Annotated in this window: 46 protein-coding genes, 2 tRNA genes, 1 other RNA gene and 4 pseudogenes; 31 read left to right on the top strand and 22 right to left on the bottom strand. The window is 57.3% G+C overall.

The features are described 5' to 3' along the window. Positions 1 to 387 precede the first annotated feature (387 nt). Together HY028_02055 and HY028_02050 are read left to right on the top strand one after the other, a co-directional pair. Positions 388 to 699 (top strand): annotated as a pseudogene (locus HY028_02055) (transposase). A 58-nt stretch (positions 700 to 757) separates the two neighbouring features. Next, entirely contained in the window at positions 758 to 910 is a 153-nt protein-coding gene (locus HY028_02050; GenBank protein ID MBI3343648.1) for a hypothetical protein, read from the top strand. Positions 911 to 1,055: 145 nt separating this feature from the next. On the opposite strand, the gene recR is transcribed toward HY028_02050, so the two are convergent. The 6 genes from recR to HY028_02020 form a co-directional block, all read right to left on the bottom strand. After that, entirely contained in the window at positions 1,056 to 1,658 is a 603-nt protein-coding gene (recR, locus tag HY028_02045; GenBank protein MBI3343647.1) for a recombination protein RecR, read from the bottom strand. A gap of 2 nt (positions 1,659 to 1,660) precedes the next feature. Continuing rightward, positions 1,661 to 1,984: a YbaB/EbfC family nucleoid-associated protein gene (locus HY028_02040; protein ID MBI3343646.1), complete on the bottom strand. Its 324-nt coding sequence runs from the start codon at positions 1,982 to 1,984 to the stop codon at positions 1,661 to 1,663. Between the two features lie 161 nt (positions 1,985 to 2,145). Beyond that, the gene (gene dnaX, locus HY028_02035; protein MBI3343645.1) at positions 2,146 to 3,798 is read right to left on the bottom strand and encodes a DNA polymerase III subunit gamma/tau; all 1,653 of its coding nucleotides are present in this window, start codon (positions 3,796 to 3,798) and stop codon (positions 2,146 to 2,148) included. A 418-nt stretch (positions 3,799 to 4,216) separates the two neighbouring features. Next, positions 4,217 to 4,462, bottom strand: coding sequence for a hypothetical protein (locus HY028_02030; protein MBI3343644.1), 246 nt, complete (start codon positions 4,460 to 4,462; stop codon positions 4,217 to 4,219). 194 nt (positions 4,463 to 4,656) lie between these two features. Next, an RNA gene (ffs, locus tag HY028_02025) (signal recognition particle sRNA small type) lies at positions 4,657 to 4,754 on the bottom strand. Between the two features lie 86 nt (positions 4,755 to 4,840). Beyond that, positions 4,841 to 4,931: transfer RNA gene (locus HY028_02020), tRNA-Ser, on the bottom strand. Between the two features lie 488 nt (positions 4,932 to 5,419). Here HY028_02020 and HY028_02015 point away from each other — a divergent pair. Continuing rightward, on the top strand, positions 5,420 to 6,430 hold the full coding sequence (locus tag HY028_02015) for a class 1 fructose-bisphosphatase (GenBank protein ID MBI3343643.1): 1,011 nt from the start codon (positions 5,420 to 5,422) through the stop codon (positions 6,428 to 6,430). Between the two features lie 61 nt (positions 6,431 to 6,491). Here the strand turns inward: HY028_02015 and HY028_02010 are convergent, their stop codons facing one another. From HY028_02010 to HY028_01980, 7 genes are all read right to left on the bottom strand, one after another. Further along, complete coding sequence (locus tag HY028_02010) at positions 6,492 to 6,866, bottom strand: NAD(P)-binding domain-containing protein (GenBank protein ID MBI3343642.1); 375 nt, start codon at positions 6,864 to 6,866, stop codon at positions 6,492 to 6,494. A 57-nt stretch (positions 6,867 to 6,923) separates the two neighbouring features. Then, entirely contained in the window at positions 6,924 to 8,804 is a 1,881-nt protein-coding gene (locus HY028_02005; protein ID MBI3343641.1) for an ATP-binding cassette domain-containing protein, read from the bottom strand. A 28-nt stretch (positions 8,805 to 8,832) separates the two neighbouring features. Then, positions 8,833 to 9,531, bottom strand: coding sequence for a monofunctional biosynthetic peptidoglycan transglycosylase (mtgA, locus tag HY028_02000; protein MBI3343640.1), 699 nt, complete (start codon positions 9,529 to 9,531; stop codon positions 8,833 to 8,835). A 22-nt stretch (positions 9,532 to 9,553) separates the two neighbouring features. Next, positions 9,554 to 10,444 carry an EamA family transporter gene (locus HY028_01995; protein ID MBI3343639.1) on the bottom strand — a complete coding sequence of 297 codons (891 nt, stop codon included), beginning with the start codon at positions 10,442 to 10,444 and terminating at the stop codon, positions 9,554 to 9,556. Between the two features lie 17 nt (positions 10,445 to 10,461). Beyond that, the gene (locus tag HY028_01990) at positions 10,462 to 10,983 is read right to left on the bottom strand and encodes a cupin domain-containing protein (protein ID MBI3343638.1); all 522 of its coding nucleotides are present in this window, start codon (positions 10,981 to 10,983) and stop codon (positions 10,462 to 10,464) included. Between the two features lie 54 nt (positions 10,984 to 11,037). Continuing rightward, on the bottom strand, positions 11,038 to 12,267 hold the full coding sequence (locus tag HY028_01985; protein ID MBI3343637.1) for a DNA polymerase IV: 1,230 nt from the start codon (positions 12,265 to 12,267) through the stop codon (positions 11,038 to 11,040). 24 nt (positions 12,268 to 12,291) lie between these two features. Further along, positions 12,292 to 12,385: transfer RNA gene (locus HY028_01980), tRNA-Ser, on the bottom strand. 237 nt (positions 12,386 to 12,622) lie between these two features. On the opposite strand from HY028_01980, the gene HY028_01975 reads away from it, so the two are divergent. The 12 genes from HY028_01975 to HY028_01920 all read left to right on the top strand — a co-directional run bounded on the left by HY028_01975 (position 12,623) and on the right by HY028_01920 (position 24,813). Next, positions 12,623 to 13,576, top strand: a complete 954-nt coding sequence (locus tag HY028_01975; protein MBI3343636.1) for a D-2-hydroxyacid dehydrogenase — start codon at positions 12,623 to 12,625, stop codon at positions 13,574 to 13,576. Between the two features lie 51 nt (positions 13,577 to 13,627). Beyond that, positions 13,628 to 14,773: a 4Fe-4S dicluster domain-containing protein gene (locus HY028_01970; protein ID MBI3343635.1), complete on the top strand. Its 1,146-nt coding sequence runs from the start codon at positions 13,628 to 13,630 to the stop codon at positions 14,771 to 14,773. A gap of 9 nt (positions 14,774 to 14,782) precedes the next feature. Next, the gene (locus HY028_01965; GenBank protein ID MBI3343634.1) at positions 14,783 to 15,634 is read left to right on the top strand and encodes an FAD/NAD(P)-binding protein; all 852 of its coding nucleotides are present in this window, start codon (positions 14,783 to 14,785) and stop codon (positions 15,632 to 15,634) included. Position 15,635: 1 nt separating this feature from the next. Then, positions 15,636 to 16,409, top strand: a complete 774-nt coding sequence (locus tag HY028_01960; GenBank protein ID MBI3343633.1) for a sulfhydrogenase subunit delta — start codon at positions 15,636 to 15,638, stop codon at positions 16,407 to 16,409. Between the two features lie 144 nt (positions 16,410 to 16,553). Continuing rightward, complete coding sequence (locus HY028_01955) at positions 16,554 to 18,977, top strand: AAA family ATPase (GenBank protein ID MBI3343632.1); 2,424 nt, start codon at positions 16,554 to 16,556, stop codon at positions 18,975 to 18,977. A gap of 24 nt (positions 18,978 to 19,001) precedes the next feature. Further along, the gene (locus HY028_01950) at positions 19,002 to 20,288 is read left to right on the top strand and encodes a Ni/Fe hydrogenase subunit alpha (protein MBI3343631.1); all 1,287 of its coding nucleotides are present in this window, start codon (positions 19,002 to 19,004) and stop codon (positions 20,286 to 20,288) included. Beyond that, positions 20,285 to 20,740, top strand: a complete 456-nt coding sequence (locus HY028_01945; protein ID MBI3343630.1) for a hydrogenase maturation protease — start codon at positions 20,285 to 20,287, stop codon at positions 20,738 to 20,740. The genes HY028_01950 and HY028_01945 overlap by 4 nt, the downstream gene beginning before the upstream one ends. Positions 20,741 to 21,011: 271 nt before the next feature. Beyond that, positions 21,012 to 21,527: an Hsp20/alpha crystallin family protein gene (locus tag HY028_01940; GenBank protein ID MBI3343629.1), complete on the top strand. Its 516-nt coding sequence runs from the start codon at positions 21,012 to 21,014 to the stop codon at positions 21,525 to 21,527. Positions 21,528 to 21,814: 287 nt separating this feature from the next. Then, on the top strand, positions 21,815 to 22,804 hold the full coding sequence (gene pdhA, locus HY028_01935) for a pyruvate dehydrogenase (acetyl-transferring) E1 component subunit alpha (protein ID MBI3343628.1): 990 nt from the start codon (positions 21,815 to 21,817) through the stop codon (positions 22,802 to 22,804). 59 nt (positions 22,805 to 22,863) lie between these two features. Next, positions 22,864 to 23,841 carry an alpha-ketoacid dehydrogenase subunit beta gene (locus HY028_01930; protein ID MBI3343627.1) on the top strand — a complete coding sequence of 326 codons (978 nt, stop codon included), beginning with the start codon at positions 22,864 to 22,866 and terminating at the stop codon, positions 23,839 to 23,841. Positions 23,842 to 23,853: 12 nt separating this feature from the next. Beyond that, positions 23,854 to 24,213 carry a DUF488 domain-containing protein gene (locus HY028_01925; protein ID MBI3343626.1) on the top strand — a complete coding sequence of 120 codons (360 nt, stop codon included), beginning with the start codon at positions 23,854 to 23,856 and terminating at the stop codon, positions 24,211 to 24,213. 195 nt (positions 24,214 to 24,408) lie between these two features. Further along, positions 24,409 to 24,813, top strand: coding sequence for a hypothetical protein (locus HY028_01920; protein ID MBI3343625.1), 405 nt, complete (start codon positions 24,409 to 24,411; stop codon positions 24,811 to 24,813). Positions 24,814 to 24,826: 13 nt separating this feature from the next. Here HY028_01920 and HY028_01915 read toward each other — a convergent pair whose 3' ends face one another. Continuing rightward, positions 24,827 to 25,840, bottom strand: coding sequence for a ribonuclease Z (locus tag HY028_01915; GenBank protein MBI3343624.1), 1,014 nt, complete (start codon positions 25,838 to 25,840; stop codon positions 24,827 to 24,829). A 217-nt stretch (positions 25,841 to 26,057) separates the two neighbouring features. Here HY028_01915 and HY028_01910 point away from each other — a divergent pair, with 217 nt between their 5' ends. Then, positions 26,058 to 27,299, top strand: a complete 1,242-nt coding sequence (locus HY028_01910) for an MFS transporter (GenBank protein MBI3343623.1) — start codon at positions 26,058 to 26,060, stop codon at positions 27,297 to 27,299. A gap of 669 nt (positions 27,300 to 27,968) precedes the next feature. On the opposite strand, the pseudogene HY028_01905 reads toward HY028_01910, so the two are convergent. From HY028_01905 to HY028_01875, 7 genes and pseudogenes are all read right to left on the bottom strand, one after another. Then, positions 27,969 to 28,445: pseudogene (locus HY028_01905) on the bottom strand (IS5 family transposase). 482 nt (positions 28,446 to 28,927) lie between these two features. Continuing rightward, entirely contained in the window at positions 28,928 to 29,128 is a 201-nt protein-coding gene (locus HY028_01900) for a hypothetical protein (protein MBI3343622.1), read from the bottom strand. Positions 29,129 to 29,194: 66 nt separating this feature from the next. Further along, positions 29,195 to 30,484, bottom strand: coding sequence for a DNA recombination protein RmuC (rmuC, locus tag HY028_01895; GenBank protein ID MBI3343621.1), 1,290 nt, complete (start codon positions 30,482 to 30,484; stop codon positions 29,195 to 29,197). Further along, positions 30,477 to 31,175, bottom strand: a complete 699-nt coding sequence (locus HY028_01890) for an HAD-IA family hydrolase (protein MBI3343620.1) — start codon at positions 31,173 to 31,175, stop codon at positions 30,477 to 30,479. The genes rmuC and HY028_01890 overlap by 8 nt, the downstream gene beginning before the upstream one ends. Continuing rightward, positions 31,168 to 31,881, bottom strand: coding sequence for a bifunctional 2-polyprenyl-6-hydroxyphenol methylase/3-demethylubiquinol 3-O-methyltransferase UbiG (gene ubiG, locus HY028_01885; protein MBI3343619.1), 714 nt, complete (start codon positions 31,879 to 31,881; stop codon positions 31,168 to 31,170). The genes HY028_01890 and ubiG overlap by 8 nt, the downstream gene beginning before the upstream one ends. A gap of 84 nt (positions 31,882 to 31,965) precedes the next feature. Next, positions 31,966 to 33,279, bottom strand: coding sequence for a TRZ/ATZ family hydrolase (locus HY028_01880; GenBank protein ID MBI3343618.1), 1,314 nt, complete (start codon positions 33,277 to 33,279; stop codon positions 31,966 to 31,968). Positions 33,280 to 33,479: 200 nt separating this feature from the next. Next, positions 33,480 to 34,100, bottom strand: coding sequence for an OmpA family protein (locus HY028_01875; protein MBI3343617.1), 621 nt, complete (start codon positions 34,098 to 34,100; stop codon positions 33,480 to 33,482). A gap of 268 nt (positions 34,101 to 34,368) precedes the next feature. On the opposite strand from HY028_01875, the gene mtnA reads away from it, so the two are divergent. The 15 genes and pseudogenes from mtnA to HY028_01800 all read left to right on the top strand — a co-directional run bounded on the left by mtnA (position 34,369) and on the right by HY028_01800 (position 51,853). Further along, positions 34,369 to 35,394 carry an S-methyl-5-thioribose-1-phosphate isomerase gene (gene mtnA, locus HY028_01870; protein ID MBI3343616.1) on the top strand — a complete coding sequence of 342 codons (1,026 nt, stop codon included), beginning with the start codon at positions 34,369 to 34,371 and terminating at the stop codon, positions 35,392 to 35,394. 130 nt (positions 35,395 to 35,524) lie between these two features. Then, a complete protein-coding gene (gene gyrA / locus HY028_01865) occupies positions 35,525 to 38,125 on the top strand; it encodes a DNA gyrase subunit A (GenBank protein MBI3343615.1) in 2,601 nt (866 codons plus the stop codon). A 68-nt stretch (positions 38,126 to 38,193) separates the two neighbouring features. Then, positions 38,194 to 39,279, top strand: a complete 1,086-nt coding sequence (gene serC / locus HY028_01860; protein ID MBI3343614.1) for a 3-phosphoserine/phosphohydroxythreonine transaminase — start codon at positions 38,194 to 38,196, stop codon at positions 39,277 to 39,279. Between the two features lie 266 nt (positions 39,280 to 39,545). Further along, entirely contained in the window at positions 39,546 to 40,709 is a 1,164-nt protein-coding gene (locus HY028_01855; GenBank protein MBI3343613.1) for a phosphoglycerate dehydrogenase, read from the top strand. A 104-nt stretch (positions 40,710 to 40,813) separates the two neighbouring features. After that, positions 40,814 to 41,893: a prephenate dehydratase gene (pheA, locus tag HY028_01850; GenBank protein MBI3343612.1), complete on the top strand. Its 1,080-nt coding sequence runs from the start codon at positions 40,814 to 40,816 to the stop codon at positions 41,891 to 41,893. A 164-nt stretch (positions 41,894 to 42,057) separates the two neighbouring features. Then, on the top strand, positions 42,058 to 43,167 hold the full coding sequence (locus HY028_01845; protein MBI3343611.1) for a histidinol-phosphate transaminase: 1,110 nt from the start codon (positions 42,058 to 42,060) through the stop codon (positions 43,165 to 43,167). Further along, positions 43,158 to 45,338 (top strand): annotated as a pseudogene (locus HY028_01840) (bifunctional prephenate dehydrogenase/3-phosphoshikimate 1-carboxyvinyltransferase). Before HY028_01845 ends, HY028_01840 begins: the two are co-directional and overlap by 10 nt. 39 nt (positions 45,339 to 45,377) lie before the next feature. Beyond that, positions 45,378 to 46,064: a (d)CMP kinase gene (gene cmk, locus HY028_01835; protein ID MBI3343610.1), complete on the top strand. Its 687-nt coding sequence runs from the start codon at positions 45,378 to 45,380 to the stop codon at positions 46,062 to 46,064. Positions 46,065 to 46,315: 251 nt separating this feature from the next. After that, positions 46,316 to 47,992, top strand: a complete 1,677-nt coding sequence (rpsA, locus tag HY028_01830; GenBank protein ID MBI3343609.1) for a 30S ribosomal protein S1 — start codon at positions 46,316 to 46,318, stop codon at positions 47,990 to 47,992. 241 nt (positions 47,993 to 48,233) lie between these two features. Then, positions 48,234 to 48,521 carry an integration host factor subunit beta gene (locus HY028_01825; GenBank protein ID MBI3343608.1) on the top strand — a complete coding sequence of 96 codons (288 nt, stop codon included), beginning with the start codon at positions 48,234 to 48,236 and terminating at the stop codon, positions 48,519 to 48,521. Between the two features lie 152 nt (positions 48,522 to 48,673). Continuing rightward, positions 48,674 to 49,084: a LapA family protein gene (locus HY028_01820; protein MBI3343607.1), complete on the top strand. Its 411-nt coding sequence runs from the start codon at positions 48,674 to 48,676 to the stop codon at positions 49,082 to 49,084. Continuing rightward, positions 49,084 to 50,250: a lipopolysaccharide assembly protein LapB gene (gene lapB, locus HY028_01815; GenBank protein MBI3343606.1), complete on the top strand. Its 1,167-nt coding sequence runs from the start codon at positions 49,084 to 49,086 to the stop codon at positions 50,248 to 50,250. Before HY028_01820 ends, lapB begins: the two co-directional genes overlap by 1 nt. Next, positions 50,231 to 50,947, top strand: a complete 717-nt coding sequence (gene pyrF / locus HY028_01810) for an orotidine-5'-phosphate decarboxylase (protein ID MBI3343605.1) — start codon at positions 50,231 to 50,233, stop codon at positions 50,945 to 50,947. The genes lapB and pyrF overlap by 20 nt, the downstream gene beginning before the upstream one ends. A gap of 13 nt (positions 50,948 to 50,960) precedes the next feature. Further along, positions 50,961 to 51,218: a UBP-type zinc finger domain-containing protein gene (locus HY028_01805; protein MBI3343604.1), complete on the top strand. Its 258-nt coding sequence runs from the start codon at positions 50,961 to 50,963 to the stop codon at positions 51,216 to 51,218. Between the two features lie 122 nt (positions 51,219 to 51,340). Further along, positions 51,341 to 51,853: pseudogene (locus HY028_01800) on the top strand (efflux RND transporter permease subunit). A gap of 359 nt (positions 51,854 to 52,212) precedes the next feature. Here the strand turns inward: HY028_01800 and HY028_01795 are convergent. After that, entirely contained in the window at positions 52,213 to 53,148 is a 936-nt protein-coding gene (locus tag HY028_01795) for a CHAD domain-containing protein (GenBank protein MBI3343603.1), read from the bottom strand. Positions 53,149 to 53,296: the final 148 nt, after the last annotated feature.

Below are 53,296 nucleotides of genomic sequence, written 5' to 3'. Positions count from 1 at the left end.
TGAAGTGTTTTACAATCGAGAACGGCTACATCAAACACTCGGTTACGTGAGTCCGATGCAGTATGAAGAAAACGCTGTTGTCCCCTAACCCTGTGTCCGTGAAATCGGGTATGCCTCAATCTGTCCCCCTTTTCCTCATGACCCCCTTTTCCCACATCAGCCATGCGTTGATGCAGGTGCGGCATCTATTGGAGGAAGATATAAGATTGGCGAAGCAGTTGGAGCAGGTGAGGCGAGAGGTATGGTAGTCATACAATGAACCTGACCCCCTTTTCCCCCCTTTTCCCTGACCCCCTTTTCCACTTTTCCATACAATGAACCTGACCCCCTTTTCCAGACCCCCTTTTCCATGAACCTGACCCCCTTTTCCTTTTCGCCTTCGTTACGCTGGCGATGGTCGTGTTGCCCGAACACCTGCACGCGATTTGGCGCCTGCCACCTGATGATGCCAATTATCCGTTGCGCTGGTCGCGGATCAAGGCCGGGTTTTCGCGGCGGATGGCAAAAGTCGAGCATATCCGCGCCAGCCGTCAGGCCAAACGCGAGCGTGGTATCTGGCAGCGGCGCTATTGGGAGCATCAAATCCGGGATGAGGCCGATCTGGCGCGGCACGTGGATTACATTCATTTCAACCCGGTGAAGCACGGTTGGATTGCGCGTCCTGTGGATTGGCCCCATTCAACGTTGCACGGCTACATCGAGCGAGGAATGGCGCCCCCGGATTGGGGCGGGCAAATGTGTGATGGGGTGAGTGGTTATGGAGAGCGGTGAGATGTTGGGCTTCACCAACGTACAGCTTGCCAAGCGGCTTGGTGTCGATGAGAAGGAGGTTAGACGCCTGTTCGACCCTCACTACGCATCGAAGTTGCCGCGCATAGCACAAGCAGTCGCCTTGTTAGGCAAGCGGTAATCGGACTGGAAGCAGCATAACGAAAGGAATCTCTCATCGCGGCAGATCGTCGCGAAAATAGTAAAGAAAAACTGTGTTCGATCCGGTATTAGATTTGGCGGATTCGAGTCTGCCTTATGATGTTTTAACTACACAGGCAGGATGCCTATATCTCTCGCCTCCCCGAAAAGGCATGCGACAGGGTGCCGCTGTCTACGTATTCCAGTTCGCCGCCCAGCGGCACGCCGTGGGCGATGCGGGTGACTTTGATGCCGCGCGGGCGCACCAGTTCGCTGATGTAGTGGGCGGTGGCTTCGCCCTCCACGGTGGGATTGGTGGCGAGGATGACTTCGCGCACCGCTGCCGGGTCCAGGCGCTCGGCGAGCTTAGCGAGGCCGATCTGTTCAGGGCCGATGCCGTCCAGGGGGGAGAGGTGGCCCATTAGCACGAAGTACAATCCCTTGTAGCCGGTGGCGCGTTCTACGGCTAACACGTCGGCGGGGGTTTCCACTACGCACAGCAGGGCGCGGTCCCGGCCGCTATTGGCGCATAGCCGGCAGATTTCGGTTTCGCTTAGGGTACGGCACAGGACGCAGTGATGGATGTTGTTGACGGCCTGGGTCAGGGCCTCGGCGAGTTGGCGCGCGCCTTCGCGGTTGCGTTCCAGCAGATGGAAGGCCATGCGCTGGGCCGACTTGGGGCCCACGCCGGGCAGGCAGCGGAAGGCCTCGACTAACTGCTCAATGAGTGTGCTGGGGACGTGCTGCAAGGCTAGAAGGGCATCTTGAAGCCTGCGGGGAGGCCCAGGCCGCCCGTCATGCCGGCGTATTTTTCCTTGGAGGTCTTCTCCACCGCGCGCACGGCGTCGTTGACGGCCGCCGCGATCAGGTCTTCCAGCATTTCCTTGTCTTCCTGCATCAGGCTGGGATCTATGGTGACGCGCTTGACGTCGTGCGATCCGGTCATGACCACGGTGACCATGCCCGCGCCGGATTGTCCGGTGACTTCCAGGCCGGCGAGTTCCTCCGCAGCCTTTTGCAGGTTGGCCTGCATCTGCTGGGCCTGTTTCATGATGTTGCCTAGACCGCCTTTCATATCTTACCTCGTAAGTCTTTCTGCGTGATGTGTTTGCGCTACTACCTACCCCCCCCCCACTCTAACTCTTCTATCAAGGGGGAGATAAAGTGAGCTGAGAAGTCAGTCTAATTCTACCTACCTTTAATTATAGCAAGCCTGAGCTGAGAAGAGAGATCAGATTAATCCAGGGGCTGGATAGAGTCGGGGTGGATGCGGGCGTTGAAGGTTTCGATCAGGGCCTGGACGTTGGCGTCACTCTGGATGACCTGGGCGGCGGCCTGCTGGCGTTCGTTCTGTTCTCTCGCCCGGGCCTGCGCCGGCGTGGATCCGCCGGGCTCACCCACGGTGAGGACGAGCTTGACCGGAGTTTGGTAATAGGTTTGCAGGGCTTGCTGCAGACGCTCCTCCAGCCGCGCGGTGCGCAGGTTGGCCTGGCTGCTGTCCAGAAGCAGAGACAGGGTGTCGCCGGTCCGTCCTATAAGGGCGCAATTGACCGCGAGCTGCTTTAGCATGCCGGTGAGATTGAGTGCGCTTAGCACTTTATCCCAGTCGTCTGAAACCGGTTCCCGCGCGGAAGGGGGTGCAGATAGGTGAGGGGTGAGGGGTGAGGGGTGAGGGGTAGTAGTGGCCGGAGCGGCCTTCAGAGTGGCGGCCGGATCGGCAGGGGAGGTGAGGGGTGGCAGGTGAGGCGTGAGGCGTGAGGCGTGAGAGGCCGTAGCGGAGGAGACGCTGAGCGGCTCTGCCGCGCTGCGCGGACGAAAGGTCAGCATGCGCAGCAGCGCCATTTCGAAACCGTTGCGGGCGTCCGGCGCCAGGGACAGGTCGCGCCGTCCGAGCAGGCCAATCTGATAGAACAACTGCACGTCCTCGGGGCTGAGGGTCTGCGCCAGGCGCAGGAGACTGGCGCGGTCACCCAGACTGTCGTCTATGGCCTCCGGGGCGATCTGGGCGAGGGCAATGCGGTGCAGGTGCGAAAGCAGATCGGCCAGCACGCCGGCAAAATCGGGGCTGTGTTCGGCCAGCAATTGTATTCGCTGTAACAAGGCTGGGGCGTCGTGACCGGCCAGGGCGTCCAGCAGGGCGACGATATGGGTCTGTTCTATAGTTCCCAGCATGGCGCGCACCTCAGTCTCGCGGAGTACGCCGCCGCCATAGGCGATGGCCTGGTCGAGCAGACTTAAGGCGTCACGCAAACTTCCGTCGGCGGCACGGGCCAGGGCGAGACGCGCCCCTGGCTCGCCCTCAATCCCTTCCTGGACGAGAATGTATTCCAACTGTTTGCTAATCAGATCAACGGGAACGCGCTTTAGATTGAATTGCAGGCAGCGCGAGAGGATGGTCACCGGCAGTTTTTGCGGGTCGGTGGTGGCGAGTAAAAATTTGACGTGCGGCGGCGGCTCTTCCAGGGTTTTCAGCAGGGCATTGAAGCTGTGGGTGGAGAGCATGTGCACCTCGTCTATGAGATAGACTTTATAACGCCCGCGAGTCGGGGCGTACTGCACGTTCTCCAACAGATCACGCGTGTCCTCGACCTTGGTGCGGGAGGCGGCGTCCACCTCGATCAGGTCTACAAAGCGCCCTTCATCTATCTCGCGGCAGGCGCTGCACACCCCGCAGGGCTTTGAACTGACGCCCTGCTCGCAATTGAGGGACTTGGCCAAGATGCGCGCGATGGTGGTTTTTCCCACGCCCCGAGTCCCGGTAAACAGAAAGGCGTGGTGCAGCCGGTCGTTATCGAGGGCGTTGACCAGTGCACGCCGCACATGGTCTTGCCCGACCATCTCGTCGAAATTGCGCGGCCGCCACTTGCGGGCGAGGACTTGGTAGCTCATGGGGATACTATCTTGCGGGTAGTCTAAAAGGCCAATGTATATGTTTGATTCCGGCCATCGTACAGGAAGAGGCAGTCTTTCAGGACATCCCTGCCAATCAGCTCGATGACGGGCATTGCGTGAAAAGTATAGGTTAAAGCTGGATGCAGGATAGTAACGCTTACGTCGTATTGATTACACAGATGAGGCAGCTCACCCGTTGAAGGGGTATGAATAGGAATTTGACCTGTCGGAGTAAGCTTCAATGAAGAAATGATTTGAGGATCTACGCACGTACAGCTTGCCCCAGTATCAATCAATCCACGTATTGTGACGGCCTCTGGAACGGGCTCGGATAGTTTCTTTAGTGCTTGTTGACGAGGAAGACTGACACCTATAAGTAAATCTAATAATGCGCCATTTGCAGATATTTGAACTGTTAAGCAGGGCATGCAGAAAGGACATCGCGGGTAAAGTACTGGACTTGCTCCGACGCCATGATTTGTTTTACCAGGAAGGGTTTGATCCCAAATTTCTCATACCCAATACTTATGGCGTCATCATACGTGTCGTAAATACCGGCAATTTGTCCTCCACCGATTAAAACATACTTCCCCTGATTAGGAAGCAACTGGGGAAGAACTTTTATGTAAGTCTCAAGTTCTACTTCTAAAGGATTATTCATCGCTAGGTCCTCCTTTAACTTAACGACTAACAGCCACATTCAAGGATAGCATATAGATATTGACTCACCAATATTCCTGGCTCACCAAGGCGGCTAGATAATGATTAAAGGCACACATGTAGAACTTGCGGATTATTAGAAGAACGCCAGCTTTTGGAATCAATCTATTGATTTATAATAACAAAGGCGGCGGCCTGTACCAGCCACACCCCGGCACACGAGTGAGGTTGCTGCCGCTGCTCCCTTCCGGGCCTGACGGGGTTCACAGCCGCTCGTTGCGAGGGGACCGATACAAGCCACCATAAAACAGGGGCTGGGGGTTAGAGGCAGGGACTAGGGATCTAAACCAGCAGGGGCCGGAGTCCTCCGGCTGTTAAGTGGCGGAGAGGGCGGGATTCGAACCCGCGATACGGGGTTACCGTATACACACTTTCCAGGCGTGCTCCTTCAACCGCTCGGACACCTCTCCTAATTTTCGCCGCATTTGCGGCCGTCCCTGGCGTAACTTCAGACTACTGTGCAACACCGGCCAAGCCATCCATGGCTTGGCGCTCGCGGCTCCTAAGCCCACCGCTCGCCCGCTCGGACACCTCTCCCTGCAATCTCATTGCAAGCAACTAAAAATCATAGACGAGAACAGGCTGCCGGGCAAGGTAAATATGGCGGATAAATGGAATTCTTGATAAAATATTAAACTTTTACGCCCCCGCAATCCCCGTATTGATTCGGACCGAGTATCACTCAGGAGTCACAAAGCAAGGAGCACTACTTATGATGTGACTCCTGAGTAAATACACTGTTTTACCTACCCCCACCCTTTCCCGCCCCCTACATAGGGGGGCGGGGACACAGAGGGAAGTGTAGGCTTAATTATTGACTTAAGAGTAACACTCCCCGCAGCCGAGACGCTGCGGAGGATGATTTATTTCGTAGCCCTCATTTAAGGTAATCATCGTCATGCATAACGGCACCACGCTTACGCAATTTATCATCGAAGAACAGCGCCAGATCGGCGCGAGCGGCGACTTCAGCTCGCTCCTCAATGACATCGTCACGGCCTGCAAGGTCATCTCCAACGCGGTACACAAGGGCGCGCTGATCGGCATCCAGGGCAGCGCGGGCAGCGAAAACGTGCAGGGTGAAACACAGAAGAAACTGGACGTCATCACCAACGAAATCTTTATCAAGTCCAACGAATGGGCGGGCCACCTCGCCGCGATGGGCTCGGAGGAGATGGACGATATCTATCAGATCCCCCGCCAGTACCCGAAGGGCAAGTATCTGCTGGTGTTCGATCCGCTCGATGGCTCGTCCAACATTGATGTGAACATTTCGGTAGGCACTATCTTCTCGATTCTGCGCTCGCCCAAGGGGATGTCGCAGGAAGCCGTGACCGCGCGCGACTTCTTTCAGTCCGGCGCGAAGCAGGTGTGCGCGGGGTATGCGCTCTATGGGCCGTCCACCATGATCGTGCTCACCAGCGGTCACGGCGTGAACGGCTTTACGCTCGACCAGAATATCGGTGAGTTCATCCTTACCCATCCCGGTATGAAAATCCCCGAAGACAGCCACGAGTTCGCCATCAATGCTTCCAATGAACGTTTCTGGGAAGCGCCGGTGCAACGCTACGTGGATGAGTGCCTGGCCGGCGTGGAAGGCCCGCGCAAGAAAAATTTCAACATGCGCTGGATCGCCTCTATGGTTGCCGAGGTGCATCGTATTTTGATTCGCGGCGGCGTGTTCATGTACCCGAAGGACACCAAAGATCCCGCCAAGGCGGGCAAGCTGCGCCTTATGTACGAGGCCAATCCGATGTCATTCATCGTGGAACAGGCGGGCGGAGTGAGCACCACCGGGCGCGAGCGCATCACGGAGATACAGCCGGAGGATCTGCATCAGCGCGTGCCGGTGATTTTGGGTTCCAAGAACGAGGTCAACCGGATTATTTCGTATCACTTGGGAGGCTGAGAGGTGTGAGGTATTGCGCCTCACCCCTCACTCTTCACGCCTCACTTCCTAACAGAGTGTATCAATAACCCTTGCTGCCGTGGACATCGGGCAAGGCCTTGCCGCCCATCGCCGTCCACATCATGCGGGCAATCGCCTCGGGCGCAATGGTGGTATGCCGGTTATTGGAGGCGGCGAGTTTTTCCCGGAGTTCCCTGCGCGCTTCGGCGTTGCCGGTGAGGTCGAAGACAATGTCCACCTCACTACCCAGGGCGATGAGTTGATCAAGGGTCAAGAGCCGGATGCCGGCTTCTTTGGCCAAGAGTTTCCCCGGGGTCTCGTTGCGCTCAACGGCGTAGGCAATTTGAATACCTTTGTCCTTAAGCGCCAGCATTTGCTCCAGAAATGCAGACCCCACCCTGCCCAGTCCGATCACCGCAATCTTTTGTATATCCATAAACGGCCCCTTTAGGTATTCCAAGAACACCCAAGATAGACCGCGGTGCTCAAGACGTCAAGCTTGCGGAGCTCCCAGCTCATCCCAGCGCGCATAGGCCGCCTGGAGGGCCTGGCCGACTTCGTCGAGCCGTTGCATGGCGGCGTGGAAGCCTTCCTTGTCGCGCTGATAAAAATCCGGTTCCGCCAGTGCGGCGTGCAGACGTTCTTGTTCCGCCTCCAGGGTGTCAATCTGAACGGGGAGGGTCTCCAGTTCACGTTGCTCTTTGTAACCCAGTTTACGAGCGGCCTTGAGTTGAGCTTTTTCCGCCGGCTTGGGTGCGGATTTGGGCGGGAGTTGCTTCCGGGCAGTCTGCCGCAGCCAGTCTTCATAGCCGCCGACGTATTCGCCGATCTTCCCTTCCCCTTCAAACACGATGACGCTGGTGACCACGTTGTCGAGAAAGGCGCGATCATGGCTGACCAAGAGCAGGGTTCCGTTATAGCCGCCCAGCAGCTCTTCCAGTAATTCCAGGGTCTCGATGTCGAGATCGTTGGTCGGCTCGTCCATCACCAGCAGGTTGGCGGGCTGGGTGAACAGCTTCGCCAGCAGCAGGCGATTGCGTTCGCCCCCGGAAAGCGATTTGACCGGGGAACGGCTGCGGGCCGGAGGGAACAGGAAATCCTGGAGGTAGCTGATGACGTGTTTCGACGCGCCATTGACGGTGACGGTATCCATTCCCAGCGCCAGGTTGTCTATGACGGAGCGTTCCGGGTCGAGCTGGGCGCGTAACTGGTCGAAGTAGGCGATTTGCAGATTCGTACCCTGCCGCACGGTCCCGCTGTCCGGCGCCAACTCGCCGAGCAGCAGCTTGAGCAGCGTGGTCTTGCCGGCGCCGTTCGGGCCGATCAGCCCCACCCGGTCGCCGCGCATGATGCGCGTGGAAAAATTTTTGACCACCGGCTTGCCGTCATAGGATTTGCAGACCTCCTCCGCCTCGATCACCAGCTTGCCGGAGAGTGCGCCGCTGTCCAGGGCGAGTTGCGCCTTGCCCGGCACGCTGCGGCGTTTGGCGCGTTCCTCGCGCAGGGCATAGAGGCCGCGCACGCGGCCTTCATTGCGGGTGCGGCGGGCCTGGATGCCCTTGCGTATCCAGACCTCTTCCTGCGCGAGTTTTTTGTCGAACTTGGCGGCGTGATCGGCCTCGATGGCCAGCATCTCCTGTTTCTTTTGCAGATAATGTGGGTAGTCGCCCGGCCACGAGGTAAGTTGTCCGCGGTCCAGTTCCACGATGCGGGTGGCGAGGTGTTGCAGCAGACTGCGGTCGTGGGTGATGAACAGCAGACCGCCGCGGAAATTCAGCAGCAACTCTTCCAGCCAGGTGATCGCCGCGATATCCAGATGGTTGGTCGGCTCATCCAGCAACAGCAAATCGGGTTCCGAGACCAGCGCCTGGGCCAGTGCTACGCGCCGCTTCCAGCCGCCGGAGATCTCACCCAAAAGTTGGTCGGCGGGCAATTCCAGGCGGCTGAGGGTGGTTTCGATGCGCTGGTGAAAGCGCCAGCCGTCGCGGGTTTCGAGCTGATGCTGCAAATCGTGCAGACGCTGCAACACCGGCTCAGAGTGGTCCTGCTCCAACAGGGCCAGGGTATGGTGATAACCGGAGAGCACCGCGGCGAGATCGCCCAAACCCTCGGCCACGGTGTCGAAGACCGTGCGGTCTTCCGCCAAGACCACGTCCTGGGCAAGCCTGCCGATGCGCAGCCCGGGTTGCCGCCAGACGATTCCGTCATCGGGCAGGATAGCGCCGGCAATGATCTGCATGAGGGTGGATTTGCCGGCGCCGTTGCGTCCGATCAGGCAGACGCGCTCGCCGGGTTCGATAACGAGGTCGGCCCGATCGAGCAGGGCGTGATGGCCAAAGGCGATGGACGCCTTGTTGAGACTGATAAGCGGCATGGCGATAAGTTATCTGTAGGGTGTATGGTCAGGGTACCTGGGCGGCCGGCATGCGCGCGAGGATGATGCCGCTCTTGCGCTGCAGGCCGCGGGCGGTGCGGTGGCCGTCATAATAGCGCGGATTGGTGACCATCGCTGCTAATTGCGCTGCTTGCGGCGCAGAAATAGTTGCCGCACTCACTCCATAATAGTGACGCGCGGCGGCCTCCACCCCGAACACGCCGTTGCCCCACTCGATGACATTGAGGTAGATTTCGAAGATACGGCGTTTGCTGAGAATATTCTCCAGCATCAAGGTAATAACAGCCTCTTGCACCTTGCGCCAGGGCGTGCGGCTGCCTGATAAAAACAGGTTCTTGGCCAATTGCTGACTGATGGTGGAGCCGCCGGCGACGATGCGCCCCTTTTTAAGATTTTTCTCGTAAGCGACTTGTATCCCTTCCCAGTCGAAACCCTCATGCTCAAGAAATTTGGCGTCTTCCGCCGCGATCAAGGCGCGCTTGAGATGTACCGAGATGCCGGAATAGGGCGCCCATTTTTGTGATAAGCGGGCTTGAGGGGCTTGGATTTGCATCTCATTTAACCGAGATTCCATAAAGGCGGTTGTTGTGGGATTGTGTTCCACCCAGTACCAGATGTGCAGCGCCAGCCATGCTTGATAGAGCAGGATTAGCAGGGCTGCCAGTACGAATCCACGTAGTACCAGCTTCCGCAGGGTTTTTACCATTGGGCTATAGTGATCATAAGGGCTAACGCCTGGAGGAGGAAGCCGTTACCAGAATGACGCCAAACAAAATGATCGTCATGCCGAGTATTTGAGTGTGGGTCAAGGTTTCGCCCAGCAGCCACCAGCCTAACATCACCGCCACAGCGGGATTGACGTAGGCGTAGGTCCCGAGTTGGGAGGGCGTGACGGTATGCAACAGCCAGGTAAAGGCGACAAAACCCAGCGTGCCGAAGACAATCAGATAACTCAGCGCGCCGGCGCCTTCGAGCGACCACTGCCAGTGAGTAACTTCTCCCGTAGCGAGGCCGATGACGGCCAATACCATTCCGCCGGCCAGCATCTGGAGCGCGGCGGACATCATCGGCGGAGTTCCGCTGGGGTGGCGTTTACCGTAGATCGAGCCGCTCGACCACAGAAATGCGGCAAGCAGGATGCCGATCTGTCCACCCAGGTGATCAAACGAAAAATTTTCGCTGTTGGGAAACATTAACAGGGCCACACCCGCGAAGCCTGCTACGAGTCCGAGCAGGGTAACGCGTGTCAGCGACTGGCCTTGCGACCCCAGCGTGCCCAGACCGGCGAGCCACAGTGCGGTGGTCGCCACAATCAATGCAGCCTGATTGGAGGGCACCCACTGCTCGCCCCACACCACCAAACCGTTGCCGCCGGTCAGTAGAAATATCCCCATGATGATGGTGACCTTCCATGCGGCGAGTGATCGCGGCAGGGCCTCGCCCCGCAGGTGAGCATAAAGCCCCAGGGCGAGTCCCGAGATGACAAAACGCACACCGGCGAACAGCGCGGGCGGCAGGTCATGGACGCCGACGCGGATGGCGAGATACGTCGAGCCCCACACCAGATAAAGCGTGACGAAGGCGATGACGATTTTGAATCGCAGATTTACAGGGGCCACGGAGGAGAGCGGATGATCTAATTCGCTCGTTTCTTCTTTTTCGGTGGTTCCGGAGCTTTCAGATAATGAATCTCCCACGGCCCCGTTCCTGTCAGTTGTATTACCGTCTCTTCACCGAAGTAGGCGTAATGATGCAGCCTGGCGGGGTTGACGTAGTAGCTGCCCGTCGCGAACTGCTTGGCTTTGGCCAGGTCGACTTTGTTTCCGAAGCCAACATATGCCCCGCCCGAGAGCACCGTGACCCGTTCATCTTCTGGATGCGAGTGCGGCATGAGCGTGGTTTGCGCGGGCAGCTTCACGCGCATGGTGAATAGGCCCGCGCGGGTGGGGTTACCCTCCAAAACTTGAATTCTCGTCCCAGCCGGCATCGAGCGCGGGGCGTCCACCCACTTGAAGTCGGCTGGCGTGAATTGGATGGCGTGTTTGGCGGTCGCTCCCGGCATCCTGCCTCCCGCGACATTAGTACGTCCCTGTACGTCAAGATTTGCTTGAGAAGGGCCGGTCTTCTTCTCTTCAGCGTACAGAGGCGTGCTCAGCAAGACGAGTATGAGGATTGTGCTATGGGGAAAAGCGTATCGCATGGGGCCGTTCTCTCACACAAATTGCCGATGGCCGCTGGGCTTCCAGGAGGGGGCGATGACATTGGGCATGGCGGAGCGTCCTAACAGGCGCGCAGGGGCGAGGGTGAATTCGCCGTAGCGTTGATTGATCTGATCCATGACTTGATTGAGCACCTCATGACGCTCGTCATGCACTTCAAACAGGCCCAGTTGATTATTCACAGGCCGCGGGTCGCGTGCGGTAACCTGCACCTGCGACACCGGTTCGCCGTGCCAAATTTTGTGCATGACAATGTTACACAGTTGATAAATCGCTTTACTGTCGTTGCCGGGCTGCACCAGAGTGAGCGTGTCGCCAATCCATCCATTATAACCGCGCAGGCCGATGAAGAAACGTTGCGCATCGAGATCATGACGGCGCAGGCGCGCGCCGACCTTTTCACTCATATGTAAGAAATAGGTAAGCAGCGTCTCTTTATCGCGCGTGCCGGGCGGGACGACCTTGCCGTGGCCGAGCGATTTGGGCGCGGCGACATCCACCTGTACGTCATCGGGATCTTCGCCCTGACACATCAGCCAGATGTGGCGGCCCATATTGCCGAAACGGCGCGCCAGCACGCTTACCGGCAGACGCGCGACATCACCGCAGGTTATCGCGCCGTGCGCGGAGAGATAACCGCCGATGCCTTCCGCGACACCGGAGAGCTTCGTGACGGGTTCGTTCTCCAATCGTTCCCGCGCTTCCCACGGCGGGATCACGGTAAAGCCATTGGGTTTCATGAGATTGGCGGCAAATTTGGCCGTACTCTTGTCGCCGCTCACGCCCACCGAGCAGGGGAGGCCGCTGACCTCGCGTACCTTGGCTATCGCCATGCGAGCCATGTCCTCCGGTGTGCCGTGTAATGTCTGGCAGCGCGTCACGTCGAGAAAGGCCTCGTCCACCGAGTAGACCTCGATGTCGGGGCTGATGTCGTAGAGCGCCTCCATAATGGCGGTGGAGATTGCCGCATAGACTTTAGGCCGGGCAGGGCGCTGGATAAGTTGCGGGCAGAGTTGGCGCGCCTCTTTGAGCCGCATGCCGGTATGTACGCCATAGGCACGCGCCTCGTAGGAACAGGTGATGATCGTGGTGCCGACCTCGCCATTGGTCACCGCCACCGGCCTGCCGCGCAATTCGGAAAAGTCGCGCTGCTCCACCGACGCAAAAAAGGCATTCATGTCGAGATGAATGACGGCGCGCGGCCAAGAGGGGGCAGCGGACATAGGCTTGATGTACATGAGAGAAAGTGGCGGAGAGGGTGGGATTCGAACCCACGTGGCGGGATTAACCGCCCAACCGATTTCGAGTCGGTGCCGTTATGACCACTTCGAGTACCTCTCCGTATGACATAGGATACCGTCTCTTTATGGAGACAACAACACCGGGGCCTCTGATTATGTCAGAGGTCCCCGGTGCATGGATGCGCCGTCATTTTTCAAGCACAAAAGTGCTTGAAAAATGAAGAAAAGCACCATAATAATCTTATGGCCACGTTTTTGCTTTTCTTGCTCTGAGAAGTCCAGGATGGACTTATTCAGAGCTCCCACAAGCAAGGTTCCATAGGGCTATAATTCGATTATGAATATCGTTTTGCTGGACCGCCGGACGTTTGCCGAGACCATCGAGTTCCCCGGGCCGGGGATAGAGCATTGCCATTGGCGTGAATACCCCACCACGACCCCCAAACAGCTTGTCGAGCGCGCGGCAGACGCCGAGGTCATCATCACCAACAAGGTCCCGGTGGGGGCGGAGGCGCTGGAGCAATTGCCGCGCCTGCGGTTGATTGCGGTGGCGGCCACCGGGGTGGATCACATTGATCTGGAGGCGGCGCGGGCGCGCGGCGTCGCCGTGTGTAATGTTGGTGATTACGCCACGGAAAGCGTCGCTGAACATGTCTTTGCCATGCTGCTCGCACTGCGCCGGCAGATCGTGCACTATCACCAGGCCGTACTTGACGGTGACTGGTCGCGTTCGCCTATCTTCACCCTGAACGATAGGGAGATGGTTGATCTCGCCGGGTCTACCTTGGGTATTATCGGGGCCGGGACACTGGGCCAGGCCGTCGCGCGGCTGGGCGAGGCCTTCGGCATGCGGGTGTGGCTGGCGGAACGCCGGGGCGCAGAGGGTATTCGCGCCGGATATATCCCCTTTGATGAGGTGTTGCGCCACAGCGATGTCATCAGCCTGCATGTGCCTCTCAATGCCGGCACTCATCATCTCATCGGTCACGCCGAACTGGCGCTCATGAAACCCACCGCCGTCCTCATCAACACGGCGCGCGGCGGGGTGGTGGACGAGGCGGCGTTGACCGACGCCTTACGAGCGGGCCGGATCGGCGGCGCCTGCATAGATGTCTTGAGCCGGGAACCGCCACCGCCGGATCATCCCTTGTTGTCAGTGGATCTTACCAATCTCCTCATCACTCCGCACATTGCCTGGGCGAGCAGGCAGGCGCAACAAAGATTGGCGCGAGAGGTGGTGACGAATATCGAAGCCTATTTCCGGGGTGAACAGCGTAATCGTATTATTTGAGGGTTTGACTAGAGTAGCCTATGCTTGCTAAAACCGAGCGAGGGAAACGCCATGTCTCAACCGTCACTATTAGCCAGGGCCGATTTCGATAGTTTGATTCGGGCGCTCGCAGCACGTGGCTATCGCGTGTTGGGGCCGCGGGTGCGCAGCGGCTCTATTGTGTTCGACGAGATCAGCGGCGCGGCCGACCTCTCGGCGGGCTTTATAAGCGTGCAGGAGCCGGGGAGTTATCGTCTCGAAGATTCGGGCAATGGACGATATTTTGATTACGTCCATGGCCCGGAATCTCTCAAACGTTTTTTGTTCGCGCCGAAAGAGACTTTGTGGACAGTCTCCGCCGGTGGCGAGGTGAGCTTTAAGGAGACCCTGCCTGACCTGCGGCCGCTTGCCGTCATTGGTGCGCGCGCCTGCGATCTTGCAGGCGTGAGTGTGCAGGACCGCACCTTTCTCGCGGGACAGCACTCAAACTACACCGACCCCTATTACGCCTGCCGGCGCGAAAACTTATTCATAGTTGCGGTGAATTGCACGCGCTCCGCCGCGACCTGTTTCTGCGTCTCGATGAATACCGGGCCGCGCGCGCGGGCCGGCTATGATCTTGCCTTGACTGAACTCGATGAGGCCTTTCTGGTAGAGGCGGGCAGTGAGCAAGGTGAGACGTTGCTGGCCGATCTCCCCCTGAAGCCCGCGCGCGACGTGGACGAAACCGCTGCAACGCAAGCCATTGCCGCCGCGGCAGATTCCCAAACGCGCCGTCTCGACACCACGGACATTCAGGCGCTGCTGTTTAGCAACCTCGAACACCCGCGCTGGGATGATGTCGCCGAGCGCTGTCTGTCGTGCGCCAACTGCACGATGGTGTGTCCCACCTGTTTTTGTCACAGCGAATCCGATGTGATGTCGCTGGATGGAACCGCAAGCGAACACCGCCGCGAGTGGAGCTCGTGTTTTACATTGCAGCACGGATATATCCACGGCGCACAGATTCGCCCTCAGATCCGTCATCGCTACCGGCAATGGCTCACCCACAAACTTGCGGCGTGGATCGAGCAATTTGGTGCGAGCGGTTGTGTGGGGTGCGGGCGTTGCATCACCTGGTGTCCGACCGGCATTGATCTCATCGAAGAGGTAAACGCAATCCGCGCGACGCGGATAGATACCCCCGCACCCTTCGCTTCGCTCTTCCCTCCGGGATAAGGAGAGGACGTGAGCGCCAACGCAAAGACCTTCAATCCTTATCTCCCCCAGTTGGCCGCGGTGGTGGAGCGCGTGGACGAGACGCGTGATGTCTTTACCTTGCGTCTGTGCTTGCACGACGCGCAGGCCCGCGCCGCGTATCGCTTTCAACCGGGCCAGTTCAACATGCTTTACTTGTGGGGCGTGGGTGAGGTGGCGATCTCTATCGTTTCGGATCCCGATGACCCTGATCTGATTGATCACACCATCCGCGCCGTAGGACGTGTGACGAGGGGATTGCAACGGCTCAAGCCCGGCGACAAACTGGGTCTGCGCGGCCCGTTTGGACGAGGTTGGCCACTGGAGGCGGCTCAGGGACGCCACTTATTGCTGATTACCGGAGGTCTTGGTTGCGCGCCGACGACCTCGATGATTCACTATGCCTTGCAACGCCGCGCGTCCTACGGCCGTCTTACCGTGTGTCACGGCGTGAAGCATCCGGACGATCTTATTTATACCGACCGCATACAAACATGGTGCGCGGCGCCGGATACTCAGGTGATGCTCACGGCGGATAAAGGCACGCCGGAATGGCGCGGCCGGGTGGGTCTGGTCACGCAGGCGCTGGAGGATATTGATCCGATCATGTTCAAAGGCATGGCGATGATGTGCGGGCCCGAGCCGATGATGGTGAGCGTGGCCGAGGATTTGCTCAAACGCGGTATGATGCTCACGGATATTCATCTTGCCATGGAGCGCAATATGCAGTGCGCGGTGGGACACTGCGGGCATTGTCAGTTCGGCGGAAAATTTATCTGCAAGGACGGCCCGGTATTTCCTTACGCTCAATTGCGAGCGCTGCTCGCGGTAAGGGGTTTTTGATATGATGGAAAGATTACGCATCGCGGTGCACAAGTTCGCCTCCTGCGACGGTTGTCAATTGCAATTTCTGAATCTCGAACAGGATTTGATGACGCTTGCGGACAGGGTAAAGATCGTCCACTTCGCCGAGGCGTCGAGTGACATGGATGCGGGACCGTATGATGTATCGTTCGTCGAAGGTTCGATTTCAACTTCGGCCGATCTCAAACGCGTTCAAGAAATTCGTGCGGCGAGCCGTTTACTGATTACCATTGGGGCGTGCGCGACGGCGGGTGGATTACAGGCGTTGCGTAACTGGAAGTCACTCGATGCTTTTGTGAAAGGCGTTTATGCGAGTCCTGAATATATAGATAGCTTGGCGCAGTCCACGCCGATCTCGGCTCACGTTAAGGTGGACGCGGAGTTGTGGGGCTGCCCCATAGACCAGACTCAGTTAAAGAGGGTGTTGTGCGATTTGCTTGCGGGGGTGGATCCGGGCATCCCCGGCGAATCGGTGTGCATGGAGTGCAAGCGCGCCGGTAATGTGTGCGTGCTGGTCGCCAAGCGCGAACCCTGTTTGGGACCGGTCACCCGCACCGGCTGCGGCGCTCTGTGTCCGCGTTATGAGCGCGACTGCTATGGCTGCTTCGGACCGCAGGAGGATGGCAATACGGCCGCGCTGGGCCGGCGTTTTCTGGAACTGGGTTTATCTAACGAGGATATTGTGCGGCGCCTGCGTTTTATCAACGGCTGGGCGCCTGCCTTTCGCGCAGGATCACAGGCTTGGGAAAGATAGCGAGAATTTATCCCTCTTTTGTGATCTAGATCAAAGTTCCTTTGCCGCTTGCATGTCTACTATGCGGTTGTTGTATGCCTTCAGCTTTAAAGATGCTTTGCTGTAAATATTCATAAATATTTTAATCTACCCTGCAATGGCCCTATGACAACAATAAAAACCCTCAACCCTGCATCGCTGTATCATCGCTGCGATCCCGATCAACTTCCTTTCGAGACGACGGCTGAGCTTGAAGAGTTGGTAGGGATCATCGGCCAGACCCGTGCGTTCGATGCCGTCCGGTTTGGTTCCGGTATCCGGCGCGAGGGGTACAATATCTTTGTGTTAGGCCCCCCGGGTATGGGTAAGCACACCTTCGTGCTCAGCTATCTGGATGGTAAGGCGAAGCAAGAACCCAAACCATCCGACTGGTGCTACATTCACAGCTTCGAACAGCCTCACAAGCCTCGCGCATTACGGCTGCCCGCCGGGTGGGCGCCGAAGCTGCGCCAGGACATGGGGCAATTGGTGGAGGAGTTGCGAAGCGCCATCCCGGCGGCGTTCGACAGTGATGAATACCGCACCAAGGTGGACGAGATTCAAAAGGCGTTCAACGATCAACAGGAGCAAGTCCTGCAACAGCTCGGCGATGACGCGCTACAGCAGGGAATCGCACTACTGCGCACCCCAGGGGGATTCGCCTTCGCCCCCATGCGTAACAACGAGGTGATCGGTCCGGACGAATATGAAAAACTAACGGACCAGGAAAAAGAACGTGTTGAAAAGGCGGTCACTACAATGCAGGAACGGCTGCAACGGGTCAACCGTCAGATGACTCAATGGCGCAGGGAACGACGGGATAAACTCAAACAACTCAATCGTGAAGTGACCATCCGCGCGGTTGGCCATCTCATTGATGAACTGCAGGAGAAGTATACTGAATTACCGGAGGTATTAAATTATCTCAATGCCGCCGAACAGGATGTGATCGAAAATGTAGATGACTTTCGTCACCACGAGGAATCTCCGGCTACTATCATGGGGCTTGCCGTAACTGAACGCCCGTCATTTCGGCGCTACCAGGTCAATGTGCTGGTGGACCACAGTCAATCGCAAGGCGCGCCCATTGTCTCGGACACCAACCCGACCTATAACAATTTGATCGGCCGTATCGAACATGCTGCGCAGCTCGGCGCGCTGGTAACGGATTTTACCCTTATCAAGCCGGGTTCGTTGCATCAGGCGAATGGCGGCTACCTGTTGCTGGATGTGCTCAAGGTGCTCAGCCATCCGTTCTCCTGGGAGGCGCTCAAGCGGGCGCTCTACTCCCGTGAAATCCGTATCGAGTCGCTGGGTCAAATATACAGCCTTATTAGCACGGTGTCGTTGGAGCCTGAGCCCATTCCGCTCGACGTAAAGTTGATTCTGTTCGGGGATAGGCTGTTTTATTATCTGCTTTACGAATACGATCCCGAATTCAGCGAGCTCTTTAAGATCGCCGCCGATTTCGAGGAGAGTCTCGACCGCAATTCTGAGAATAATCTGCTCTATGCAAGAATGATAGGCACTCTGGTTCGAAAAGAAAGTTTGCAGCCATTTGACCGCAGTGCGGTGGGGCGGGTTATCGAACACAGTGCGCGCATCATAGGCGATGCGGAAAAACTCACTACCCACATGCAGAGTGTAGCAGACGTGATGCGTGAGGCCGATCATTGGGCGAGACAGACCGGTCGCCCGGTGGTCACCGCCGCCGATGTGCAGCAGGCAATTGAAACGCAGATCTACCGGGCGGGTCGTTTGAAGGCCAAGCTGCAAGAGGAAGTTCTGCGCGGCACCCTGCTCATTGATACCCACGGAGAGGCGATTGGGCAGGTGAACGGGCTTTCCGTGGTGGAACTGGGTCCGCACGCATTCGCCCAACCCACCCGGATTACCGCCACTACCCGCCTCGGTGAAGGTGAGTTCATCAACATCGAGCGCGAAGTAAAACTGAGCGGCGCGATACACTCCAAGGGCGTACTCATCTTGTCTTCATTTTTGGCCGCGCGCTATTCAAAGGATCGTCCGCTTTCACTTTCGGCCAGTCTGGTGTTTGAACAGTCCTACGGTTTTGTGGAGGGCGACAGCGCCTCGCTCGCCGAGCTGTGCGCTCTGCTTTCCAGCCTGTCTGAGATTCCCATCAAACAGTCTTTCGCCGTGACTGGCTCTGTGAACCAGTTCGGCCAGGTTCAAGCTATCGGAGCCGTTAATGAGAAGATTGAAGGGTTTTTCGATATCTGCAAGGCGCGAGGTTTGACAGGCGAGCAGGGGGTGTTGATTCCGGCTGCTAACGTAAAAAATCTGATGTTGCGCGACGATGTTGTGAAGGCCGCCGAGGCGGAAAAGTTTCATATCTGGCCTGTCGAGGAGATCAATCAGGCCATTGAGATTTTAACAGGTGTTCCGGCCGGGGAACCCGATGCGAAGGGTAAGTTGCCTGAAGGAAGTATCAACTATTTGGTGGCAGTGAGGCTGTATGAACTCTCGATCATCCGCCAGGAATTCGGTGGCGAGCTTAAGATGATGAAAAAACAGGACGAGGAAGACTGAAGTTGCTCAAGAAATAAGCGAAATATGACTGAGCGCCGCATAGAAATTCCCATATTGACCCGAGTCGAGGGTGAGGGGGCTCTGTATGTGCGCATCGAGGGTGAGCGGGTGGCGGATTTGCGTTTAAATATTTTTGAGCCGCCGCGCTTTTTCGAGAAATTTCTGGAGGGCAGGAGCTGGAAGGAAATTCCCGATATGGTTGCGCGCATCTGCGGCATCTGCCCGGTGGCTTATCAGATGAGCGCGGTGCACGCCATCGAGGCGGCCTTTGGGGCGGTTATTACCTCTGAGATACGCACGCTGCGGCGACTGTATTACTGCGGCGAGTGGCTGGAGAGTCACAGCATGCACATCCACCTGCTGGCGGCCCCCGATTTTCTTGGCGTTCCGGACGCGATGGCGATGGCGCAGGTGTATCCTGATATCGTGCGGCGCGGCCTGCGGCTGCAAGGGCTCGGCAACAAAATTCTCAGCATGATGGGCGGACGGTCGGTGCATCCGGTAGGTGCGCGGGTGGGCGGTTTTTACCGCGCACCCGATGAATCTGAAGCCAGGGAGCTACTCGCCCGTTTGCGCGAGGCTGCGCAGGATGTAGAAGATCTAGTGCGCTGGACGGTGGAACTGAAAGTGCCGTCCATCACCCGCAACGCATCTTTTGTCTCGTTACGCCATGCGCATGATTATCCCATGAACGAAGGCCGTGTCATTTCCAGCGCCGGCCTCAATATCACGGCCGATGAATTTGAAGAGCATATCGAAGAACGGCAGGTATCGTACTCCACCGCACTGCACGCGCACATTAACGGCCGGCCCTATTGGGTTGGACCGTTGGCGCGCATCAACAATAATCTGGACAGACTGCCCGAGCAAACCGTCCAGCTCTTGAAACAGACCGGCATCGCCTGGCCAAGCCGCAATCCTTATCACAGTATCGTGGCGCGTGCGCTGGAGATCCATGTGGCCTTCACAGAGGCGATGACTATTCTTGAAAATTATCATCGGCCGCAAAAGGCCTATGTCGAGATGGGGCCACGCGCAGGTATTGGCATGGCCTGCACCGAGGCGCCGCGCGGCATCCTCTGGCATCGCTACGAACTCGATTCGGCGGGTCTGGTTAAAACGGCGCGCATCGTTCCGCCCACCAGTCAGAATCAGGCCCAGATCGAGGCCGATCTGCGCGAGTCCGTCGAAGAGGATTTGAGTTTAAATGACGCCGCGCTGCGCGCTCGCCTCGAAGCGGGGATACGCAATTACGATCCCTGCATCTCCTGCTCCACTCACTTTCTGAAGCTCACGGTAGAGCGTACATGATACGCGTCATCGGCCTCGGTTCACCGTGGGGTGACGATCCAGCGGGATGGCGGGCCGCCGAAGGCTTGCGCGGAATGTTTGATGAAGACCGTGTCGAGATCAAGCTGCTCGACCGTCCCGGCTCTTCACTGCTCGAACATTGGCGCGCCGAAGACAGTGTACTGCTGCTCGATGCAGTCTCCAGTAAGAGTGAAGTAGGGCTCATCTATAATCTGGAAGGCGATGACATTATTTATTATACGGCCCCCTCGCTGTCGAGCCATGGCTTCGGGCTCGCAGAGGCCGTCGCGCTTGCAACAGATCTGGATGCCTTGCCGCAGCGGTTATGCCTTCTTGGATTGGAGATCGGAGATCCACACCATACTATGGCTCTGAGTCCCGAGGCGGAAGGCTCTATTGCCAAGCTGACAAAAGCTGCCCACGACAAAATAAAGAACTGGCTAAGCGAGTAATGTAGCGTGTGCAATGCACACGCTACGGCCATATTTCTTGCTCGGCCACGAGGGCGAGGCCAGCGGGCAGGCGTGACGATATCTTTGCCATACCTAATTATTCAATAGCTTACATACCTTATGCCCAGCAGGTATCGAATAATGACTGATTATTGATCTAAATCAAAGCATGGAGCATTAAGCTATTTTTATAATGACGAAAAGCTGGAAAGATTGTCCTTCCAGGCTTGTATAGCACTTCATAGGCAACAATCAATCAGGAGGAACGATCATGGCAAATGAAAGCAAACAGCCGACAACCGTCTCGGCAAAAGGGCAGGAGATCCAAAAGGCTGCGCCTGCAAAAGTAATGGGTCCGTTTGATGAGATGGAGCGTATGTTTGAAAACTTTTTCTCGCCGGGGTGGATGAGGCCGCTGCACTGGCCCCGCTCTTTGTTGGGAGAAATGGCTGCCCCCTTTAGTGGGGCGATGCCGCGGGTGGACGTGATAGATCGGGATGACGAAGTTGTGGTGCGCGCCGAGATCCCCGGTGTGGAGAAGAAGGACCTGGATGTCTCGATGACGGGCAATACCGTCACCGTTAAGGGAAGCACCAGGCACGAAGAAAAAGAGGAAAAAGGCGACTATTACCGTTGTGAGATTTCACATGGCGCATTCTCGCGCACTGTGGTGTTGCCGGCGGAGGTGGATGACAGTAAAGCTAAAGCGGTATTCAAAGACGGGTTATTAGAGCTCACTATTCCCAAGAAGGAAAAGTCCAAGCGGCATAGCATTTCGATACAGTAAATCCGGGAAGTCGTGCCGAGTTATGGAGGTTGGGGGCGGTAAAGGATGACCGCCTCCAGTCTCTTTCTGCCTTAAAAATATGATCTGATGCGAGAAGGCAAAGGCCACCCTTGTGAATATTTAAAAAACTGCCGCACAATGGCTTATCGTGAGAAGCTTTGTATCCAGCGGCGATATTGATTGGTGAATATCTAAGGCTCAAACTCAACAAATAAGCTCCCGCTCAAGGCGGTGGTTACGGCTTTGTTGTTTTACCTGGCTGTGCCGTTCAACAGCGCCGCCAAGTCATGGAGAATACAGTGCAGAGTAGTCTCGCCAAGCAGTTTCTCTACGATATGCTCCTTGCGCGACGCTTCGAGGAAGTGGCCGCCGAGCAATATACACAAGGCAAGATTGCCGGCTTCTTACATCTTTATCCCGGCGAAGAGGCGGTCGCGGTCGGCAGTTTGCGTGCGGCGGAGCCTGGGGATTACGTGGTAAGTACCTACCGGGAACACGTGCATGCCCTGATGCGTGGGATCTCGCCCAATGCCATCATGGCGGAGCTGTTCGGCCGCGCCACAGGCTGCTCCGGCGGCTACGGCGGCTCCATGCATCTGCTCAGCGCGGAACACCGTTTTCTCGGCGGGTACGCCATCGTCGGCGAGACCTTTCCCATTGCCATCGGCGCCGCCTATTGGCTGGCCATGAATCATTCGCCCGATGCCGTATTGTGTTTCTTTGGCGAGGGCGCGGTCAATCAGGGGACCTTTCACGAGTCGCTCAACATGGCGGCGCTGTGGAAACTGCCCGTGCTGTTTATCTGCGAGAACAATCACTATCAGATCGGCACTGAAATCCATCGCAACTCCGCCATCGTCGAAGTTTATAAACGCGGCTGTGGCAACGGCGTTCCCGGCAAACGCGTGGACGGTATGGATGTGCTTGCAGTTTATGAAGCCACGCACGATGCACTGCAGCAGATACGGAGTGGTAATGGACCTTTTCTGTTGGAATGCGAGACCTACCGCTACCGCGGCCATTCAATGGCCGACAGCGGAGCGTACCGTTCCACGCTTGAGGTCGCAGAACTCAGGGCGCGTGATCCGTTGTTGATACTGCGCACTAAGGCGTTAAGGCATGGCTGGCTGAATGAAGAGGATGCCGAGGTGATGTTTGCAAAGGCACAGGAAGTCGTGGAGGAAGCGGTGCGCTTTGCCGATCAGAGCCCGCCGCCCACCGATCTTTATAAGAACGTCTATGTACGGCCACTCGATCTCTACAAAGGCGCCTTGTGAAGCGCACGCATAACGACAACGCAGGCTTCATTGCGCCCGCCCGGCCGCGCAGCGAACTCATGTGCTGGGAGGCCCTCAACATCGCGCTTGATGAAGCGCTGGCCGCGGATGACGCGGCATTCATTATAGGCGAGGATGTCGGTCTCTACGGCGGCAGCTATCGCGTGACACAAGGCTTATATGCCAAGTACGGTGAATGGCGGGTACGCGATGCGCCCATCTCGGAAAATAGTTTCACGGGGCTGGGCGTGGGTGCGGCGATGGTGGGTGGCCGTCCTGTCGTTGAAATTACCACCGTCAACTTTGCGCTGCTGGCGTTGGACGCCATCATAAACCTGGCCGCAAAGTTGCACTATATGTCAGGCGGCCAGTTTCGCGTGCCGCTGGTAGTGCGCATGGCGGGCGGCGTCGCCAAGCAACTCGCTGCGCAGCATTCACAGCGCCTCGAACATACACTGATGAATGTGCCGGGATTGCGCATTGTCGCGCCGGGAACGCCGCAAGATTCTTACTGGCAACTGACTCAAGCCATTCACGAGGACGATCCGATTATCGTGCTGGAGCATGAACTCCTCTATTTCAAAAAAGGCCTGTTCGATATCCATGCCACCGCCCCGCCTATGCACAGCGCCGCCGTGCGCCGCGCTGGCACGCACGTCACCCTCATCGCATGGCATCGCATGGTGGACGTATGCCTGCAAGCCGCCGACGTGCTCACCGGAGAAGACGGCATCGCCGCCGAGATGATTGATTTAAGAAGTTTGCGGCCCATTGATTTGCCGCTGCTCATCGGTTCCCTCAAAAAAACGCACCGCGCCATCGTGGTGGAAGAGGATTGCAAATTCGCGGGCGCGGGCGCGGAGATCGTGGCGGCACTGCATGAGGCGGCGTTTTATGAGCTCGATGCGCCTATCGCGCGCGTCGCCGCCGCGGACGTACCCACGCCCTATAACGGCGATTTGGAAGCCGCCTCCATCCCCAACGCCGAGGCCGTGACCCTGGCGGTGCGCCGTATCGTGGGGACGCGTGAGGAGTAGTAATACAAGGGCATGACCCTTCACATTAAAAGGGTTTACGAAAAGCCAACCAAAGCAGATGGCTTCAGGGTCCTGATTGACAGGTTATGGCCGCGTGGTATTAAGAAGGAGGCGGCGGAGATCGATCTCTGGATTAAGGACATTGCACCTAGCGATGCGTTGCGTAAATGGTTTGGTCATAAGCCGATAAAGCGGGATGAGTTCAAGTCCCGCTATTTTCGGGAACTTGATCAGCGGCCTGAATGGGTATCTCAGCTCGTAGCGAAGGCGACGAAACACCAGGTGACCTTGGTGTATGCTTCAAAGGAGGAGAAATTTAATAATGCCGTTGCGCTAAAGGAATATCTAGAGCAGCATTGGAGCAGGCATTAAAAGACCCCGCGCGATTATATACCGCTCAAACGTTTTGCTAACAAATGCACGGCGGCGGGTCGTCCTCCAATTCATTCGGCATCCTTTTCCCACCGATGGGTGTCTGTTGTCCAGCGAGCATCTAGTGTCGAGTCTAAAAGTATACTAAGCTTGATTGTTCCCGATTACCTCCATAGATAAAATCCACGACAACAGATGCCGAGCATACTCGATGATATTGACGCCTCACTGCCGGTGGTGCAACATGCCACCGAGTTCCAGAGGCGGGTGGCAAAAGTGGGCTTCGATTGGCCGCAGGTAAGTCTTGTGCTGGCCAAGATCGAAGAAGAACTGCACGAAATCCGTCAGGAAATCGCTGCTGGCTCCACCCATGATCGCATGGAAGATGAAATCGGCGATCTGCTCTTTGTGTGTATTAATCTTGCGCGCCACATGCAGGTGGATCCTGAACAGGCGCTACGCCGTGTCAACGCCAAATTCGAGCGGCGCTTCCGGCGTATCGAAACACTGCTTGCAGCTCGCGGACGCAGTCCGGAACAATCCACACTAGAGGAGATGGACGCGCTGTGGAATCAGGCGAAGTCGGAGGAGAAAGAGTAACCATCGGGCTGCATTACCGGTTGCCCGTGTAGGCGTCGTGCAGCTCTTCCCGCAAGCGCAACTCTTCGCCTGCATATTTGGGCGAAAAATGAAAGGGGATTATCTTTTTCGCGTGGGCGGCCCGCGCCAGCATTCCGGCCTGACGTGCAGTCAAGTGATACTTCTCCATCGCCCGCTCGGCGTCTTCTTCCAAAAAGGTGGTTTCAATGGCAAGGATGTCCGAATCTTGGGCGAGGGCCACGATCTTCTTTGCATTCTGTTCATGATAAACCGCATCGGTGACATAGGTGATTTTCTGTCCTGGGACGATGCGCAAGATCCTTTCCTTGAGCAACCCAAGCGGAAGCTGTTTTTCGTGCGGCACGCCATGCTCAACCGCATCTGCCTGGATAATTGTGTCGTCGGGTGCACCGCTCATCACCGCCTTTTTTAAGGCCTGCAACCAGGGTCCTGTGGCGAGCTGCATCTCCGCCAGGCGATTTTTCCAGACATTGATATGCAGTTTTTCCTCCAGAGCGAAGGCGAGGCAGGGTATCTTGTGATCCAGAAAAACAGTGCGGACACGGAACGCGGCCTCGTCCAGCAGTACATGGCCGGAGATCAAGAATCCCTCGTCCGTCTCGCGGCGGAAGGCCTGACGGCAGTGAAACACGCTTCTTCTGGCGGTTCCGTCTGGGCGCAGTTCCGTTACTTCCAGCGATAAATCGGCGGGATAGTTATGCACCAGATTCCAGGTATATGCCTTGAGCTTGTGCTCCACCTGCTCTATGAAGCCGGGCGGCCCATACAGGCGTAACCGCTTCTCCCGTCCGAGACAGATGCGAAGCAATTGATCGAAGCCCACGAAATGATCCATGTGGGCATGGGATACGAACACATCGCTGATGCGCAGAATCTTGCGTGACGCAAGCGCGCGCAGATCGCCGAGATCAAACAACAGGGCGCGCTTCTCAAACAGAAACTCTATGTAGAGGCCGGGGTCTCCGAAACGGTCGTTGACCAATTGAGGGTGAAAGATAGGCCGCATAGCCAGATATTACGTCAGGATTTTGCATTTACAAGCAATACTGTTAGGGTACGCACGGGGACAGTTTCATAGGTTAATGGCATGAGGAGAAACTGCCTTTTTGATTTTAGTCCTTTGCGTCCTCTGCAGTAAATTATTTACGGATAAGTCCTAAGGAGCACCCATGAAGCGCAGTCTCGCGGCAGACGTGCGCCCCGGCGAGCTGTGGGCCTGGGCGATGTATGACTTTGCCAACTCAGGTTATACCACAGTCGTGATCACCGCGATCTTCAACGCCTATTTCGTGGCGGAGGTGGCGGGAAATGCGCAGTGGGCCACCCTGGCCTGGACCCTGGCCTTGGCGATTTCCTACGCCCTCATTATGCTGACCGCCCCCGTGCTTGGGGCCTACGCCGACGTCCATGCCGCCAAGAAGCGGCTGCTGGGTGTGACCACCGTAGGCTGTGTCCTGGCTACCGCGGCGTTGGGTTGGGTGGGTCCGGGTGATCTTTGGCTCGGCATCGTACTCATTGTGCTCTCCAACTTTTTCTTCGGTAGCGGTGAAAATATTATTGCTGCCTTTCTTCCTGAACTGGCGCGCGGCCGTGGGCTGGGCAGGGTATCCGGCTGGGGCTGGGGGCTCGGCTATGTGGGCGGCCTGGTAAGCCTCGGCCTTTCTCTCGCCTATGTGACGTGGGCGCAGGGGCAGGGGCACCCAGCCTCTCAGTTTGTGCCCGTGACCATGCTCATCACTGCGGGCCTGTTCGCTCTGGCAAGCCTGCCTACCTTTATGTTTTTGCGTGAGCGGGCGATACCCAACATTGCCTTGCAAGCTCATAGCGTGGCGGCCGGTGCCTTCGCGCGCGTGGCGCAAACTCTCAAACGGATCCACCACTACCGCGATCTGCGTCTGTTCCTGATCTGCACGGTGTTTTATCAGGCGGGCATCATGGCGGTCGTGAGCCTCGCCGCAATCTACGCCACGCAGGTGATGGGCTTCTCCACCCAAGACACCTTGCAATTGATTCTGGTGGTCAACATTACCGCCGCCATCGGAGCCTTCTTCTTTGGGTATCTCCAGGATCGCATCGGTCATATCCCCTCGATCGCCCTGGTTTTGTTGGCCTGGCTGACGGTGATCCTGTTGGTGTGGCTTGCACGCGGGCCGGGCCTGTTTTGGCTGGCGGCCAATTTGGCGGGCCTGTGTCTGGGTGGTAGTCAATCGGCCGGTCGCGCCTTGGTGGGTCTGTTGAGTCCCGCCAACCGCCGCGCCGAATTTTTCGGCCTGTGGGGACTCGCGGTCAAATTGTCCGCCATCCTCGGCCCTGTGACCTACGGCCTGGTGAGCTGGTTGTCACTAGGTGATCATCGTCTGGCCATGCTGATGACCGGTAGTTATTTCTTAGTAGGACTCGCATTATTGAGCCGTGTTGATGTGAAGCGGGGGCGACACGCGGCGTTGAGTAGAGACAGTCGGTAAGTGGTTGACCAAGGTGCAGGGGCGGTATAGATTAACCGAACATGCTACTTCTGCGGGGGTGAATCATGGGAATAAGCTGGCCGTGGGATGACGACTGTGACGACACAATGGAAGTCGGCGACAGGGTCTTTAGATTAATACAAGGCCCTACCCCAAACAATAATATTGCGTGGGGGCTTTATGCAGCTTGGGATTGTGTGTACCAAGCCCAGGACGGTACCGGGGATATCCACACCGAACGACACCGTAGGATTTTCTGGATATTTGACTTCTAAACACAGCGACGGAAATGAAAAGCTTTAGCCGTGCGCACAGCGCACGCTACTAGGGTGCGATAAGCGGAGCGCATCGCACCGGATGATTGCCCAAGACACATACTACGCGTTGCTAATGACCAATTAAACATCATCTGCACCTACACTACTCTTTTCGGCGGTGATCGTCATCATGCGAGATACAAACGAGGGCAGGTCTATTAAGGATGCGCACTAGCCACCTTCTCAATCAATTCTTCCCATCGTCGTAAAGTGCTACTAAGCTAGACTTGACCCTGAGCTTGCTGCTGTTCCCATCGTCGTAAAGTGCTACTAAGCTAGACTTGACCCTGAGCTTGTGCTGAGCTTTGACCCCTACTAAGCTAGACTTGTACCCTGAGCTTTGACCCTGAGCTTGTTCACCGGTTTGATTTTTGGTGGAGCTGGGGGCTGACAGTATCGTGGCGTCGACAATACTGCCTTCGCGCAACAGCAATCCCTGCTCGGACAGGTGTTGATTAATGGTGTCGAATATTTTCTCGCCCAGTGGGTGCTGTTCCAGAAAATGCCGGAAATTCAATATCGTGGTTTCATCCGGGAGCCGTTCGGATAAGCGCAGCCCGGCAAATTGACGCATGGATTCGATTTCATACAGCGCGTCTTCCAGGGCCGGATCGCTCAGATTGTAAAAAAGCCGCATGGCATGAACCCGTAACATCGTGGCCAATGGATACGGCGGACGTCCGTTCTCGCCTTTTGGGTAATGGCGCGCAAGCTTTTTCTCCAGCTTGGCCCAGGGGATCAGCCTGTCCATCTTCCCCGGAAACAGCTCTCTGCGTGTCTGATGTTTCTTGTGGGCATATTCTGCTTCGGCAAATGTCAGCTGGGTCATTTCGTCTTTCTCTGGATTTAATGTGTGAATTATGCCAGATTGAAGGGGTTATTCAGAGGTTCCCTAACATCAATTAAACATCATCTACACTACTCTTTTCGGCAGTAGCCGTCATCATGCGCGGCTGTTTTTCAAGCGGCTCCGGTGCTTCAATCAGCTTGCCGGTTTCTACGCCCATCTCCGCGAACTTGCGCGCGCCGGGGAAGAGTAGGCGTTCAAATGACCGCCATGTTAGCCCAGTAGCTTGTCATAGTCAGCATGACTTCCTATCCAGAACCATAGAATCCCTTCAGGGACCTCCACGGCGAGAGCACGGTAATAAAGGCCAATGCGGGCAGACCTAAAACGCCCCACTTTCTTAAAGTGCAGGGAAGGGTGATGAGGGTCACTCTTGAGTAAAGTAAAGCTTTTATCCGCCAGCGCTTGAACAGACTGGGGTAGGGCTTTATAACAGGCCCAAAATGCCGGGGTGGCAAAGTGCTTCAAAGCTCAGAGCACGATCCGGATTGAAAGGACTTCAGGGCGGTATTGGCCAAACCATCGAGTTTCCCTGAGCGGGCATCTTCCTCGATTTGATGGTCCCACGCCTCGGCATCAAACTCGCGGAACCAATTACGAAAAGCTGCCAGCTCCGTGGAGGATAGCTCGACAATCTCGCGTTCAATACTCTCGACTTTGCTCATAACAGTTTCCATCGGATCGGAACATGCAAAAGTATATCAAAAGTCGCAGATAGGGTCTAACATCAATTAGACATCATCTACACTACCCTTTTCGGCAGTGGTCGTCATCATGCGCGGCTGTTTTTCGAGCGGCTCTGGCGCTTCAATCAGCTTGCCGGTTTCTACGCCCATTTCCGCGAATTTGCGTGCGCCGGGGATAAGTTGGCGTTCGAAAGAACCGACGGCGGCGTTGTAGTTGTCTACGCTGCTGTTAAGGCCTTTGCCGACCTTCGCCAGGTGTTCGGCGAACACGCCGAGGCGTTTGTACAGGTCCTCGCCTACAACGCGGATGCGCTCGGCGTTCACCGCCAGCGTCTGCTGGCGCCAGCCGTAGGCGACTGCGCGCAGCAAGGCGACAAAGCTGGTGGGTGTGGCTAGAATCACCTTCTGCCGCAGCGCAATTTCGATCAGGTCGCGCTGAATATCAAGCGCGGCGTTCAGGAACTGGTCGCCGGGGATGAACAGCACAATAAAATCGGGCGCGTTCTTGAATTGCTCCCAATAGGATTTCGCGGCGAGTTCGCGCACGCGTTTGACGACGTTGCGCGCATGGCTTTCGAGATGGAGGGTGCGCGTGGCATCGTCGGGGGCCTCGACGGCGCTGAGATAGGCATCGAGCGGTGTCTTGACGTCAACGATGATTTCGCGCCCGTCGGGCATGCGCACGATCATGTCGGGCCGCATGCCGCCTTCCGCTGTTGACGTGTGCTCCTGTTCGAAAAAATCGCAATACTCCACCATGCCGGCAAGCTCGGCGAGACGCTTGAGGGTAAGCTCACCCCATTGTCCGCGCACCTCCGGGCGGCGCAGAGCCTGCACCAGATTACGGGTTTCGCTTTGCAGCGACTGCTGGTTCAGCGCCATGGTTTCGAGGTGCTTGCTGAGCGAGCCGAAGGATTCCTTGCGTTCGAGCTCGATCTGGCGAATCTGTTGTTCGTTTTTCTCCAGCGCGTCCTTGATGGGCTTTACCAGTTGCTCGATGGATTTTTCCTTCTGTTCCAGATCGCCTTGCGCCTTGATGTGAAACTGTTTGAGATTTTCCTGCGCCAGCTTGAGAAATTCTTCGTTGTTGCTGCGCAGCGCCTCGCTCGCGAGCGCGGTAAAGGTGTGCGTGAGTTGCGCGCGCGCGGCTTCGAGCGCGGCTATTTTTTCCGCGCCGCTGCACTGCTCGGCATTGAGTTGTGCGCTCAGTGCGGCGTTGTCCCGGTTCAATGCGCCAAGCCGGCGTTGCATGAAAAGATACGCGACTACACCGCCTGCCAGGACGCCCAGCAGGGCAATTGCAATCAACATGAGCAGGGAAACCGGCTCAGTCATGTGCGGTGATCCAGTCGAGTAGTTCTGCAGGATGCGCGATCATGCCGTCCGCGCCCCAGTTGTCCGGTTGTTCGTCTGCGCCGATGTAACCGAATAGCGCCACCAGCGTTTTCATGCCCGCGCGCTTGCCGGCCTCGATGTCGCGCGCGGCGTCGCCGACATATATGCACTCATGCGCAGCGCTCCCCGCGAGGTGGCAGGCGTGCAGCATGGGCGCGGGATGCGGTTTGCGCTCGGCCACGGTGTCACCGCTCACCACGCACGCCGCGCGCGCCGTCAGGCCGATCTGTTCCAGTAACGGGTCGGTGAGCCACGCGGGCTTGTTGGTCACTACGCCCCAGTTCATGCCGCGTTGTTCAATAGCGCCGAGCAGTTCCTCGATGCCGGGGAACAGGCGCGTGTGTCGTGTCAGATGGTTGCGATAGATGTCGAGCAGGCGCAGGCGCAGCGGTTCAAACGTAGCGTCGTCCGGTTCAATTTGAAATCCGAGGCGGATGAGCGCGATCGCGCCGTGTGACACCACAGGCCGGATAGCCTCAAAGGGTAACGGCGTGCGGGTCTGCTCCTGCAACACAGCGTTGAGCGCGAAGGCGAGATCGGGGGCGGTATCGGCGAGCGTGCCGTCCAGATCGAACAAAATGGTGCGCAGTGCGTGACCGGTAGCAGGCTGAGGATGGGTAAGTCTAGTCATCAGAGCGCAGGACATGCGCGAAATAATTCACGGAAACATCGCGGTACAAGCTGTAACGTTTCGTCAAAGGGTTGTAGTTCATGCCGGTCAGGTCGCGGAGCGTGAGCCCCGCGTGCCGCGACCACGCCTCCAACTCCGCAGGCCGGATAAATCTGCTGTAGTCATGCGTGCCTGCGGGCAGCAGTTTCAATATATATTCGGCGCCTATCACGGCGAACAAATAAGATTTCAGATTGCGATTGATGGTAGAGAAAAACACATGACCGCCGGGCTTGACGAGTTGCGCGCAGGCCTTTACCACAGAGGTCGGATCGGGAACATGCTCCAACAGCTCCATGCAGGTGACGACATCGTACGTGCCGGGTTCCTGCGCAGCGAGCTGCTCTGCGCTCATGTAGCGATAATCCACTTCCGCGCCGGACTCCAGCAGGTGCAGCGCCGCCACCTTGAGCGGGGCCTCGCCCATGTCTATACCGGTGACCTTCGCTCCGCGCAGGGCCATCGCCTCGGAGAGGATGCCCCCGCCACAACCGACATCCACGACCTTTTTACCGGCCAGCCCGGCGCGCGCGTCAATATAATCGAGCCGCAACGGATTGATATCATGCAGCGGCTTGAACTCGCTCAGAGGGTCCCACCAGCGCGACGCCAGCTTCTCAAACTTGGCGATTTCGCTCTGGTCTACATTTTTCGTGGAGGCAACCATAGGCCCATTCTATATGTAAGGCCGTACCAAGGGTAGGTGCGAATTCATTCGCACGTGTGGCCGAATGAATTCGGCCCTACAGATTTAACGGCGCGCTATCCTGTCACGCCACTGCTGCGTCTTGCGCAGAATTTCAGTTTCGTCCAGGGTGGTGAGCGCCCGGTTGTTGAGCAGTCGCTGACCGGCCACCCAGACATCGGTGACGTGGTCCCGGCCCGCGGCGTAGACCAGTTGCGAGATGGGATCGTATACGGGTTGGGTTTCTATGCCGCCGAGATAGACGGCGGTGATGTCGGCGGATTTGCCGGGGCGCAGGGAGCCGATTTCCGCATCGAGATCCAGGGCGCGGGCGCCGTTGAGGGTCGCCATGCGCAGTGCGGTCGCGGCGGGTACGCTGGTGGCGTCGCCGCTGACGGCCTTGGCGAGCAGGGCGGCGCTCCGCATCTCACCGAACATGTCGAGATCGTTATTACTGGCTGCACCGTCGGTGCCGAGCGCGACATTGATGCCGGCCTTGATGAGCTTGTCCACCGGACAAAAGCCGCTGGCCAGTTTGAGGTTGGACTCGGGACAATGCAGCACATGACCGCCGCTGGCTGCAAACCCGGTGATCTCGGTATCGGTGAGTTGCGTCATGTGCACGGCTAACAGCCGTGGCGACAGCAGCCCGAGATCCCGCAGGCGCTGCAAGGGGCGCACCTGGTGGTGTTCAAGGCTATGGGCGATCTCATCGGCGGTTTCATGGACATGCATGTTGATCGGGATGTCCAGTTCCTCGGCCAGCATGATGATCTTATTCAAGGGCGCATCCGACACCGAGTAAGGGGCGTGCGGGGCAAAGGTGGTCTTGATGAGCGGGTGGTCATGATAGGCGTCATGCACCGCCAGACCTTTTTCCAGATATTCTTCCGGAGTTCCCGCCCAGGCGGAGGGAAAATCAATGAATATCAGGCCTACGCTTGCACGCATCCCGCATTGCGAGGCTGCCTTGGCCGTGACATCCGGGAAGAAGTACATGTCGTTGAAACAGGTCGTCCCGCTGCGCAACATTTCGGCGATGGCGAGCCGAGTCCCGTCCTGAACGAATTCGGCGCTGACCCATGCGCTTTCCGCGGGCCAGATGTGCTTGTTCAGCCATTCCATCAGGGGCAGGTCATCGGCCAAGCCGCGCAGCAGCGACATGGCGGCATGGGTATGGGCATTGACGAGACCTGGGATCAGGACATGGTCATTGAGATGCAACGTCTGTGCGGCTTGATAGCGCTGTGCGGCCTGATTGCCCGGCAATAGGTCTACGATGCGCCCCGCGTGAACAGCCAGGCAATGATGTTCTAAAACACCCTCCGGCTCCACCGGAATGATCCAACGGGCGTGGATGAGGGTATCAACCTGTTGCATTTTTATTTAGGGGACCTCTGATCAATCCATGTTGAACCGCCAAGACGCCAAGATTTTTCTTTACAGGTCAAAAAGCTTTTCTTGGTGACCTTGGCGCCTTGGCGGTTGACGATATATTTTTCAGAGCTTCCTTAGAGGTGCCTATAAAAAAAGCCCCGCAAAAGCGGGGCTTAATAAACTCAAGAAGGAGATACGTAACGTTACTTTGTCTCGCGCTGCACCTTGACCTGTACCACCACGCGGCGGTTGGGGGCCAAGCACTTGATCAGCGCCTTGTTGTGGCGGTTCTCGGCGCCTTTTACATCGCTGCAGCTCACCACGGGCTCGGATTCACCCTTGGCAACGGTCTCGATGCGGCCGGCGTCTACACCTTTGCTGACCATGTAGGCCTTCACAGCCTTCACGCGGCGATCGGACAACGCCATGTTGTATTTATCGCTGCCGATACGGTCGGCGTGACCGGTGGCCAGGATGCTTTCGATTTCGGGGTGGGCCTTCATCTTGCCGATGAGGTCATCAATCTTCGCCCTGCCCTCGGGCTTCAGCGTGGATTTATTGAAGTCGAATAATGCATCCGTCTCCAAAATGGCTGCTGCCATGGCGGGTGGCTTCGGGCCTACGGGCGGAGGAGTCAATTCGGCAGCCTTCTTCTCCTCAGCCTTAGCAGGGCCACCGCATTCCGGTACGACATCCTGCGGTGTCCATGACCCTGTGCGCACGCATTGGCCTTGGCTATCTCTAACAAATTGACCGCTGCTATCAACTACATAGCCGGGATTATTGAAGACAGGAGTGTGAGCATACGCTACGCCCAGAACCATAGGCGAGGTGAGGACTACCGCACTGCTCACGATCAGATTCTTAATTGTTTTGTGCATAATTCGTGCTCCTTAATTAGTGTTGAAATTGTATCCCACTATACCCAAAATCGGCTTGGACGACAATGGTTTTAACTGGTGAGTTCTGATAAGGCCTGCTCACCAGAATACACATTTAATTTATAATCTACCATACTGCGGTAGAAAATAAAGCCTTTTTGCCGCCTTTTTTAGGCCATTTTCCCGGAGTTTTATCATTAATTACGACACGATTAGGACCCTACAATGGCAAGAGGGGACGCTTAGGCTGCTCGATCAGCGCCTCCTGCCCCAGCGTCATGAATTTGTCATATGCAAAGATGCTGCCGGCGTGGCAAGCGCTATCCGTGACATGGCGGTCCGCGGCGCACCCGCCATCGGTATCGCCGCGGCCTACGGCGCGGCGCTGGCGGGGGCGGCGCGCTACGCGGCCTCACCGGGGAGCTGGAGGCAGGATGTCGAGCAGGATCTGGCGCTGCTGGCCGCTTCCCGGCCTACCGCCGTTAGCCTGTTTTGGGCGCTGGAACGGATGCGGGGTGCGATCAAACACGCCAGCGGCGACCCCACCCAGGCCTTGTTTGCCGAGGCGAAAAAGATCCATGAGGAGGACGTTGCGGCCAACCGGCGCATGGGTCAGCTCGGAGCGGCCTTGCTGGAGGGGCGAAACGGGGTGTTAACTCATTGCAATACGGGGTCATTGGCCACCGGGGGCTATGGGACGGCGCTGGGGGTGATCCGCGCCGCCTATGCCCAGGGTAAGGTCACGCAGGTCTATGCGGGCGAGACCCGGCCCTGGCTACAGGGGGCGCGTCTGACGGCCTGGGAGCTGCTGCAGGAACATATTCCGGTGACTCTGATCGCCGATGCCGCGGCAGCGGCGTTATTGCGTCTGGGAATGATACAGTGGGTCATCGTAGGCGCCGACCGGATCGCCGCCAACGGTGACGTCGCCAACAAGATTGGCACCTACAGTCTGGCTATTGCCGCCCGTCACCACGGGGTCAAGTTTATGGTAGTTGCCCCGGCCTCGACAATAGATATGAAGGTGGCCTCCGGTGCGGACATCCCGATCGAAGTACGCGCCGCCGCGGAAGTCCTTACGCTTAACGGCCAGGCCATTGCCCCCGGAGACGCCGGGGCATGGAATCCGGCCTTTGATGTGACACCCGCCGCCCTGATAGACGCCCTGGTGACCGAGCGCGGCGTGGTCCTCAGGCCTGATCGTGAAAAGATGATCGAATTGATGCGTACGCCCTAACCACCCCGCCGGTTTTTGTCTCATTTTCGGCGCATTCAGGTATGCGGATGTGGTAACATATTCGGATTAAAAATAGCAGCCTGAAATTCCCTGAACGCATGTCTCGTCCGCACAGGATACATCCCGCCTGATGGTTGATTTTGCCAAAGAAGTCCTCCCGATCAATATCGAAGAGGAGATGAAACAATCGTACCTCGATTACGCCATGAGCGTGATCGTGGGCAGGGCGCTGCCGGACGTGCGCGACGGCCTCAAACCGGTGCACCGCCGCGTGCTGTTCGCCATGCAGGAGCTGGGCAACGACTGGAACAAGCCGTATAAGAAATCCGCCCGCGTGGTGGGCGACGTGATCGGTAAATACCACCCGCACGGCGATACCGCGGTCTACGACACCATCGTGCGCATGGCGCAGCCTTTTTCGCTGCGTTACATGCTGGTGGATGGGCAGGGCAACTTCGGCTCGGTGGACGGCGACTCGCCCGCCGCGATGCGTTATACCGAGGTGCGCATGTCGCGCATCGCGCACGAGATGCTGGCCGATCTCGACAAGGAGACCGTAGACTTCGTTCCCAACTACGACGAATCCGAGCGCGAGCCCGCGGTGCTGCCGGCCCGCATCCCCAATCTGCTCATCAACGGCTCCTCGGGTATTGCGGTGGGCATGGCCACCAACATCCCGCCGCACAACCTCATCGAGGTCGTCAACGCCTGTCTTGCCCTGATCGATAATCCCAGCATGGACATCCCGGCCTTGATGAAGTACATCCCCGGCCCGGACTTTCCCACCGCCGCCATCATCAACGGCGCGCGCGGCATCCATGAGGCCTACCACACCGGTCGCGGCCGCATCTATGTGCGCGCCCGCACCGAAATCGAGATTGACGAACATCGCGGCGGCAAACAAAGCATCATCGTCACCGAGTTGCCCTACCAGGTCAACAAGGCGCGCCTCATGGAGAAGATCGCCGAGCTGGTCAAGGAGAAAAGAGTCGAGGGCATCACCGAGCTGCGCGACGAGTCCGACAAGGACGGCATGCGCATGGTGATCGAACTGCGCCGCGGCGAGATAGCGGAGGTGGTGATCAACAATCTGTATCAGCACACCGCGATGCAGAGCGTGTTCGGCATCAACCTGGTGGCCCTGGTGGAGGGCGAGCCGCGGCTGCTCAATCTCAAGCAGATCCTGGAGCAGTTCGTCCGCCATCGCTCCGAGGTGGTTACGCGGCGCACGATATTTGAACTGCGCAAGGCCCGCGAGCGGGGGCATATCCTGGAAGGCCTGGCGGTGGCGATCGCCAATATTGATGCGGTCATCGCGCTGATTAAGTCCTCGCCCGACCCGGCAGCGGCCAAGCTCGGCTTGACGCAAACGCTGTGGACGTCCGGCGCGGTGACGGAGATGCTCTCCCGTGCCGGAGTGGCTGCCGCAAGGCCCTTAGACCTGCCGCCCGGGGTGGGTTTGAGCGGGGCGGGTTACCGTCTTTCGGAGACTCAGGCTCAAGCCATCCTGGACTTGCGCCTGCATCGCCTCACGGGATTAGAGCAAGAAAAAATAATAAGTGAATTCAATGGAATAATTGATACTGTTAATAATTTACTTGATATTCTGGCCCGCACCGAAAGGTTGATGCAGGTGATCCGTGATGAGTTGATCCAGATCCGCGAGCAGTATGGCGACGCGCGCCGCACCGAGATCCTTTCCGATCAATCGGATCTGCGTACCGAAGACCTGATCAGTGTCGAGGACATGGTCGTGACCCTGTCGCACGCGGGCTATGCCAAGGCCCAGCCATTGTCACTCTATAGCGCCCAGCGCCGTGGCGGCAAGGGCAAGCAGATTACCAGCGTCAGGGACGAAGACTTCGTGGAGAAGTTATTTGTCGCCAGTTCCCACGACACCATTTTGTGCTTTTCCAGCCGGGGCAAGGCTTACTGGCTCAAGGTCTACGGGTTGCCGCAGGCCGGGCGCGCGGCCTTGGGCAAGCCGATCGTCAATCTGCTGCCGCTGGAAGAGGGCGAGCGCATCAACGCCATCCTGCCGGTGCATGAATTTTTGCCCAACCAGTACATCGTCATGGCCACCGCCAGCGGCACGGTGAAAAAGACCGCCCTGACCGAATTCGCGCGCCAGCGCAGCAGCGGCATCATCGCCGTGGATCTGCGCGCGGACGATCAACTGGTCGGGGTGGCGATCACCGACGGCAGCAAGGACATCATGCTGTTTACCAGCGCCGGCAAGGTGATCCGCTTCCCCGAGGACGAGGTGCGCGCCATGGGCCGCACCGCCTGCGGCGTGCGCGGTATCCGTCTCCCGCCGGACCAGCGCGTCATCTCATTGATTATCGCCGCCCCCGGCATGGTGTTGACCGCAACGGAAAACGGTTATGGCAAGCGCACTCCTATTGAAGAGTATCCTGTGCAAGGCCGCGGCGGCCAAGGTGTGATTTCTATCCAAACCAGCGAGCGTAACGGCCAGGTGGTGAGCGCGGCGTTAGTGGGTGAGGAAGATGAGCTGATGCTGGTGACCAACGGCGGTACCTTGGTGCGCACGCGCGTCAGGGAAATCTCCAGCGTGGGGCGCAATACCCAGGGAGTGAAGCTGATTAGTCTCAGTGAGGGTGAGAAGCTGGTGGCGGCGGAACGGATTGTGGACACCGAGCAGGATCAGAATGGCGCCGAGGCTAAGCCGCATAATTCAGATACAGGAGAAAAGAGACAAGATACAAGTTAAAAAAACAAGCCCAACTTTATTTGTGTAGTTCTCTTGTATCTTTTCTCTGTAGTTATAAGGATTTTATTATGTCTCGTGTGTATAATTTCAGTCCCGGCCCGGCCGTGTTGCCTCTCGAGGTGTTGCAACGCGCCAGTGCAGAACTGGCGGAGTGGAACGGCTCCGGGATGTCAGTGATGGAGATGAGCCATCGCGGCACGGAATTCATGGCGATCGCCGCCCAGGCCGAGGCCGACCTGCGCGAGCTCATGGCCATCCCCGCAAATTACAAGGTGCTGTTCCTGCAAGGCGGGGCCAGCCTCCAATTCGCCATGGCGCCGATGAATCTGTTGCGGGGGAAAGATAAGGCCGACTACATCAACACCGGTGAGTGGTCGCAGAAGGCGATTGCCGAGGCGCAGCGCTATTGCAAGGTCAACGTCGCCGCCAGCACCGAGGCCGATAAATTCACCCGTGTTCCGCCTCGGAAGGAATGGCAGCTCGACCCGCAGGCCGCTTATGTGCACTACACGCCCAACGAGACCATTGGCGGCGTGGAGTTTCACTGGGCGCCCGAGACCGGCGCCGTGCCGCTGGTGGCGGACATGTCCTCTACTATCCTGTCGCGTCCGGTGGATGTGAGCAAGTTCGGCGTCATCTATGCGGGCGCGCAGAAGAATATCGGCCCGGCGGGACTCACCGTGGTGATTGTGCGCGAGGATCTGATAGGTCAGACCATTGCGGGCACGCCGCGCATGCTGGACTACAAGATACACGCCGACAGCGGTTCGATGTATAACACCCCGGCGACCTATAGCTGGTATATCGCGGGCCTGGTGTTCGACTGGATCAAACGTCAGGGTGGGCTGACGGCGATGGCCAATCTCAACAAGCGCAAGGCCGACAAACTCTATGCCTGCATAGACAACTCCGGCGGCTACTATCGCAATCCGGTGGAGAAGGCGAGCCGGTCGTGGATGAACGTGCCGTTTACGCTGGCCGATCCCAAGCTCGACAATACTTTCCTCAGTGAGGCCAAGCAGGCCGGCCTCGTGACCCTGGCGGGGCATCGCTCGGTGGGCGGCATGCGGGCCAGTATTTATAACGCCATGCCGGAACAAGGCGTGGATACGCTGGTGGAATTCATGGCGGAATTTAAGCGGCGGAATGGTTAACCACAGGGAAAAGATACAAGGGAACTACACAAAGCATTGGGCAGGTTTTTAACTTGTATCTTGTATCTTTCCTCTTGTATCTGCATTTCGCGCCTGTGCGTGAGATTTAGAACTTATCCATAAATAATTTACCGCAGAGGGCGCAGAGGAATCAAGAAGGATTTGTTTCTCCTCCGCGTCCTCCGCGTCCTCCGCGGTGAAGCTTTTTCACCGCAAGGGACGCAGGGGAACTATTTATGGATATGCTCTTAATCGGGGAAAAACTAATGTATAAAATTCTTACTTTGAATAGCATCTCCGCGGTGGGCTTGGAGCGGCTGCCGCGCGACAAATATGAGGTTGCCTCGGAGACCAAAAATCCAGACGCCATTCTGCTGCGTTCTTACAAGATGCACGACATGGAAATTCCGGCCAGCCTCAAGGCGGTAGGCCGCGCTGGGGCGGGCGTCAATAATATCCCGGTGGATAAGCTGAGCAAGCTCGGTATCCCGGTGTTCAACGCGCCGGGGGCGAATGCCAACGCGGTGAAGGAACTGGTATTGGCGGGGATGCTGCTCGCCTGCCGTAACATCTGCCAGGCGTGGGATTTTTCCCGTCACCTGCAAGGCGACGATGCCACCCTCAACAAGCTGGTCGAGGAGGGTAAAAAGAATTTTGCGGGATTTGAGCTGCCCGGCCGGACGCTGGGGGTGATCGGTCTCGGCGCCATCGGGCGCGAGGTGGCCAATATGGCGCTCGCCTTGGGGATGAAGGTAATCGGCTTTGATCCGGGTATCACTGTGCAAGGGGCGTGGAAGCTCTCTTCGAACGTGCAGCAGGCCGCCAGCGTGGACGAGCTTATCGGCAAGTCGGATTTTATCTCGCTGCACGTGCCGTTGAGCGACGCCACGCGCCATCTCATTAATGCCCAGCGTTTCAAGCTGATGAAAACCGGCGTAGTGCTGCTCAACTTCGCGCGCGAGGGGATCATTGATGACCCGGCGCTTGACGAGGCGATCAAGACGGGCAAGGTCTACGCCTATGTCTGCGACTTTCCGAGCAACCTGTTCAAAAACAACCCGCGCGTCATCGCGCTGCCGCACCTCGGGGCCTCCACCGCCGAGGCGGAGGATAACTGCGCCGTCATGGCGGCGGAGCAGGTGAGCGACTTTCTCGAGAACGGCAATATCAAAAATTCGGTGAATTATCCCGAGGTCATCATGCCGCGCAACGAGGGTTACCGCATCGCCATCGCCAACGCCAATGTCCCCAACATGGTAGGGCAGATCTCCACGACCATGGCCAAGGCCGGGCTCAACATTGTGGACCTGCTCAACAAGTCGCGCGGCGACTACGCGTTTACGCTCGCAGATGCGGCAAGCCCTATCCCTGAGTCCGTGATTAAAGAAATTCGGGCTATCGAGGGCGTGTTGTCGGTAAGGACGTTGTAAAAATAGATACAAGATACTAAGGTGCAAGATACAAGTTCAAAATCATCTGGGATTTTTGTGGTTACTTGTATCTTGTATCTTTTTCCTTGTATCTGCCTTTAATTATGGATGACAAACTATCCTCGCTACGCAGCCGTATTGATGATCTGGACGAACGTATCCAGACCTTAATCAGCGCGCGCGCGGCGCTGGTCAAAGAGGTGGGCCAGGTCAAGCAGGAATTGGGGGAGAGCGCCGACTGTTACCGGCCCGAGCGTGAGGCGGAGATTTTGCGCAAGGTTGCGGCTCGTAATCAAGGGCCGCTGAGTGACGAGGATCTTGCCTGTCTGTTCCGTGAACTGATGTCGGTGTGCCGCGCCCTGGAGCAGCCGATGCGCGTTGCCTATCTGGGTCCTGAAGGCACTTTCACCCAGACCGCCGCCTTAAAACACTTCGGCCACTCGGTGCAGTTAATGCCGCAATCGTCCATCGAGCAGGTTTTTCATGATGTCGAGGCGGGCGCCATGGCCTATGGCGTGGTGCCTGTCGAGAATTCCTCCGAGGGTGTGGTCAATCATACCCTGGACATGTTCATGACCTCCCCCTTGAGGATTTCCGGCGAGATCGAATTACGCATCCATCACCATCTGTTGGGACGCATGGAGGATCTCAAGTCCGTCACCTGCGTCTATGCCCATCAGCAGGCCCTGGCCCAGTGCCGTCGTTGGCTGGACGCGCACCTGCCCGGCGTCGAGCGCATGGCGGTGCGCAGCAATGCCGAAGGGGCGAGGCGCGCCGCGCAGGAAACCGGTGTGGCCGCGATCGCCGGAACCAACGCTGCCGAAATCTATCGGCTGAAAGTGTTGGCGGCGGATATCGAGGATGAGGCGAATAACACCACGCGCTTTCTGGTCATCGGCCGTCAGTCGGCGCCGCCCAGCGGCAACGACAAGACCTCACTTATGATTTCAACCGGCAATCGGCCGGGCGCCTTGTATCATTTGCTGCAACCGTTCGCCCGCTACAACATCAGCCTGACGCGCATCGAGTCGCGTCCCTCGCGGCAGGCCGCGTGGGACTATGTGTTCTTCGTAGACCTCGACGGGCACAGCCAGGATCCGGACGTTGCAGAGACCCTCAAAGAGTTGGGGGCGGAGGCGTCGTTTGTAAAAGTTCTGGGCTCTTATCCGCGTGCCATTCCTTAACCTTACTCAGCGTTGATGAGTATGAACTTTCCATAAATAATAAATAATTCACCGCAGAGGACGCAGAGGGGTGCGATCAAAATAGTTTGCTTTTCCTCCGCGTCCTCAGCGGTGAAGCCTTTTCACTGCAAGGGACACAGGGGAACTATTTGTGGATATACTCTATGTCATTTATTGATCTCGCCGTGCCGGGTATCCGGTGTGTGCAACCGTATGTGCCGGGCAAGCCCCTCGCTGAATTGGAGCGCGAATACGGCGTGACGAACGCGATCAAGCTTGCCTCCAACGAAAATCCGCTGGGGCCGAGCCCGCTGGCGGTAGCGGCGGTCCGCGAGGGGTTGCACGATCTGGCGCGTTACCCCGATGGCGGTTGTTTTGCACTGAAGGCGAAATTGGCCGCACGGCCCGGCGTGCACGAAAACCAAATCACCTTGGGCAATGGCTCCAATGACATTCTGGAATTTGCCGCGCGTGCCTTTGTTACACCCGAACACGAGGTCATTTTTTCGGAGCATGCCTTCGCGGTCTACCCGATTGTCACCCAGATAGTCGGCGCGCGTGCGCGGGTTGCGCCGGCGCGTGACTGGGGTCATGACCTGGAGGCCATGCGTGGTTTGGTCAATGAACGCACGCGGCTGATTTTTATTGCCAATCCCAATAACCCCACGGGTACCTGGCTTGCGGCCAAACCGCTGGAGGATTTTATCAGTAGCCTGCCCTCCCATGTCATGGTGGTGGTGGATGAGGCCTATTTTGAATATGCCTGCGATGCCTGTCCCGATTATCCCGATGCCTTGCAATGGCTGGACAACTATTCCAACCTCATTGTCGCACGCACCTTTTCCAAGATTTATGGCTTGGCGGGCTTGCGCATCGGTTATGGCGTCGCGCACCCGGAAGTGGCCAATCTGCTCGATCGCGTGCGCCAGCCGTTTAATGTCAACAGTCTTGCGCAACTCGCGGCCGAGGCCGCGCTGGATGACGTGGAGCATATCGCCCGCAGCCTGGAGGTCAACCGGCAAGGGATGAAACAATTGACCGAGGCGTTTGCGGCGATGCAGCTTCCCTGCATCCTTTCCGCCGGCAATTTCGTCGCTGTGGATGTAGGCCGGCCCGCGGCGCCCATTTACGAAGCGCTGTTACGCGAAGGTGTGATCGTGCGCCCGGTGGCCAATTATGGTATGCCGCGCCATTTGCGCGTTACCGTCGGATTACCTCAAGAAAATGAGCGTTGCATCGAAGCGCTGAAGAAGGTCTTGGCATCATGCCGCTGATCAATCGCTTGCTTATCATCGGCGTCGGGCTCATCGGCGGTTCGCTCGCTCGCGCGCTCAAGAAGGCCGGGGCATGCAAGGAGATCGTCGGTAGCAATCGTAACAGCGCGCAATTAAAAAAGGCCGTTGAACTCGGTGTGATAGACCGCTACGACACCGATATTGCAAGGGCGGCCGCAGGTGCGGATATGATCGTGCTGGCTGTGCCCGTGGGAAGTACCGAGGCGATACTGCGCCAGCTCAAGGGTCATCTGGATGCCAAGACTGTTATTACCGATGCAGGCAGCACCAAACAGAGTGTGATTGAAGCGGCGCGTGCGGTGTTTGGCAAAGTGCCTGGCAACTTCGTGCCGGGCCATCCCATCGCCGGCATGGAACAGAGTGGGGTAGAAGCGTCATCCGCGCAGATGTTCCAGAAACGCCGCGTGGTGCTGACACCCTTGCCGGAGACCGATACACAGGCGCTTAACAAGGTGCGCATGATGTGGGAGCAGGCGGGAGCAGAAGTCGTGCAGATGGATGCGCGCGCGCATGACGAGATACTGGCGGCGACCAGCCATTTGCCGCACGTGCTGGCGTACACGCTGGTGGACACGCTGGCGCGCATGGAGCAGCACGCCGACATCTTCCGTTTTGCCGCCGGGGGGTTTCGTGACTTCACACGCATCGCCGCCAGTGATCCGGTGATGTGGCGCGATATTTGTTTGGCCAATCGCGAAGCGATATTGAAGATGATTGAAAAATTTAGCGCTGACCTTAATCACTTTGGAGCAGCCTTACGCGACAAAGACAGTGCCGCCCTGCTCGCCCTGCTTAGCCGCGCGAAGGCGGCGCGTGATGCGCTGAATAATAGTTAAGCTCAAATGATTGCCTATAACGTAAACCCCGGCGGTCAATTGCAAGGCCGTCTGCGAGTGCCGGGAGATAAATCCATCTCGCACCGCGCCGTCATGCTGGGTTCGATTGCCGAAGGCGTCACAGAGGTGCGCGGTTTTTTGGAGGGAGAAGACAGTCTGGCGACGTTGGCCGCGTTTCGCGCGATGGGGGTGAAGATAGAGGGGCCGAAACAGGGTCGTCTCACGATTCATGGCGTTGGGCTGCATGGGCTTAAGGCGCCTTCCGGGCCGCTGGATCTGGGGAACTCGGGGACCTCGATGCGCTTGCTCTCCGGCCTTTTGGCGGGGCAAAATTTCGATAGCATGCTGGTGGGCGATGAATCGCTGTCGCGCCGGCCGATGAAGCGGGTGACGGAGCCGCTGGCGCGCATGGGTGCGCGCATTGATGCGACAGGGCAGGGTACCGCGCCGCTTAAGATTCACGGCGGCCAAAAGCTCACCGGAATTGACTACGTCATGCCGGTGGCGAGCGCACAGGTGAAATCGTCCCTGCTGCTCGCGGGGCTGTATGCCAACGGCCGCACCTGCGTGACGGAGCCCGCGCCGACCCGCGATCACACCGAGCGCATGCTGACGGGTTTCGGTTATGCCGTCAGCCGGCAGGGCAATAAAATCTGCCTTAATGGAGGGGGACAACTAAAGGCTACGGCAATAGACGTGCCCGCCGACATCTCCTCGGCGGCCTTTTTTATGGTAGGTGCGAGCATTGCGCCCGGTTCTGATCTTACGTTGGAGCATGTCGGCATCAATCCTACACGCATCGGCGCCATCAATATCCTTAAGCTGATGGGTGCAGATATCGAATTGCTCAGCTCACGTGAAGCCGGCGGCGAGCCGGTCGCCGACATCCGCGTGCGTTGCAGCCGGTTGCGAGGTATAGAGATTCCGCTGGATCAGGTGCCGCTTGCCATAGATGAGTTTCCTGCCATATTTATCGCCGCCGCTTGCGCCGAGGGTAAAACGGTGTTGCGCGGGGCCGAGGAACTGCGCGTGAAGGAGAGTGACCGTATCCAGGTGATGACCGACGGCCTGCGGGTCTTGGGTATCCATGCGCGGCCTACCCCGGATGGGATTATCATTGAGGGCGGACAGTTGGGTGGCGGGGTGATAGAGAGCCGCGGCGATCATCGTATCGCCATGTCGTTCGCCATCGCGGCGCTCTGTACCACCGACGCTATCACCGTCCGCGACTGTGCCAACGTCAATACCTCGTTTCCCGGTTTTGTGGACCTCGCGCGTCGCGCCGGGTTGGATATAACGGCAAGTGACCAGTGACAAGATGAAACTTGTATCTTTTCCCTTGTATCTGCCTTTGTGATCCCGGTTATCACCATAGACGGACCCAGCGGGTCGGGAAAGGGTACGATCAGTCAGATCGTCGCCCAGCGTTTGGGCTGGAATCTGCTGGACAGCGGCGCGCTGTACCGGCTGTTGGCCTTGGCGGCGCGTCGGGGCGGTATTCCTTTGGACAATGAGGCGGCGCTCGCCACCTTGGCCAAAAAACTGGACGTGCAATTTGTCGCTGGAACTGTAGGGCAACCGCCCTCGCAGAATCAGGTCATGCTGGAAGGGGAGGACGTCGGCGAGATGTTGCGCAGCGAACAGTGCGGGAACGACGCCTCCAAGGTCGCGGCCTTGCCCGCCGTGCGTGAGGCCCTGCTGGATCGTCAGCGGGCCTTTCGCGCCCCGCCGGGTCTCGTCGCCGACGGCCGGGATATGGGCAGCGTGGTTTTTCCGGATGCCGATCTCAAAATATTCTTGACCGCAAGCGCGGAAAGGCGCGCCCTCAGGCGCTATAAGCAGTTGAAAGACAAAGGGGTTGATGTTAAAATTCCTAACCTTGTGGAAGAGATAGCTGAACGGGATGTGCGCGACAGCACGCGCTGTGTGGCGCCCATGGCGCCAGCCAACGATGCAGTGGTGCTGGATAGTTCGGATCTCACTATCGAGCAGGTCGCCGCTCGCGTGATGGACTTATGGCGTGAACACGCCCGGCGTTAGCCGTCACACTTAGAGCTTATCCATAAATAATTTACCGCAGAGGACGCAGAGGGATACGATTAAAGACGGGTTGATTCTCCTCTGCGTCCTCTGCGGTAAATCGTTTTTTGTTAGATGCTTTCAGAGTAGTGCAGCAGTAGATTCATCAGGCGGTCCGGTATTGGCGCGGCCAACACGGACTATTTTATCAACGCGCATAGGCGCCTTTTTGGAGTAACGGCCAGTTTTATTTATTGGTCAAGGATTTGGGTATGATGGAAAATTTTGCGGAATTGTTTGAACAGAGTCTGACGACCAAACAGATGCGTCCGGGCTCGATTGTGACGGGTACAGTAGTCCATATCGGGCGCGATGTGGTGATCGTGAACGCCGGCCTCAAGTCGGAGGGTGTCATCCCCATCGAACAATTCTACAACGAGGACGGCAGTCTCGAAGTAGCCGTCGGAGATCAAGTAGATGTAGCGCTGGATATGCTGGAAGACGGCTTTGGCGAAACCAAATTATCGCGTGAAAAGGCCAAGCGTGACCAAACCTGGGTACGCCTCGAGCGCGCCTTTGAAGCAAGCGACACCATCACCGGTATTATCAGCGGCAAGGTCAAGGGCGGGTTTACCGTGGACATCAGCGAGATCCGCGCCTTTTTGCCCGGTTCGCTCGTGGATGTGCGCCCGGTGCGCGACACTACCCATCTGGAAGGGAAAGAGCTCGAATTCAAGGTCATCAAGCTGGATCGCAAACGCAACAACGTTGTTGTCTCACGGCGCGCCGTGGTTGAAACCGAGACGAGTTCTGAGCGCGAGACCCTGCTGGGGACTCTGCAAGAGGGCGAGATCGTCAAGGGTGTGGTCAAAAACCTCACCGATTACGGCGCCTTTGTGGATCTCGGCGGCATAGACGGCCTGCTGCATATCACCGATATGGCCTGGAAGCGGGTCAAACACCCCAGCGACGTGGTGAAGGTGGGCGATGAGATTGATGTCAAGGTGCTCAAGTTCGACAAGGAGCGCAATCGCGTTTCACTGGGCCTCAAGCAGATGGGCGACGACCCGTGGGTCTATCTCGCCCGCCGATACCCGCAAGGCACACGCCTGTTCGGTAAGATTTCCAATATCGCCGATTACGGTTGTTTCGTCGAGATCGAAGAGGGTATAGAGGGTCTGGTGCACGTCTCCGAAATGGATTGGACCAACAAAAACGTTCATCCCTCCAAGCTGGTGCAGCTCGGTGACGAGGTCGAGGTCACGGTGCTGGACATTGACGAAGAGCGCCGACGCATCTCGCTCGGCATGAAGCAGTGCAAGCCCAACCCCTGGGAAGAATTCTCTACCACGCACAACAAGGGCGATCACATCACAGGCAAGATCAAATCCATCACCGACTTTGGTATTTTCATCGGCCTTGACGGCGGCATAGACGGCCTGGTGCACTTGTCGGACATCTCCTGGAACACCCCCGGCGAAGAGGCCGTGCGTAACTACAAGAAAGGCGATGAACTGGAAACCGTGATCCTCGCGGTGGACCCGGAGCGTGAGCGCATTTCATTGGGCGTCAAACAGCTTGATAAAGATCCCTTCTCCAATTTTGTCGCCGAACACACCAAGGGCAGCGTTGTAAAAGGCGTCGTGAAAGAGGTGGACGCGAAAGGGGCCGTGCTGCAACTGGCGGAAGGCGTGGAAGGACACCTGCGCGCCTCGGAATTATCGCGTGACCGCGTCGAAGATGTCCGCACCGTGCTGAAGGTGGGCGATGAGGTGGAGTCCAAGTTCCTGGGCGTAGACCGAAAAAACCGCACCATTACGCTTTCCATGAAGGCCAAGGCCAGTGATGAAGAGGCGGAGGCCGTTCAGGATTACAGTCGTGGCGGCTCGGTAAGCAACACCACTTTAGGCGATATCCTCAAGAAGCAGATGGAGACCAAAAACGCCTGAAGTCTGTCCTAAGGAAACTCTGAATAATTCCATCCATGGAATTTTCAGAGACGGCCGCTCCTGCGCATCCCTGCGCCCGCGGCATTGGGGCTTCCTGCCCGGCAAAAAGCGAAAACGTGGTTTTTGCCTTTCTTCATTTTTCAAATACGTACGTATTTGAAAAATGGCGGCACATCCGTGTACCGCAGGAATCTCTGTATAAACAGAGATCCTTAACGGATTCTACTGAGGGATACAGATTATGACGAAATCGGAACTCATAGAGATACTCTCCCGCAAGCAGACTCAGTTGGCCTATAAGGATATAGAGCTGACAGTGAAGACCATGCTCGATCAGATGGGGCAGGCGCTCGCCAACGGTCAGCGGATCGAGATCCGCGGCTTCGGCAGTTTTTCCCTGCATTACCGGCCGCCTCGTGTCGGCCGCAACCCCAAGACGGGTGACCCGGTGTCGCTGTATGGAAAGTATGTGCCTCACTTCAAGCCGGGCAAAGAGTTGCGTGAACGAGTCAATAGCGGCATGAAATAAGTACCGGCGTGCAAAACCCGCACGGCATGCGCTGAAAAGCCCATGCCGTTTTTTTTTGACGTACAGGGACGTACTAATGTCGCGGGCGCATGGATGTGCAGGAGCGACGGCTCCGGTAATGATTGATTCAACCTCGCTATTAGGCTTATCCTGTGCAGTGTCGCTCCCGGCATCTTGCCTCCCGCGACATTGGCACATCCCTGTACGGCATGGGAGGCAAGATGCCGGGAGCGACCGACATTAGTACGTCCCTGTACGTCAGAGGTGGCATCGTGCGTATTATCCGTTTAGTGTTTTTCTTTATCATCCTGCTCCTGGGTTTGAGCTTCGCGGTGCTCAACGCAGATCCCGTCAAGCTCGATTATTACTTCGGCAGTTGGCAGGCCCCGTTATCGCTGCTCCTGGTTACAGCCATGACCTTGGGGGTGGCGTTCGGCATCCTGGCGTGCATGGGTATGTTGCTGCGCTTGAAGAGAGAGGTGGGCACGCTTCGCAAGTCGGCACAGCTTGCTCAGGAAGAGATCACGAATCTGCGGGCCCTGCCTCTCAAAGGGACTGAATAGTGTGGGAATTGCTGTGGCTCTTGTTGCCTGTGGCGGCCGTCTCGGGTTGGTGGATCGCCAAGCGCGACAGCAACCGCAGCGCGCATTACAAAACCCCCGGCCTGTCGTCTCATTATTTCAAGGGGCTCAATTATCTGCTCAACGAGCAGCCCGATAAGGCCATAGAAGTATTCCTCAAGATGCTGGAGGTGGACAGCGAAACGGCGGAGACTCACCTGGCCCTGGGCAACCTGTTCCGGCGCCGCGGCGAGGTGGACCGCGCCATCCGCATCCACCAGAATCTTATCGCCCGTCCCTCCTTAAGCCGTCAGTTGCGTACACTGGCTCTGCTGGAGTTGGGTCAGGATTATATGCGGGCGGGATTATTCGACCGCGCCGAGACCTTGTTCCTGGAGCTGATCGAGATGAACGACCATACCGCACCGGCGCTGCGGCACCTGATTGATATCTATCAGCAGGAAAAGGAATGGGATAAGGCGATAGCTGTAACGAAAAGATGGGAAGAGGTCAGCGGTAAAAGTTGCTCCGAGGTCATCGCCCATTATTACTGCGAATTGGCCGAACAGGCGCGGGAGCGGCGAGATCTCGAGCAAGCCGCGCAGATGATCGAACGCGCACTGGAATTCGATCGCAACTGTGTCAGGGCAAGCTTACTGCAGGGAGACATGGAAGTGGAGGCGGGAGATTGCAAGGCAGCCATTCGCACTTTCAAGCGGGTCGAGCAGCAGGACCCTGATTATCTTCCTGAAATCATCGAGCCGCTGCTCGATTGCTACAACAAATTGGGGCAGACCAGCGAGATCATCGCCTATCTAAAACAGATCCTTGCCAAGCACAATAGCATCAGCCTGATACTCGCGCTCGCCGAACTGTTGCGCCAGCAGGAAGGCGACGATGCGGCCGCTAATTTTATTACCGAACAGCTTCGTAAACGTCCGTCGGTGCGCGGCCTAGATCGTCTCATCGAATTGAATCTCGCACATTCCGAAGGCGCCGCGCGAGACAACCTCCTGATCCTCAGGGATCTCGTAAAAAAGCTGCTCGAGGAAAAACCCGTCTATAAATGCAATCACTGCGGATTCGTAGGGAGGTCGCTGCATTGGCAATGTCCAAGCTGCAAGACCTGGAACAGCATGAAGCCTATCCATGGGGTCGAAGGTGAATAACTCGCCGATTATAGTCGCGCTGGACTTTGCCGATCCGTCCAAGGCGCTGGAACTCCTGAGCCGCCTCGATCCGAAGCAATGCCGTGTAAAGGTCGGCAAAGAACTATTCTGCAGGGGCGGCCCGGTATTAGTAGAGAAGATAGTGAAGCAGGGCTTCGATGTCTTTCTCGATTTGAAATTTCACGACATTCCAAATACTGTGGCGCAGGCCTGCATTGCGGCCGCGGATCTCGGCGTGTGGATGATAAACGTCCATGCCCTGGGCGGACGCAAGATGATGGAGGCGGCGCGTGCGGCGATCAGCTCGCAATCCAAACCCCCGTTATTAATTGCCGTCACCATTCTCACCAGCCTCGATGCCAACGATCTCCTCGAAATCGGCCTTGCGGGAGCTCCGCAGGAACATGTCATGCGCCTGGCCGCTTTGGCCGAACAAGCGGGTATGGACGGCGTCGTCTGTTCACCCTGGGAAGCCTCGGCGCTGCGAGCCGCCCACGGTAAGGAATTTCGCCTGATTACGCCCGGTGTGCGCCCACAGGGTGCGGATAAGGGCGATCAAAAGCGCACCATGACGCCGGCGGAGGCGCTGCGGCAGGGCGCTGATTATCTGGTTATAGGACGGCCGATTACCGCGGCCGCCGATCCTGGTCGCACCCTGATAAGTATCCAAGTGGAACTTGCTGAAGTAATAATATGAAAGGAGCCAGGCCATGACCGCGCAATGCACACATCTTGATCAAATCCAAAAAGTGACACCCAGCGCGCCGGGCTGTGAAGGCTGTCTCAAGACTGGAGACGAAGGGGTACAACTGCGTCTATGTTTGATCTGTGGGCATGTGGATTGCTGCGACTCGTCGAAGAATAAACACGCAACCAGGCGTTTTCACGGCACCGGTCATCCTATTATTCAATCCTTTGAACCGGGCGAAGAGTGGCGTTGGTGCTATGTGGATCAGACCTATCTTTAAGCCCGTCAGGAAGCTAAAGCGGTTTCGAGGCGCGTAACACAGCGTCCAACAGACCTGGAAAGCGGGAGTCGAGATCTTCGCGGCGCAGTGAATTCTTAATCGCGTTGGGCTTAAGCCCCAACCAGGCGCAGGCGCTCATCGAAAAACTCGCCAGGGAAACGCTGCCGAACGGCATCACCTTTGAATGGACCGATCTCACCTATCAGCAAATCCTCGCCGGTAACACCGCCATTCTGGTGTTCCCGCTGTGCGTGCTGCTGGTGTTTCTGGTGCTCGCCGCGCTCTACGAAAGCTGGACGCTGCCGCTCGCGGTGATTTTGATTGTGCCGATGTGTCTGTTATGCGCCATCGCAGGTGTGTGGTTCACCGGCAACGATAATAATATCTTCACCCAGATCGGATTTATTGTGTTGGTGGGGCTGGCGTGCAAAAATGCGATCCTGATCGTCGAGTTCGCGCGTGAACTGGAGATGCAGGGCCGGGACGTGGTGGGCGTCGCGGTATTCGCCGGAATGCTTGGCGTCACCTTGTTCGGCCTGCTGCTCACGCCGATGTTTTACGTGTTGCTAAGAAGCAGACGCAGTAAGGCTGTTGCCGCCGAGCCGGCGTTACTCAGGAGTCACAAAGTAGGGTAACAATGCTTATGACGTGACTCCTGAGTAAATACCCTGTTATACCTACCCCCACCCTGTCTTCTGCGCTGTGCTTCCTGCGCCGCGCAAAAGTCCAGGGTGCACATCCCTGTGCACCCGTTCGGCAGCTTCGCTGCCTCACCCCCCTACATAGGGGGCGGGGACGTAGCAGGAAGTGTAGTCTTACTTACTGACTTATGAGTATCTACGGAGTCCTGATGCCGGGCCGATAGAGTTGAGAAATGGCGGTGCTCGCGGTGCTCTCGGATTCCGCCCCGCTTGCAGACCAGGGTAAGCCGTCCGTGGCTTACCCGCTCGCAGCAAAGCTGCTCGCCCCTGTACCACACGGAACCTCTGACACATCAGGGGTTCCTTAACAGGTTTTTAGCGACGTCATGCAGCGTTGTGAAAAAAACCTTGCCATGTTCATCCAGCCAGCCGGCCTCCAACTTTGCAAACGCCTTTTGAGTAAGTTTGCTGAGCCGATTAGCGAGCGCCGTGAGTCCGCGGATCTCCTGGGCTTCGTTCGGCCACTGCTGGCTGGCAATGTCGATCTCATTGGCAAGTATTTGTGCATCGTGCAAGTCACCGAGCAGATCCTGCAAGGATTCCAACTGTTCAATGAGCATCGCATCACCCTCTAATGACTCAGCGAAGGGCTCCAACAGATAACGCAAATGCTTGCCTGCGATACGAGCTTGATGAGCTTCTTGCTCATCGGTTATTGATTGGACTTTTGAAAGATGCTGTTGCAATGTTTGCCCTAATTGTACGATCCGCTCTGCAGCGACCCCCGCGTAACTTTGTTCATGTGATGATTTATGCAAGCTCACGGTTACGGTATAGAAAGACAAGCGCCGCTCGAGTCTAGCTTGGATGTGGCTGAAGGTTGTGGTGATATAACGATGAAGTTCACGATCGGCTACCGTTTTGCGGTCTTTCAGCTTTTGGAGCATCCTGCGCGCTCCGATACGCTGCCGGGCGCCAAGCCGGGAGAGTTGTTTATACAGCCAGGCAAGCTGTACTTCGAGGTCACGGCTCGTGCGTGTCACAGCGGCCAGCTCACGCAATTGACGGCGCATCGTCTTGGATAGACTCTCTCTGAGATAAGGTTTGTAGGCACGCAAACAGCTACGTAAGCGCCGCAATGCGACGCGGAAATCATGCAGGGCTTCAGTGTCTTTAGGATCATCAAGACGCTGTTGTGCGCGCTGTATTTCTTCGAGCAAAGCAAGGGCAAGGAGACGGGCAGCTGTCTTAACTGGGAGAGTGAGCAGCTGGGATGAAGGTATCGCCATACTGATTACTAGAGCATTTTTGATTTAAGCACATACATATCCAGAAGACGCAAAATAGTTTTTGCATTCGTCTAGCGAGAACGCATCAAGGAGTTTTCCGATTTCATCCCACAAATCGCTGACTGTACGTTTGGCGGCCTTGCGCAAT

Source organism: Gammaproteobacteria bacterium (genome assembly GCA_016195665.1).
GTDB lineage: Bacteria > Pseudomonadota > Gammaproteobacteria > SURF-13 > SURF-13 > JACPZD01.
This window is presented reverse-complemented; position numbering and strand designations above follow the sequence as displayed.

Coding starts and splice junctions, on each gene's coding strand:
- pyrF (MBI3343605.1), top strand. CDS start 50,231: ATGGGGTCGAAGGTGAATAACTCGCCGATTATAGTCGCGCTGGACTTT.
- HY028_02030 (MBI3343644.1), bottom strand. CDS start 4,462: ATGAATAATCCTTTAGAAGTAGAACTTGAGACTTACATAAAAGTTCTT.
- HY028_02050 (MBI3343648.1), top strand. CDS start 758: ATGGAGAGCGGTGAGATGTTGGGCTTCACCAACGTACAGCTTGCCAAG.
- HY028_01960 (MBI3343633.1), top strand. CDS start 15,636: ATGATGGAAAGATTACGCATCGCGGTGCACAAGTTCGCCTCCTGCGAC.
- mtgA (MBI3343640.1), bottom strand. CDS start 9,531: ATGGTAAAAACCCTGCGGAAGCTGGTACTACGTGGATTCGTACTGGCA.
- rpsA (MBI3343609.1), top strand. CDS start 46,316: ATGATGGAAAATTTTGCGGAATTGTTTGAACAGAGTCTGACGACCAAA.
- HY028_01955 (MBI3343632.1), top strand. CDS start 16,554: ATGACAACAATAAAAACCCTCAACCCTGCATCGCTGTATCATCGCTGC.
- HY028_01950 (MBI3343631.1), top strand. CDS start 19,002: ATGACTGAGCGCCGCATAGAAATTCCCATATTGACCCGAGTCGAGGGT.
- HY028_01825 (MBI3343608.1), top strand. CDS start 48,234: ATGACGAAATCGGAACTCATAGAGATACTCTCCCGCAAGCAGACTCAG.
- HY028_01910 (MBI3343623.1), top strand. CDS start 26,058: ATGTATGACTTTGCCAACTCAGGTTATACCACAGTCGTGATCACCGCG.
- pheA (MBI3343612.1), top strand. CDS start 40,814: ATGGATGACAAACTATCCTCGCTACGCAGCCGTATTGATGATCTGGAC.
- HY028_02015 (MBI3343643.1), top strand. CDS start 5,420: ATGCATAACGGCACCACGCTTACGCAATTTATCATCGAAGAACAGCGC.
- ubiG (MBI3343619.1), bottom strand. CDS start 31,881: ATGGTTGCCTCCACGAAAAATGTAGACCAGAGCGAAATCGCCAAGTTT.
- HY028_01900 (MBI3343622.1), bottom strand. CDS start 29,128: ATGAGCAAAGTCGAGAGTATTGAACGCGAGATTGTCGAGCTATCCTCC.
- gyrA (MBI3343615.1), top strand. CDS start 35,525: ATGGTTGATTTTGCCAAAGAAGTCCTCCCGATCAATATCGAAGAGGAG.
- HY028_01855 (MBI3343613.1), top strand. CDS start 39,546: ATGTATAAAATTCTTACTTTGAATAGCATCTCCGCGGTGGGCTTGGAG.
- HY028_01915 (MBI3343624.1), bottom strand. CDS start 25,840: ATGCGGCCTATCTTTCACCCTCAATTGGTCAACGACCGTTTCGGAGAC.
- HY028_01940 (MBI3343629.1), top strand. CDS start 21,012: ATGGCAAATGAAAGCAAACAGCCGACAACCGTCTCGGCAAAAGGGCAG.
- pdhA (MBI3343628.1), top strand. CDS start 21,815: ATGGAGAATACAGTGCAGAGTAGTCTCGCCAAGCAGTTTCTCTACGAT.
- HY028_01985 (MBI3343637.1), bottom strand. CDS start 12,267: ATGTCCGCTGCCCCCTCTTGGCCGCGCGCCGTCATTCATCTCGACATG.
- serC (MBI3343614.1), top strand. CDS start 38,194: ATGTCTCGTGTGTATAATTTCAGTCCCGGCCCGGCCGTGTTGCCTCTC.
- HY028_02010 (MBI3343642.1), bottom strand. CDS start 6,866: ATGGATATACAAAAGATTGCGGTGATCGGACTGGGCAGGGTGGGGTCT.
- HY028_01805 (MBI3343604.1), top strand. CDS start 50,961: ATGACCGCGCAATGCACACATCTTGATCAAATCCAAAAAGTGACACCC.
- HY028_01970 (MBI3343635.1), top strand. CDS start 13,628: ATGTCTCAACCGTCACTATTAGCCAGGGCCGATTTCGATAGTTTGATT.
- HY028_02040 (MBI3343646.1), bottom strand. CDS start 1,984: ATGAAAGGCGGTCTAGGCAACATCATGAAACAGGCCCAGCAGATGCAG.
- HY028_01890 (MBI3343620.1), bottom strand. CDS start 31,175: ATGACTAGACTTACCCATCCTCAGCCTGCTACCGGTCACGCACTGCGC.
- HY028_02005 (MBI3343641.1), bottom strand. CDS start 8,804: ATGCCGCTTATCAGTCTCAACAAGGCGTCCATCGCCTTTGGCCATCAC.
- HY028_01945 (MBI3343630.1), top strand. CDS start 20,285: ATGATACGCGTCATCGGCCTCGGTTCACCGTGGGGTGACGATCCAGCG.
- HY028_01920 (MBI3343625.1), top strand. CDS start 24,409: ATGCCGAGCATACTCGATGATATTGACGCCTCACTGCCGGTGGTGCAA.
- HY028_01880 (MBI3343618.1), bottom strand. CDS start 33,279: ATGCAACAGGTTGATACCCTCATCCACGCCCGTTGGATCATTCCGGTG.
- HY028_01795 (MBI3343603.1), bottom strand. CDS start 53,148: ATGGCGATACCTTCATCCCAGCTGCTCACTCTCCCAGTTAAGACAGCT.
- rmuC (MBI3343621.1), bottom strand. CDS start 30,484: ATGACTGAGCCGGTTTCCCTGCTCATGTTGATTGCAATTGCCCTGCTG.
- HY028_01930 (MBI3343627.1), top strand. CDS start 22,864: ATGTGCTGGGAGGCCCTCAACATCGCGCTTGATGAAGCGCTGGCCGCG.
- HY028_01925 (MBI3343626.1), top strand. CDS start 23,854: ATGACCCTTCACATTAAAAGGGTTTACGAAAAGCCAACCAAAGCAGAT.
- HY028_01875 (MBI3343617.1), bottom strand. CDS start 34,100: ATGGTTCTGGGCGTAGCGTATGCTCACACTCCTGTCTTCAATAATCCC.
- HY028_01975 (MBI3343636.1), top strand. CDS start 12,623: ATGAATATCGTTTTGCTGGACCGCCGGACGTTTGCCGAGACCATCGAG.
- dnaX (MBI3343645.1), bottom strand. CDS start 3,798: ATGAGCTACCAAGTCCTCGCCCGCAAGTGGCGGCCGCGCAATTTCGAC.
- HY028_01845 (MBI3343611.1), top strand. CDS start 42,058: ATGTCATTTATTGATCTCGCCGTGCCGGGTATCCGGTGTGTGCAACCG.